Below are 57,671 nucleotides of genomic sequence, written 5' to 3'. Positions count from 1 at the left end.
GACCGTCGGCGTCCGGCGACCGATGACGCACCTGCCTACGACCCGCTGCAGAAACTGATGGAGCTCTTCGAGGGGGTGTCGGCGGCGTCGGCGCGCGAATCGCGGGCCGCCGAACTCGCCCGGCTGCCGCTGTTCGAACGGCTCGAACGGCGCATCGTCGACGGTGAACGCAACGGCCTCGAAGACGACCTCGACACGGCGATGACAGAAAAGCCGCCGCTGGCGATCATCAACGAGACGCTGCTTTCGGGCATGAAGACCGTCGGCGAGCTGTTCGGTTCCGGGCAGATGCAGTTGCCGTTCGTGCTGCAGTCGGCTGAGGTCATGAAAACCGCTGTGGCACATCTGGAACCGCACATGGAGTCGACGGGCGAGGACGGCAAGGGCCGCATCGTGCTGGCGACGGTCAAGGGCGACGTCCACGACATCGGGAAGAATCTCGTCGACATCATCCTGTCCAACAACGGCTACGAGGTCGTGAACATCGGCATCAAGCAGCCCATCACCACCATCCTCGACGTCGCCGCGGACAAGAAGGCCGACGTCATCGGCATGTCGGGTCTGCTGGTGAAGTCGACCGTGGTGATGAAGGAGAACCTCGAGGAGATCAACGCCCGCGGGCTTGCCGACTCCTATCCGGTGCTGCTCGGTGGCGCGGCTCTCACTCGCTCGTACGTGGAGAACGATCTGTCCGAAACCTATGAGGGCGACGTGCACTACGCACGCGACGCCTTCGAGGGACTGCGGTTGATGGACGAGATCATGGCGACCAAACGCGGGGAGGGACCCGACCCGGACAGCCCCGAGGCGATCGCCGCCGCCGAGAAGGCCGCCGAACGCAAGGCCCGCCACGACCGGTCCAAGCGCATCGCGGCCAAGCGTAAGGCCGCCGAAGAGCCGGTGGAGGTGCCTGCGCGCTCGGATGTGGTCGCCGACAACGACATTCCCGAGCCGCCGTTCTGGGGTACCCGCATCGTGAAGGGTGTTCCGGTCGCCGAGTACATGCAGTTGCTGGACGAGCGCGCATTGTTCCTCGGGCAGTGGGGTCTGCGCGGTGCACGCGGTGGCGAAGGTCCGTCGTACGAAGAGCTCGTGGAGACCGAAGGACGCCCGCGTCTGCGCCACTGGATCGACCGGCTGTCGACCGAGGGCATCCTGCAGCACGCGGCGGTGGTGTACGGGTACTTCCCGGCGATCAGCGACGGCGACACCGTGCACGTGCTGACCGAGCCGACCCCGGACGCGCCGGTGCGGTTCAGTTTCGACTTCCCACGCCAGCATCGGTCGCGCTTTCTGTGCATCGCGGACTTCATCCGCTCGCGAGAGGCTGCACAGCTGGATGGCCGGGTGGATGTGTTGCCATTCCAGTTGGTCACCATGGGGCAGCCGATCGCGGACTTCGCGAACGAACTGTTCGCCGCCGACTCCTACCGCGACTACCTCGAGGTGCACGGCATCGGCGTGCAGCTGACCGAGGCCCTGGCCGAGTATTGGCATCAGCGGGTGCGTAGTGAGCTTCGTTTCGGCGAGCGCGCCATGGACAGCGAGGATCCGGACAACGCGCAGGGCTTCTTCGACCTCGAGTATCGCGGTGCCCGTTTCTCCTTCGGCTACGGTGCATGCCCGAATCTCGAGGATCGGGCGAAGATGATGGAGTTGCTCGAACCCGAGCGGATCGGGGTTGAGCTCTCCGAGGAGCTGCAACTGCATCCCGAGCAGTCCACCGATGCCTTCGTGCTGCATCATCCCGAGGCCAAGTACTTCAACACGTGATCTCCGGGCCGAGGGGTTGACACGAAGTAGTTGTAGGAATACAACAGTTGTATGACTACAACCGACTCGGACAAGGCTGCCCCGGCCGTGACCGAACTGTGGTTCGCGATGAACAGTCTCGTGCGCGATTATCAGTCGGGCGCGCATGCCCGGATCAGTGAGCTGACCGACATGCCCTTCAGCCGGTTTCGGGCGCTGCGGCGAATCGCGGTGAAGGCCATGCCGCAACGCGAACTGGCGGCCCGGCTGGGGGTCGACGCGCCGGCGGCGAGTGGAATCGTCGACGACCTCGTCTCCCGCGGTCTGGTGACCCGGGAGCCGCACCCGACCGACCGGCGATCCCGGCTGGTCACCATCACCACTGATGGCGCGCGGATCGTTGCCGACGTCGCGGCCGACCCGAGCGTGGCCCCCACCATGTTCGAGGCGCTCGACGCCGACGGACGCCGGGAACTCGGTCGTCTCCTCGGTCTGCTGCAACAGGCGGCAGAGGGGATGTCAACAGAGGGGATGTCGACAGGCGCATGAACATTCGCACGTACTCGGCACCGGGCGGTGACATATCCACTCTCGGAAGGCGTCGGCGGCTCGCCATCCTGGCGACCTGTTGCTTGAGCCTGTTCATCGTCGGCATCGACGTCTCGGCCGTCAACGTCGCATTGCCGTCGATCAGTTCGGATCTGGGAGCGACGCCCTCGCAGCTGCAATGGGTGATCGACGCCTACACGCTGGTGCTCGCCAGTTTGCTGATGCTCGGCGGCTCGCTGGGTGATCGTCTCGGTCGCAAGCGCATCTTCCAGGTCGGACTCACGGTGTTCGGGATCGGGTCGATTCTCTGTTCGCTGTCGATCTCGCCCGAGATGCTCATCGGCGCTCGGATGATCCAGGCCGTCGGCGGGTCGATGCTGAATCCGGTGGCCATGTCGATCATCACCAACACCTTCACGGACCCGAAGGAACGTGCGCGTGCCATCGGTATGTGGGGCGCGGCAATCGGAGTGAGCATGGCGGTCGGGCCACTGGTGGGCGGTGCACTCGTCGACGGTGTGGGCTGGGAGGCCATCTTCTGGCTCAACGTCCCGGTGTGCCTGGCCGCGTTCGTTCTGACTGCCATCTTGATTCCCGAATCGAAGGCGCCGCGGGCCCGGAGATTCGATCCGCTCGGGCAGGTGCTCATCCTCGTGTTTCTCGCGACGCTGACCTTCGGCATCATCGAGGGCCGCACGCTGGGCTGGACCTCAGGCGTCGTGATCGGCGTCTTCGTCATGGCGGCGATCTCCGTCGTCGCCCTCGTCGTGGTGGAGAACCGGCGCGTCGAGCCGCTGCTCGACATGCGATTCTTCCGCAGCGTGCCGTTCAGCAGTTCGGTGATCAGCGCGATCGTCGCCTTCAGCGCGATGGGCGGGTTCCTCCTGCTCAACACCCTCTACCTCCAGCAAGGGCGTGGATTCACGCCCTTCGAGGCGGGGTTGATGACGTTGCCGATGGCGGTCGCCAACGGCGTGTTCGCGCCCGTGTCGGGCCGCTTGGTGGCCGAGCGTGGATCCCGCACTCCGATGGTGATCTCGGGCGTGGCCGTCGTGGTCAGCGGGCTCATGCTCACGCAGATCTCCAACGACACGAGCCTGTGGTACCTCGGATTCGCGTATCTGGCCCTCGGAGTGGGCATGGGCATGATCAACGCGCCCATCACCAACGCGGCCGTGTCCGGTATGCCGCGCGATCAGGCCGGCGTTGCGTCGGCGATAGCTTCGACGAGCCGTCAGGTGGGTATATCCCTGGGTGTCGCGGTGTTCGGTGCTCTTGCGTTCGCGCGGCTCGGCGACGGCGGGGAATCGCAACTGGCGTCGGCTTCCGCACCGGTGTGGCTGGTGATGGCGATCTGCGGCGTCGTGCTGCTGGTTCTGGCTTTCGTTGCGACCGGGCCGTGGGCTGCGCGCACTGTCACGGCAACGCGAGAGCGCATCACAACACCCGCGGCACCATCGTGAAGCTCGCAGTTCGCTGACACCGGATTCCCAGCTTCGGCAACCACAGTGGAAGCATGACCACAGCCGAGGCCGTCGCGGCGGCACCTCCTGCGCACCTGACCACCGACGCAAGGGCACCCTCGTCGGGGTCCGACGTACGGCGTCTCGTCTCCGATCCGCCCCGATGGATCCGATGGACCGTCATCGGTGCAGTGGTCGTGATCGCACTGGGTGTCCGCATCCGCTTCCTCGACGTCGAAACCCTGGACTATCGTGCGTTTCTCGGCCGCTGGTACGACACTCTTGACAGCCAGGGATTCTCTGCCTTCGCATCCCGGTTCGCCGATTACAACTATCCGTACCTCTATCTGATCTATGGGCTGACCGTCGCGGGCATCCCGCCGCTGGTCGGCATCAAGGCGGTCTCGATCGTCTTCGACTTCGTGCTCGCCCTCTTCGCCTACCGGATCGTCGGGCTGCGGACCGACCGATTCTGGTTGCGGGCGTTGGCCTTTGGTGTCGTGGCGCTCCTACCGTCGGTGATCGCGAACAGCGCCTACTGGGGTCAGGCCGACGCCATCTATTCGGCGTTGGCACTCGGCGGTGTGTACTTCCTGCTGCGCGCGCAGATGAAGGGGATCACCCACTCGGCGTACGTAGGGAACTCGGTGTGGGCGTGCGTGTTCTTCGGATTGTCGCTGTCGTTCAAGCTGCAAGCGGTGTTCGTGCTGCCGGTCCTGGCCTGGCTGCTGATCCGACGCCGCATCCCGTGGTACACGCTGCTCGCGATCCCGGCGGTGTTCGTCGCGCTCGTAATGCCTGCGGTTCTCGCGGGTGCGCCGTGGAGTGAGGCGTTGTCGGTGTATCTCGACCAGACCGACTCCTACAAACAACTGACGCTGGGTGCCGCCAACCTGTATCAACTGATCCCGATCGCCGGCGACGCCACCTGGTTGGCCCACCTGGGAATCGCGCTGGCCGCGACGGTGATCCTCGCCTTCCTCGCCTGGTCGGTGTGGAAACGGCCCGCCGTGACCCCGACGTCGATTCTGGTGGTCACCACCGCCTCGGCCGTGATCGTGCCGTTCCTGCTGCCGGCGATGCACGATCGGTATTTCTACACCGCGGAGGTGCTCACCGTGGTGGCCGCATTCTACCTACCGCTCTGGTTCGTCCTCGTGCCGATCCTGGTGCAGGCCTCGGCGATCGGTGTCTATCACTCGTCGTTGACCGGTGACCAGGGGCAGATGATGGGTGGTCCGGGTCGTGGTTCGGGCACGGCGCCCGATGGCAACGGTCCAGGTCGGGGCCCCGGCGGCTTCGGAGGTGGTGGGGGTAATGCCGGTGGAGGTCGCGGCGGTGGACCCGGATCCGGCGGGGGACCCGGTCCGCGGGGCGGAAGCGACGGCTACACCTCGGGCCGTGGCGACGGCGCACTCGCCGTCTATGCGTCGATGATGGGTCTCGCGGTGCTCGGGGTGGTCTCGGCGGTCCTCAGCGTGTTCCGTCGTACTGCGCGGTCGATCCGCGACTGATCGACCACCACGCGACAATGCGCTCGACCACCGGTTCCGGGGTCCGCACCCAGCGGAGATGGTCGAGGGATCCATCGGGCGGGCAGGCGTCAGTGCCGTAGGTCCAGACGGTTCGGGCCCCGGCGTCGAAGTGACGTTCGAGGGCCGACGCCGCATCCGGTGTCACCAGCGAATCGCCGTCGAGACGCACCGCGAGTACCGGTCCGGCCAGCTGCGCAGCCGCGGTCCACGGAACGCGACCGGATCGGACCATCCGGGCCCACTCACGCATCAGCGTCCGCGGAGTGGGCCCGCCGAATCCTGCCTTGGGCCAGTACCCGAGTATCGCCGTGGTCGGCGGAACGGTTGCCGCAACGGCGTATTCGACCATCCCGCCGCGCGGGTAGTACCGGCGCCACGGCAACGATCCGGCGATGATCACGTATCCGTCAAGCAGGGAACCATCGGTACCCCGACCGGCCGCGACCAGTGCGCACAACTGCGCGCCCATGCTGTGGCCGAGCACAAGGATGGGTCGGTCCGGGTGCAGAGCACGGCAGTCGGCAACCTTGCGGCCGAGGTCGTGAGCCTCGTCGGCGTAGGACCAGTCACGGCGGCGGGCCGGTCCGACGTCACCGGATTCGATGCCGCGGCGCGGTGCGACGCTCGCAGTCCAGCCGTGCTCGACCAGGGCGTCGATCAGCGGCCGATAGAAGCGGGCGCGTACGCCCATGGCGGGGGAGACGACGACGTGTGGAGCGTTCTCGGGGTTCATGCGCCGAGCGTGCTGCCATGGTGTCCCCGAGTCCACTACCTGCGAGGTAGTCGAACCCGCTACCTCGGCCGCCTACGATGGCCACCATGCACACGGTGACCGGTGGGGCCAATCCCGTGGGATCGATGTTGCGGCGCTGGCGTGCGCATCGTTCGATCAGTCAGCTCGATCTCGCCTATGACGTCGGGGTGTCCCCTCGCCATCTGAGCTTTGTCGAGACCGGCAAATCGCGACCGAGTCCGTCGCTCATCGATGCGCTGTCCGACCGGCTCGACATTCCACTGCGGGAACGTAATTCGTTGTTGCTGGCCGCGGGTCATGCGCCGCGGTACTCGGAGGAACCGATCACCGCCGATGCGATGACCCGAGTACGTGACTCGGTGCAGCGGGTTCTCGACGCGCACAACCCCAATTTCGGTGTGGCACTGGACCGGACATGGAATGTGGTGCTGGCCAACGACTCTGCGAATGTCCTGACGGCGTCGCTGCCCGAACATCTCCAGGGCCCGCCGTTCAACCTGTTCCGTGCCTCGTTGCATCCGGACGGATTTGCCGGGATGACACGCAATTTCGACGTCTGGGGCCGTTACCTCGTCGATCTGCTCCATCGGCTGACCCGCGTCACCGGCGATCCGCGCCTGGCAGACCTCGAGGATGAGATCGGCACCTATTCGACGGTGCGGGCGTTGGACCGCGACGCATCGCCGGCGCCCGACCCGATGCTGATCGTTCCCCTGGAACTCGAACTCGGCGACGTCGTCCTCTCGTTCTTCTCCACGCTGACGACCTTCGGCTCTCCGCGGGACATCACACTCGAGGAGATGACGATCGAACTGTTCTACCCCGCCGACGCGACGACCGAATCGTGGGTTGCGATGATGCAGAGGTGACCACCTCTGACGCCGACCGGCCGACCGGCCCGCACGCGGTCCTCTGGGACATGGACGGGACGCTGCTCGATTCCGAACCGATCTGGGACATCGCGATGGAACGGTTCGCGCTGCGCAACGGCATAGTCATGAGTCCCGCGCTGCGCGAGTCGACACTCGGCAACTCACTGCCCGACGCCATGGGCAAGATCTATGCGGCGGCCGACGTCGCGGTCTCCGACCGGGACGTCCCGGGTGATTCCCGATGGCTGCTCGACACGGTCGCGGTCCTGTTTCAGGAGGATCTCCCGTGGCGTCCCGGCGCTACGGAAGCGCTCGATCTGGTTCGGGACGCCGGGATTCCGATGGCCCTGGTCACCAACACGGTGCGTGAACTCACCGAGGTCGCCCTCGACACCATCGGGCGTCACCGGTTTGCGGTGACCGTCTGCGGCGACGAGGTGCAACGGGGCAAACCCGCGCCCGATCCCTATCTGCGCGCGGCCGAACTCCTGGGGCGTCGGCCCGACCAATGTCTGGCGGTCGAGGATTCGCCTGCGGGCACCGACGCGGCCACCACGGCAGGCTGCCCGACACTTGTGGTGCCCTCGGCCGCGCCGGTCCCCGACGGGGCGTTGCGTCGCTTCCGGGAATCTCTCGTGGGGTTGTCCGGCCATGACCTGACCGACGCATTCCACGGAGTGACGACGCGGCCCAGCTGATTCGAACTGCTAACGATTCTTCTCGCGGATCCGACGACCATGGCAGGAGCCGGACAGATCGGAGCGAGACATGCGACGTGGTTCATGGGTGAAATCCGCGGGTGTGCTGGCCATGTCTGGGCTGATGGGTTGCGTCGTCCTCGCGGGGTGCACGCCGACATCGGAGACAACCAGCGCCACTTCGACCGCAACGGTCACTGTCACCGCGTCGCAGCCCCCGGGGGTGTCGTCTGCGTCGACGACCCGAACTGCGTCCCCGAACCCGCAGCGCCAACAGCGAACGCCGGAACCCGTCGACCCGTCTCAATTCCGAAGTGGACAACGCAACGGTGACGACGTCTACTTCACCTCGCCCACTGGCAACATCCGGTGCCGTTTTGGCTCGGTGGACTACAGCGCCGGCTGTCAGGCCAAGAACGCCCCGGTACCCGCCGGTGCCGATTGTCGCGGCAACTCGATGTATCCGGCCCACACGCTCAGCCGCGGCTTCTTCCTGCGCGGCGCCGCCGTGATGCCCGCATGCTTCAATCAGGGCGTTTTTGTCGGCTACGAGGCGAGAGCCTTGCCGTACGACCACTCGATATCGGCCCACGGCTACTTGTGCGTGTCGCGTGTCACCGGGATGACGTGCTTTGCACGTTCCGCGCACGGCTTCGTCCTGTCGATGCAGGAGGCGCGAGCCTTCTGAGGCGACCTGCGCAGAGGTGTCGTGACCGGGCATGAAACACTGAGAGACCGTGAAGACATTCGAGGAGTTGTTCGGCGAGCTCACCGAGAAGGCACAGTCCCGGCCGGCCGGCAGCGGCACCGTCGCGGCACTCGATGCCGGTGTGCACACGCTCGGCAAGAAGATCCTCGAAGAGGCGGGCGAGGTGTGGCTCGCCGCGGAGCACGAGTCCGATGAGTCGCTCGGCGAGGAGATCTCACAACTCCTGTACTGGGCGCAGGTGATGATGATCAAACGAGGACTGTCGCTCGAAGACGTCTACCGCCATCTGTAGGGAGTCGGTGCACGCACCCGACTCCCGGCGCACACGTCACTCATCCCGGCAATCATTAAGGACCACATCATGTTGCGCGTAGCCGTTCCCAACAAGGGTGCGCTCTCCGAATCGGCGTCGGCGGTGCTCGCCGAGGCCGGATATCGCAAGCGTTCCGACGCCAAGGACCTCACCGTTCTCGACAACGCGAACGACGTCGAGTTCTTCTTCCTGCGCCCCAAGGACATCGCCATCTACGTCGGCGCGGGCACCCTCGATCTCGGCATCACCGGCCGTGACCTTGCCGGTGACTCCGGTGCCGCGGTCGACGAGGAGTTGTCGATGGGCTTCGGCTCGTCGACCTTCCGCTATGCCGCTCCCGGCAATCAGACCTGGACTGTCGACGACCTCGCCGGCAAGCGGATCGCGACGTCGTACCCGAATCTGGTGCGCGCCGATCTCGCCGAGCGGGGAATCGAGGCCGACATCATCCGCCTCGACGGTGCGGTCGAGATCTCCATCCAGCTCGGCGTCGCCGACGCGATCGCCGACGTGGTGGGCTCGGGACGCACGCTGCGCCAGCACGGGCTGGTCGCCTTCGGCGAGACGCTGTGCGACTCCGAGGCGGTCCTCATCTCGCGGGCCGGCGCCGAGCGGGGCAAGGCCGCCCGGCAGTTCGTCGCGCGCGTGCAGGGCGTCGTCTTCGGTCAGCAGTACGTGATGATCGACTACGACTGCCCACGTTCGCTGCTCGCCGAGGCGTCGAAGCTGACCCCCGGCCTGGAGTCGCCGACGGTGGCTCCGATGGCCGATCCCGACTGGGTCGCAATCCGGGCCATGGTGCCGCGCAAGGACCACCAGAACCTGATGGATAAGCTCTCCGAACTCGGCGCGAAGGCGATCCTCGCCACCGACATCCGGTCCTGTCGCTTCTGAGTCGACGAGACTGTCTTCGGCCTCCTGAACTGCGGAAATCTGTACCTGGGAGCCCAGTCAAATGCACAGTGCACGTGGTCGGGCTGGGACGTACAGATAGCCGACGAGTTTGGCGAGCCGCTCGCTGACCTTTGGGCGTGTCGCGATTTCAGAAACCGCGTGTCTGGCCAGAAACCAGGGGCGCGCCAGCGGTTTCTGGCACCACCCGCGGTTTCTGGCACCACGTGCGGTTTGCGACGAGGCCGAGCTCTGCCTGCTTCCAGGTCCGGCTCGGAGTGTCTTGCTCACGCGTTGCGATTGAGCAGCACGGTCTGCGCCGACCGGCCGATGAACCCGTCGACGTCGTAGAGGTCGGCGAAGGTGGCGCCGAAGCCGTGGCGCCCGGTGGCCATGTCGGCGTCGATGCCGAGCCAGTGTCCGCGGGGCGCGGCGGTCAGGTGGACAGTGGTGTCGGTGTTCATCCAGGTCCACTCGTCGGGCCGCAGCCGGGTGCCGAGCCCGTTGGCCACGTCGAGGACGGTGAAGATCGATTCGAGGTCGGCAATCGGCTCATCGGCGACGAGGTCGATGGCCGGGCGCAGCCACACTGCCGGTGTGTCGCCGGTGCGTCCCTCCACGCGGGCCGATTCCACGGTTCCGATGAAACCGGTTGTGCCCCAGTCGACACCGAGCGATTCGTCGGCAGTCACTCCGATCACCGAATCCACGTCATCGGGACCTGTGGCCAAGGCGGGCAATGGAATTCGTTCGATCGGAGCGGAGTCCGCGAGCCGCATGCGCCAGCCCACGGACTGCGCCGCTGTCCGGAAACCACCGTCGGGCTGCTGCACTTCCAGATCGGCGCCGATCAGCGTGATCTGTCGTCCCGGACGCAGTACGCGCGCCCGAATCCTGTTGACGCCGAGCCCGATCGGGCCGAGGATCTCGGTGGTGACGCGCGTGAAGTGCTGGTCGGGGTCGGGCGCACAGCGGAGCATGGCGCGCATCAGGAGGCCTGCGGGTGGGCCGCCGTGCTGGATCTCCGGGGCCCAGACGCTCAGGGTCGCCGGCGTCGGCTGGTAATACTCGTGACCGTCGGCCTCGTAGTCCGGTGCGGCAATCGGTTCGTAGTAGGACGAATACTCCACGTCGTCACTTTATGGGGGTCGTCATAGTCGTGTGTCACCGGGTGCCGAAATCGGTCTTGTCAGTCGGCCGTGAATCCGACTGGTGGTCCCGGATAGGGCGGGATGGTTCCACCGAATTCGGGGCAGCGATCGCGGTGCTCGCACGACGAACACAGCCGCGACCGCTTCGGCCGAAAGTCGCCGGTGGCCACCGCCACCCGGATGGCCTTCCAGATCGCCACCAGGGTGCGTTCGAATCGTTCGAGTTCGTCGCGGTCGGGGGTGTAGGTGAGTTGCTGACCGTCGGACAGGTACATCAACTGCAGTCGGTGCGGCACCACACCTCGGGTGCGCAAGATCGCGAGGGCATAGAACTTCATCTGGAACAGCGCTGCGGATTCGAACGCCTCACCCGGGCAGCGTCCGGTCTTGTAGTCCACCACCCTGATCTCACCGGTGGGCGCGACATCGATCCGGTCGATGAATCCCCGCATCCGGACCTGCCCCGACTCGATCTCGATGTGATGCTCCACGGCGTCCGGGTCGAAGGCGGTCGGATTCTCCATCGTGTAGTAGGTCGCGATCAGCTTGTGCGCATCGGCCAGGAACTTGGTGTCGTCACCATGGGCGACCACCTGCGCGAGTTCGGGGTCGGCCTCGCACAGCGCGGCCCAGGCGCCTTCGACCAGCAAATCCGCGGATTCACGGGTGCGCAGCGCGGCCGGCATGTCGAAGAGGTTCTCGAGCGCAGCATGGACCACCGTGCCGCGTGTCTGCGCCGGGGTGGGCGTCTCGGCGAAGCGATCGATCGCGCGGTACCGGTACAGCAGGGGACACTGCTTGAAATCGGACGCACGCGACGGCGACAGTGCCAACGGGCGGCCGACCAGTCCACGTTGCTCAGACCCGGCTTCAACACTTGTACTCACATTTGGCAGGGTAAGACGCCGTACAGACAGTTTCGCGCCGCGACACCACCGCGAGCGCACTTCACGAGTCGGGAAGGACCTGACGTGCCCACCTCCGGCCCGTTCGCCATCGGCGACCGCGTACAGCTCACGGATGCGAAAGGTCGCAAGTTCACGGTCCACCTCGAGGCCGGCAAGCTCTTCCACACCCATCGCGGCGCCATCGCCCACGACGACCTGGTCGACGCGCCCGAGGGCAGCATCGTCTCGGCCACCAGCGGGACGCAGTACCTCGCGCTGCGCCCACTCCTCGTCGACTACGTGCTGTCGATGCCGCGTGGCGCCCAGGTCATTTACCCGAAGGACGCGGCGCAGATCGTCGTCGAGGGGGACGTGTTCCCCGGTGCGCGGGTTCTGGAGGCCGGTGCCGGCTCTGGTGCGCTCACGTGCTCGCTGCTGCGTGCTGTCGGTACGCAGGGTGAGGTCGTGTCCTACGAGGTTCGCGCCGACCACGCCGAGCATGCGGTGCGCAACGTCGACACCTTCTTCGGTGAGCGGCCCGCGAACTGGACACTGATCGTCGACGACCTCGCAAATCTCCCCGCCGACGAGCGATTCGATCGCATCGTTCTGGACATGTTGGCGCCCTGGGAGCCGCTGGACGTGGTTCGAACGGCCTTGAAACCAGGTGGAGTACTAACGATTTATGTGGCAACGGTCACCCAGTTGTCGCGAATCGTCGAGGCCCTGCGCGATCAGGAGTGCTGGACCGAGCCCCGGGCGTGGGAATCGCTGGTCCGCGAGTGGAGCGCGGTGGGTCTCGCGGTGCGTCCGGAGCACAAAATGCAAGGCCATACGGCATTTCTCATCACCGCTCGGCGACTTGCCGACGGCACCACCACCTTGCGGCCGCAGCGGCGTCCCAGCAAGGGGTGACCGGGAAGTCGGTTTACGCGTCGAAACATCGCGAATACGTTGAGAAGACGCATATTTAACACACCGTCAACATCACCATTCGCGCGGTGGAGGGCGATTTACGAGCGCTCCCGGTAGCGTGGAGACACGGCGCAAGCATTCGATCGAGGGATCGGATGATTGCCGGGGAGAGGAGTCAGCAATGACCGAATCTGACCGCCACGATGCCCCCACGGGTGACCGCAGGGTTCCCGAGAGCGCAAGTGCATCCGACGAGGATTTCACTCCTGCCTACACCCCGCCGCTGCCACGCAGCGGGAGCGAGCGCGCGCCGTTCGGCAGGCCTGCAGCCGACACACCCGCCGGGGATGTCCACGCGCTGCAGGAACGTGTCGACAACCTCACCGTGCGCAACGCCAAACTTCTCGACACCCTCAAGGACGCCCGCCAGCAGTTGGTGGCGCTCCGAGAGGAAGTCGACCGCCTCGGACAGCCGCCCAGCGGCTACGGGATCCTGTTGGAGGTGCAAGCCGACTCGACGGTCGACGTGTTCACCTCCGGGCGCAAGATGCGGCTCACGTGTTCGCCCAACATCGACACCGAGACCCTGCACAGGGGTCAGACGCTGCGCCTCAACGAGGCCCTGACCATCGTCGAGGCCTGTGAGTTCGACACTGTCGGCGAGATCAGCACACTGCGCGAGGTACTCGGCGACGGCCAGCGGGCCCTGGTGGTCGGGCACGCCGACGAGGAGCGCGTGGTCTGGCTCGCCGAACCGCTGCTCGGTGACGTCGACGGCGAGGACGGCAAGCGGCGCAAGTTGCGTCCCGGTGACTCGCTGCTGATCGACACCAAAGCCGGATTCGCGTTCGAGCGCGTCCCGAAGGCCGAGGTCGAGGACCTGGTCCTCGAGGAGGTTCCCGACGTCGGCTACGAGGACATCGGTGGTCTCGGCCGCCAGATCGAGCAGATCCGTGATGCCGTCGAACTCCCGTTCCTGCACAAGGACCTGTTCCGCGACTACGCGCTGCGTCCGCCCAAGGGCGTCCTGCTGTACGGCCCGCCCGGCTGCGGCAAGACCCTCATCGCGAAGGCAGTGGCCAACTCGCTCGCCAAGAAGATCGCGCAGGCGCGCGGCGACGACGCGAAGGAAGCGAAGTCCTACTTCCTCAACATCAAGGGTCCCGAGCTCCTCAACAAGTTCGTCGGCGAGACCGAGCGGCACATCCGCCTGATCTTCCAGCGGGCACGCGAGAAGGCCTCGGAAGGCACTCCGGTGATCGTGTTCTTCGACGAGATGGACTCGATCTTCCGGACTCGCGGTTCCGGCGTCTCGTCGGACGTGGAGACCACCGTTGTGCCGCAGCTGCTCAGCGAGATCGACGGTGTCGAGGGCCTGGAGAACGTCATCGTCATCGGCGCCTCCAACCGCGAGGACATGATCGATCCGGCGATCCTGCGGCCCGGCCGCCTCGACGTCAAGATCAAGATCGAGCGCCCCGACGCGGAGTCGGCGATGGACATCTTCTCCAAGTACCTGGTGGAAGAACTGCCCGTGCACGCCGACGATCTGGGCGAGTTCGGCGGCGACCGGACGGCCTGCATCAACGCCATGATCGAGCGGGTCGTCGAGCGCATGTACGCCGAGAGCGACGACAACCGGTTCCTGGAGGTCACCTACGCCAACGGCGACAAGGAGATCATGTATTTCAAGGACTTCAACTCGGGCGCCATGATCCAGAACGTGGTCGACCGGTCCAAGAAGTACGCGATCAAGTCGCAGCTCGAGACCGGTCAGCCGGGACTGCGGGTCCAGCACCTGTTCGACTCGATCCTCGACGAGTTCGCGGAGAACGAGGACCTGCCGAACACCACCAATCCCGATGACTGGGCCCGTATCTCGGGCAAGAAGGGTGAGCGGATCGTGTACATCCGCACCCTGGTCACCGGCAAGAGTTCGGGTGCCAGCCGCGCGATCGACACCGAGACCAACACCGGCCAGTACTTGTAGTCGAGCGGCGCGACACGCGGGTCGGCCGACCGGCCGACAGGTGCGGTGTGGACCTCGCGATCAGGCACTAGAGTCATTCGGTGATGAACAGTATGTCCATGACGCGCGGGCGCGTGACCGTCGACGGCGGTCAGGTGCACCCGATCGGTGACCGCCAACGGATCACGATCGGCCGCACCCCCGACAACGACATTGTGATCAACCACCCGATGGTGTCGCGGCATCATCTGGCGCTCGAGTGGCGCGTCACTGCGTGGTGTCTGGTCGACACCGGTTCGACCAACGGCTTCTATCTGAACGGTCGACGCATCCCGGAATTGACCGTGTCTGGCCCGGTTCAGGTGCGTATCGGCGACGCGGTGACCGGCCCGGTCCTCGATCTCGCCTTGGACCCGGTCGGGCCTGGCGGCCCGCCCCCGCCGTCCGGTGGGTTTCGTCCCGGTCCGCCGGCCGGCCCGGGGTCGGGCAGCATGCCGATGCGCGTTCCCGCGCCCGGAGCGTACTCCCGCGACAACGGCGTCGAACCGATGCCGCAGGAACTGCGCAACGCACCACACCTGCAGTCACTCCAACAGAACGTGTCGGCGGTGTACCGACTGCCGGGCGCCGACACCCCGCCCGCTCGTGAGTCGATCTCGCTGCGCGGTGTCCAGACCATCGGTCGTACCCCGGACAACGACATCGTCGTCAGCGACGTGCTGGCCTCCCGCCACCACGCCCGGGTGAGTACCGGGCAGTCCGGGCTGGTCATCGCCGACCTGAACAGCGTCAACGGCACCTTCGTGAACGGGCGACGGGTGGGCCAGGCACAGCTCACCGACGGCGACGTGGTGACCATCGGTAACAGTGACTTCGTGGTGTCCGGCGGCACCCTCATCCGCGGTCAGGCTCGCGAAGCGGTGGCCGGCGGTGTCCATGTGCACGGCGTCAGTCTGGTGGTCGACGGCGGGAAGCAATTGCTGGCCGACGTCGAGTTCAGCGCCAGCCCGGGCACGCTGACCGCCATCATCGGACCGTCGGGCGCGGGTAAGTCCACCGTGTCCAAGATCGTCGCCGGTCTCAACGCGCCCACCAGTGGTCAGGTGACCTTCGAGAACCGCAGCGTCCACGCCGAGTACGACGCCCTGCGCACCCGTATCGGAATGGTGCCGCAGAAGGATGTGCTGCACCACAAACTGACCCTGCGTCAGGCTCTGCGTTACGCCGCAGAACTGCGACTGCCACCCGACCTCAGCAAGGCCGACCGCGACAACGTCATCAACGGTGTCCTGTCCGAGCTCCAACTCACCGAGCACGTCGACACCCGGGTGGAGAAACTCTCCGGTGGCCAGCAGAAGCGTGCCTCGGTGGCAATGGAGTTGCTCACCGGTCCGTCGCTGCTGATTCTCGACGAACCGACGTCGGGGCTCGATCCGGCGCTCGACCGTCAGGTGATGGCGACGCTGCGCCGCCTCGCCGATGCCGGCCGCGTGGTGTTGGTGGTGACCCACTCGCTGACCTACCTGTCGATGTGCGACCAGGTGCTGCTGTTGGCCCCGGGCGGCAAGACCGCGTTCTGCGGACCGCCGGCACAGGTCCGCGGCGCGATGGGCACCGACGACTGGGCCGAGATCTTCTCCTTTGTCGCCGATCAACCCGACACCGCCCACATGCGGTTCCTCGACCGCAATCGCCGCCGCCGCCGACCTCCGCCACCGATGCGTCCACCCGGACCGCCGATCCCGATACCGCACACCAGTTTCCTGCGTCAGTCGAGCACCGTGTCGCGCCGACAGGTCCGACTGATCTTCGCCGACGTCGGGTATCTCGCATTCCTGGTTCTGCTGCCGGTGGTGCTGGGTGCGCTGACTTTGGTGATTCCCGGCTCGAACGGCTTTGGGCTCGTCGGCGATCCCAACCATCCACCGGGCGTGCCGCCACCCAAGGATGCCGGTGAGGCGGTGCAGATCCTGGTCGTGCTCGTCGTCGGGGCTGCCTTCATGGGCGCCGCGTTGACCGTGCGCGATCTGGTGGGTGAGCGCGACATCTTCGAACGCGAACGCGCGGTCGGCCTCCGACCGGGCGCCTACCTGTGGGCAAAGATCCTCGTGTTCTTCACTGCTGCCGTTCTGCAGAGCATCGTGATGGTCGCCATCTGCTTTGCGGGCCGCGGCATACCCGAGTTCGGCGGACCGTTCATCAGCCCGCCGATAGACCTGGTGATTTCGATCGCGGCGCTGGCCTGCGTGTCGACCCTTGTCGGACTGGCCATCTCGTCGATGGTGAAGTCCAATGAGCAGGTGATGCCACCGCTGGTCATCGTGATCATGGTGCAGCTGGTGTTCTGCGGTGGCCTGTTCGCTCTCGACAAGCCGGGCCTGGAACAGATCTCGTGGATCTTCCCGTCCTTCTGGGGGTACGTGGCGTCGGCAGCCTCGGTGGACCTGACCTACATCAACTCCTACGCACCCCAGGCCGCCGGCAACGGCTTGTGGGAGTCGACCTTCGCCAACTTCGCGCTGGCGATGCTCGTGCTGGTGATCATCGGCGCGATCCTGGCCGGCATCACCTACTCCAAGCTGCGCCTGAAGAAGGCCCGCTGATCAGTCGGTCCAGTCACCCGGCGGTCATTCCGCCGGGTGACTGTTCCCGTCAGGACGGCATGGTGAACGAGGTCGTCACGCCTGCGGAGACCTCGGGATAGCGCACCAATCCGAGTTCGGCGTCGTCGCTCAATGCCGGATGAGCGGGCAGGACACGCACGGTGTAGCCGATCAGCCCCGACGAGCGTGGTTCCAAGGTGGCCGAGAACACCGACCGCCCCGACGAATCGGGTTGGGCTGCAGGCGACATGATCGCGAAGTGCGGGTCGACGATGTCGCCTTCGTCGGTGACCCGGCCGAGGATCGCCTCGACCTTGACCTCCGTGGGAGACAGTGCCCCCGACGCCACGTGCGCGGTGACGAGCAGACCGTCGTCGGCCTTGTCGTCCTCGACGCCGGCGATCATGACCGACGACCAACTGCGATTGAGACGTGACCGGTACGCGGCGAGGTCGGCGGCGACCTTGTAGTCGTCGGCGCACACTGCCGTGAACGACGCGGCGGCCGGGCAGTAGAGCTGGGTGGTGTAGTCGCGCACCATGCGGGAGGCGAGCACCTTGGGGCCGAGTTTGCTCAGCGTGTGCCGGACCATCTCCACCCAGCGCTCGGGGACACCGTCGGTGGTGCGGTTGTAGAAGAGGGGGATCACCGACTCCTCGAGCAGCGAATACAGTGCCTCTGCCTCGAGGTCGTCGCGACGGTACTCGTCGGTGACGCCTTCCGCCGATGGGATGGCCCAACCGTTTTCGCCGTCGGCCATCTCGTCCCACCAGCCGTCGAGGATCGACAGGTTGAGTCCGCCGTTGAGTGCCGACTTCATGCCCGACGTTCCGCACGCCTCCATGGGGCGTACCGGGTTGTTGAGCCACACGTCGCAGCCGGCGTAGATGTGCCGGGCCATCGAGATGTCGTAGTCGGGCAAGAAGACGATCTTGTCGCGCAGCTCGGGGTCCTCGGTGAAACGCACGACCTGCTGGATCAACGCCTTTCCGCCATCGTCGGCCGGATGCGCCTTGCCGGCGATGACCAACTGAACGGGGCGCTCCGGGTCGGTCAGGATACGTCGCAGACGGTCGGGATCGCGCAGCATCAGCGTGAGCCGCTTGTAGGTGGCGGCGCGGCGCGCGAAGCCGATCGTCAGCGCGGACGGGTCGAAGATGTCTGCGGTCCAACCCAATTCGGCGTCGATGAACCCACGGTCGCGGCCACTGGCATGCGCACGGCGGCGTACCTCGTCGACGAGTTGGCCGCGCAGTTCTTCCCGCGTCTGCCACAGGTCGGCGACACTGAGCGCCGCGTACTGGTCGCCGGCCGAGTCCTCGTCCGCGCCGACCAGCTCCCGCCATGCCCGCGATACCCAGGTGAAGCCGTGGACGCCGTTGGTGACCGACCCGATCGGCACCTCGGCGGCGTCGAATCCGGGCCAGAGGTCGGCGAACATCTCGCGGCTGACCTCGCCGTGCAACTGCGACACCCCGTTGCTGCGCTGGCCGAGCCGGAATCCCATGTGCGCCATGTTGAAGACACCGGGATCGGACTCATCGCCCAGTTCGAGGACGGTGCCGACGTCGAGACCCGGCAGCAGTCGCGACTGCCCGTCGGGGCCGACGGCGAGGTAGTACCGAACCAGGTCGGTGGGGAAGCGGTCGATTCCCGCGGGGACGGGCGTGTGGGTGGTGAAGATGTTCGACGCCCGGACCACCGCCTCCGCCGTGTCGAAATCGAGGCCCGCACCGCCGTCGACGAGTTCTCGCACCCGTTCGACGCCGAGGAAACCGGCATGGCCCTCGTTCATGTGGAACACCGTCGGCTCTGCGCGACCGGTGATGCGGACGTACTCGCGCAGCGCCCGGACGCCGCCGATGCCGAGCAGAATCTCCTGCTTGATGCGGTGATCCTGGTCGCCGCCGTACAGGCGGTCGGTGACGGCGCGGAGCTCTTCGTCGTTGAGCGAGATGTCGGAGTCGAGCAGCAACAGCGGGATCCGACCGACGGTCGCGATCCACACCTGTGCGTGGAGGGCGCGATCGCCGGGCATGGCGACGCGGACGATGACCGGACCGGAATCGTCGGCCAGCAGCGTCAGCGGCAGGGCCCCGGGGTCGTTGACCGGGTAGCGCTCGATCTGCCAGCCGTCGTGCGACAGGCTCTGCCGGAAGTAGCCGGAGCGGTAGAACAGGCCGACGCCGATCAGTGGCAATCCGAGGTCGGATGCTGCCTTGAGGTGGTCACCCGCCAGGATGCCGAGGCCACCCGAGTAGATGGGCAGCACCTCGGTGATGCCGAACTCCATCGAGAAGTAGGCAATGCCTTCCGGCACAGTGTTTCCCGCCGACCGATAGTCACCGAACCATTGAGGTGCGGCGATGTAGTCGTCGAGGTCGGCGTGCAGTTGTGTGACCCGTTCGCAGAACTCGGTGTCGGCGGCCAGTTCGTGCAGGCGCTCGGTGTCGACGTCGGCGAGCACCCGGAGCGGATCACCGGTCGCAGCCCAGCGTTCCGGGTAGATGGTGGCGAACAACTCCTGCGTCGGTGTGTGCCACACCCATCGAAGGTTGTTGGCGAGGCCGGCCAGGTCGGCGAGTTGAGGGGGGAGGGGCACGCGAACGTTGAACCGGCGGAATGCTTTCACGGCGTAGACGGTACCCAGGTCAGACGGTCCCTGCGACCGGGACGAGCGTAGCGACGGGTTAAGATTCGACGCACCGAGATGAACAATTAGGCTCTTGGCATGCAGCGAATCATCGGGACCGAGGTCGAGTACGGAATTTCGGCGCCGGGCGACCCGACCGCGAATCCGATCATGACGTCAACACAGGCCGTTCTTGCCTATGCGGCGGCCGCCGGTGTGCCCCGCGCGAAGCGGACGCGCTGGGACTACGAGGTGGAGTCGCCGCTTCGTGATGCGCGCGGTTTCGACCTCGGGCGAGGGTCGGGACCGGCCCCGATCATCGACGCCGACGAGATCGGCGCGGCCAACATGATCCTCACCAACGGGGCGCGCCTGTACGTCGACCACGCGCATCCCGAGTACTCGGCTCCCGAGGTGACCGACCCGCTCGACGCGGTGATCTGGGACAAGGCGGGCGAGCGCGTGATGGAGGCTGCGGCACGCCACGTCGCGAGCGTGCCGGGGGCACCCCGCCTCCAGCTCTACAAGAACAACATCGACGGCAAGGGCGCGTCGTACGGCACTCATGAGAACTACCTCATGGCGCGAGAGACGCCGTTCACCGCCGTCATCGCCGGATTGACCACCTTTTTCGCGTCTCGGCAGGTGATCACCGGATCGGGGCGGGTGGGCATCGGGCAGTCCGGCGACGAGGCCGGATATCAGCTGTCGCAACGTGCGGACTACATCGAGGTCGAGGTCGGTCTGGAGACCACCCTCAAGCGGGGCATCATCAACACGCGCGACGAACCGCACGCCGACCCGGAGCGATACCGCCGCCTGCACGTGATCATCGGCGACGCGAATCTCGCCGAGACCGCCACCTATCTGAAGGTGGGCACGACCGCGCTCGTCCTCGATCTGATCGAGGCGGGTGTCGACTTCTCCGACATCGAACTCGCCCGCCCGGTGCAAGCCGTGCACACCATCAGTCACGACCCGACGCTCACGACGACGGTAGCGCTCACCGACGGCCGCGAGGTCACCGCGCTCGCACTGCAACGCGAGTATCTGCAGCGTTGCCAGGCCTTCCACGACCGTGAGCATTCCGACGACGAACGGGCCGCGCACGTCCTGGCGACGTGGGCCGACGTCCTCGACCGTCTCGAACGCGATCCGATGGAATGCGCCGACATCCTCGACTGGCCGGCGAAGCTGCGGATCCTGGAGGGGTTCCGTCAGCGCGAGGGATTGTCGTGGTCGGCACCGCGTCTCCAGCTGATCGACCTGCAGTACTCCGACGTCCGGCTCGACAAGGGTCTGTACAACCGGCTGGTGGCGCGGGGTTCGATGAAGCGTCTGGTGGACGAGAACGCGGTGCTCGCCGCGATCACCGAACCCCCGCGCAACACCCGCGCCTACTTCCGCGGTGAATGTCTGCGCCGGTTCGGTGCCGATGTCGCCGCGGCGAGCTGGGATTCGGTGATCTTCGACCTCGGCGGCGACTCGCTGGTCCGGATACCCACTCTCGAACCGTTGCGGGGCAGCGAGGCCCACGTCGGAGCGCTCCTGGATTCGGTCCATTCCGCATCCGAACTCGTCGATCAGCTGACCACGTAACCGAGACGAACCCAACGCTCGTGTTAAGGGCGCCGTTACGCCGCGGCCACCGGTAGGGTGGATTTACGCCGCGGCGAAGCCGGGGCCGGAGTGAGGAGTGGCAGATGGCGCAGGAACAGACCAAGCGCGGTGGTGGCGACGACGACGGTGATCTGGGTCCCGAGGGTGGTGCGGGTCAAGAGCGTCGCGAGAAGCTGGCCGAGGACACCGACGACCTGCTCGACGAGATCGACGACGTGCTCGAGGAGAACGCCGAGGACTTCGTGCGCGCATATGTGCAGAAGGGCGGCCAGTGAGCGAGAACCCCGGTTGGTTTTCACGCGGTTCGGTTTCACGGTCGTCTTCACTTCGTTCAGGTCTGTCGCTGGGGGCCGACATCTCGTCGTTCACCGAGTTCCTGCGTGCCCACGCGCCGGATCAGCTGCCGCAGTCCAGGGCTGAAGCGATGGGTGGATTCACCGGCGCAACCGACGACATCCCACACGGCACCACGATCGTCGCCGTCTCCTATCCGGGCGGCGTTGTTCTTGCCGGTGACCGCCGCGCCACGATGGGCAATCTCATCGCCACGCGCGACGTGAAGAAGGTCTACATCACCGACGAGTACTCGGCGGCCGGTATCGCCGGTACAGCCGGCATCGCGATCGAGATGGTGCGGCTGTTCGCCGTCGAACTCGAGCACTACGAGAAGATCGAAGGCGTTCCACTCACCCTGGACGGCAAGGTTTCTCGGCTCGCCACGATGGTGCGGGGCAACCTGGGTGCGGCGATGCAGGGACTCGCGGCGGTGCCGCTGCTGGTCGGCTACGACATCGACCACGACGACCCGTCCGAGCGTGGCCGGATCTTCTCCTTCGATGTCGCGGGCGATCGGCACGAGGAGTTCGGTGGCTATCAGGCCATCGGTTCGGGCTCGGTCTTCGCGAAGTCGTCATTGAAGAAGCTCTACCGACACGACCTCGACGAGGAGTCGGCGCTGGCGATCGCGGTCGAGGCGCTCTACGACGCTGCCGACGACGATTCGGCGACCGGTGGGCCCGACATCGTGCGCAAGATCTTCCCGCTGGCGACGGTCGTCGATGCCCAGGGTGCACGCGAAGTGGACGCGGCGGCCATCGAGTCGGCGGCCCGGGCGATCGTCGAACGGCGTGCAGCCGAGCATGAAGGGGGTGCCCGATGACGTTCCCGTATTACGCCAGTGCCGAGCAGATCATGCGCGACCGCTCGGAGTTGGCGCGCAAGGGAATCGCTCGCGGACGAAGCGTGGTGATCCTCACCTACGCCGACGGCGTGCTGTTCGTCGCCGAGAATCCGTCCAACACGCTGCGCAAGACCAGCGAGATCTACGACCGCATCGGGTTTGCGGCGGTGGGCAAGTACAACGAGTTCGAGAGCCTGCGCAAAGCCGGTATCCAGCTCGCCGACATGCGCGGCTACAGCTACGACCGCGCCGACGTGTCGGGGCTGTCGCTGGCCAACACCTACGCGAATGCCCTCGGCAGTGTGTTCACCGAGCAGCCAAAGCCTTTCGAGGTCGAGTTGTGCGTCGCGGAGGTCGCCAAGCCGGGCAAACCCCGACCGTCGCAGCTGTATCGCATCAGCTACGACGGTTCGATCACCGACGAGACACGATTTCTGGTCATGGGCGGTGCGACCGAACCGATCGCGGCCGCGCTCAAGGAGAGCTATCAGCCCGACCTCGACCTGGCCGGTGCGGTGGCGGTGGCCGTCGGCGCGCTGGCCACGCCGGCCGACTCGGGCAACGGCGCTCCCGCGGAACCGCGTGTCCTCGCTGCGGGTGACCTGGAGGTGGCGATCCTTGATCGCAATCGTCCGCGTCGTGCGTTCAAACGACTGACATCGTCAGCGGTCGACGCGCTGTTGCCCGGCGACAAGTCCGAGGAAGCACCGACCGAGGACCAGACGTCTACCGACGCCGCGGATTCGCCGACACCGGACGAGTCGGCGTGACGTCGCACCGCCCCGGCGACCGCACGCACGGGTAGGGTTGAGCAGGTGCAGCGTCGAATCATGGGCATCGAAACCGAATTCGGTGTCACGTGTACTTTCCACGGTCATCGCAGACTGAGCCCGGACGAGGTTGCCCGATATCTCTTCCGTCGGGTGGTGTCGTGGGGTCGGTCGTCGAATGTGTTCTTGCAGAACGGCGCTCGGCTCTACCTCGACGTCGGATCGCACCCGGAGTACGCGACCGCCGAGTGCGACAGCCTCATCCAGCTGATCAACCACGATCGGGCAGGTGAACTGGTCCTCGAGGATCTGCTGGTCGACGCCGAACAGCGTCTCGCCGACGAGGGGATCGGCGGGGACATCTACCTGTTCAAGAACAACACCGACTCGGCCGGCAACTCTTATGGCTGCCACGAGAACTATCTGGTGGTCCGCGCCGGCGAGTTCTCCAGGATCTCGGATGTGCTGCTCCCGTTCCTGGTCACCCGCCAGCTGATCTGCGGGGCCGGCAAGGTGCTGCAGACGCCCAAGGCCGCCACGTTCTGCCTGTCGCAGCGGGCCGAACACATCTGGGAGGGCGTGTCGTCGGCGACCACCCGGTCGCGGCCCATCATCAACACCCGTGACGAGCCGCACGCCGACGCCGAGAAGTACCGCCGCCTGCACGTCATCGTCGGTGACTCCAACATGTCGGAGATGACCACCCTGCTGAAGGTGGGGTCGGCCGCGCTCGTGCTCGAGATGATCGAGGCGGGCGTCGTCTTCCGTGATTTCGCGCTGGACAACCCGATTCGGGCCATCCGAGAGGTGAGCCACGATCCCACGGGACGCCGGCCGGTGCGGTTGGCGGGCGGTCGGCAGGCCAGCGCTCTCGACATCCAGCGTGAATACCACGCCCGTGCCGTCGAGCACATGACCAACCGGCGCCCCGATCCCGAGATGGACATGGTGGTCGACCTGTGGGGCCGCATGCTCGACGCGGTGGAGCGCGACGACTTCTCCAAGGTCGACACCGAGGTCGACTGGGTCATCAAACGCAAACTCTTCCAGCGGTATCAGGACAAGTACTCGATGGAGCTGTCCGATCCCAAGATCGCGCAACTCGACCTCGCGTTCCACGACATCAAACGCGGCCGCGGCGTGTTCGACGTCTTGTCGCGCAAGGGCCTGGTCACCCGGGCGACGACCGACGAGGCCATCGCCACCGCGGTGAACGAGCCGCCGCAGACGACGCGGGCCAAGCTGCGCGGCGATTTCATCTCGGCCGCACAGAAGGCCGGACGAGACTTCACCGTCGACTGGGTACACCTCAAGCTCAACGACCAGGCGCAGCGCACCGTGCTGTGCAAGGACCCGTTCCGCAGCGTCGACGAGCGCGTCGATCGACTGATCGCCTCCATGTGAGTTCTATCCTGACCCGGTGGCAACTGCGAAAGTCGAGCGTCTCCTCAACCTGGTGATCTGTCTGCTGGCCACCCGCCAGTTCGTCACCGCCGAGTACATCCGGCACAACGTCGCCGGTTACTCCGACGAAGGTCAGTCGCCCGAGGCCTTCAACCGGATGTTCGAGCGTGACAAGACCGAGCTCCGCGACCTGGGTATCCCACTGATCACCGGGCGATCGCCGATGTCGGGCAGCGCCGAGGGTTACCGCATCAACCGGGACAGCTACGAGCTGCCGGAGGTGAGCTTGGACGCCCAGGAGGCGGCCACCATCGCGATGGCTGCCGCGCTGTGGGACACCCCCGAGGTCTCGACGCTGTCGCAGACCGCGGTACTCAAACTGCGGGCGGCCGGCATTCCGGTACGCACCGAGGACGAGCTGGGCATCAGCAGTGGCGGCGCCGCCCGATCGATGGGTTCGGAAGTCGTGATCGGTGCACTCCTGGCCGCGGTCGACGCCGGGCAGGCGGTCGAGTTCACACACCGCTCGGGCTCGGCGTCTGCGCCCGCCACGCGCACAGTGGAGCCCTGGGGTGTCGTCACGCACCGCGGCCGCTGGTATGTCGTCGGGCACGATCGGGACCGGGCCGCCACCCGAACCTTTCGACTGTCGCGGATTTCGGATCTGCGTTCCGTTGGGCCGTCCGGCGCGGTCAAGGTCCCCGCGGGAACCGATCTGCAGCAGATCGTCAGCGCGGCGGTCGACGCCGCCGCCGGAACCGACGGCCGCACCGCGCGGATCTGGGTGGCCACCGACCGTGCAGCGGGCCTGCGGAGGCTCGCGGTGGGCAGCGAACCGGGGGACTACGACGGCGAACCCGGGGATGTGCTGACCGTCGACATCCGGTCGTTGTCGACGCTGACGCGGATGGTCTTGGGGGTCGGCAGCGGTGCTGTGGTCCTCGAACCGCCGGAACTGCGGGACCAGGTGGTCGCCGGGCTCGATCGGCTGTCGGGGGTGAGTGCGTGATGTCGGCTCAACCCTCTCGGCTGTCCCGCCTGCTCGCGATGGTGCCGTACTTCCAGGCGCATCGGGGCATCGCGATCGAGCAGGCCGCCGCCGATCTCGGCGTCACCCCCAAACAGCTCACCAAGGATCTCGAGCTGCTGTTCGTGTGCGGCTTGCCTGGTTACTACCCGGACGACCTGATCGAACTCGAATTCAGCGAGGGCCATGTCCACGTCGGATTCACCGCGGGCATGGATCGTCCGCTGCGTCTGACCACGACGGAGTCGAGCACCCTGCTGGTGGCGTTGCGGGCACTCGTCGACACCCCCGGCGTCGTCGACCGGGATGCCGCGCGCCGGGCGATCGCCAAGATCGAACAGGCCGTGGGTGCCGCAGGGCCGGCCGTTGCGGCGGGTGCCGAGGTCGACACCGATTCCGAGGAGAACCCCACCTACGCAGCCATTCGGGACGCGGTCAAACATGGCCGCGCGCTGCGGCTGCGCTACTACTCGGCCACCCGGGACAGTGTTGCCGACCGAGTGGTCGACCCCATTCGCCTGCAGGTCATGGACCAGCACACCTACCTCGAGGCCTGGTGCCGGTTGTCCGAGGGGGTGCGATTGTTCCGATTCGACCGGGTCGACGCCGCGACGGAACTGGAAGAGAAGAGCGCGCCGCCACCGCAGGCGGCGGGCCAGAGTTCCTCGCCCGTCCTGCAGGACGACCCCGACCTCCCGCAGGCGCACATCGAGATCGACGCCGACCACCTCTGGGTCTTCGACTACTACCTCATCGAACCCGACGAGGACATCGCCAATCGCCCGGACCCGGCCCTGCCGGTGCGCGGTCGGCTGGTCTACGGGTCACCGGAGTGGCTCAGCCGATTCCTCCTGGGGTTCGGCGGTGCGGTGCGGCTTCTCGACGACGAGCCGACGGCGGCCAGGATCCGGACCGCGGCGGGCGCTGCTCGGGCGCGTTACCGGTGATGTGAGGACTGCCGCATCTGTCGGTCCTCACCCGACCGGGTCGGCGGACACGCCACCTCGGGTAGCATGGCGAACAGACCTGGATCGGGAGGTTCACAACCATGTTCAACGCAGTTCAGCCCTGGCATCTCATCGTGTTGCTGGTGGTCATCCTTGTCCTCTTCGGATCCAAGCGACTCCCGGACGCGGCACGTGGCCTCGGCCGCTCCCTGCGCATCTTCAAGAGCGAGATGAAGGAGATGCAGAAGGACGAGCCGTCGGAGACCGCATCCACCAAGGAGGCGCAGCGCGAACTGCCCGCGGCGACCGACGACGCGGCGGGCAAGACCACCACCGACGACGTGAAGAAGTCGGCATAGGGCTGGGCGCACGCCACGCCGCCGTGTCCATCCCAGGGTCCTGAGTGCGCATTCCCTTCGACCCCAGATACCGCAAACGCAAGCTCAATCCCGACGGCACCATGTCGTTGGTCGAGCATCTGTATGAGCTGCGCACGCGAGTGGTCATCTCCTCGATCGCGATCGTGTTCACCACGATCATCGGCTTCATCTGGTATTCGCACGGCTTCCTCTTCGTGCCGTCGCTCGGTGATCTTCTTCGTGAGCCGTATTGCGATCTGCCGGCCTCCTCGCGCGCGTCCCTGACACCGGACGATTCGTGTCGGTTGCTGGCCACCGGTCCGTTCGACCAGTTCATGCTTCGCCTGAAGGTCGCATTGACGGCCGGAATCGTTCTGGCGTGCCCGGTGTGGCTGTATCAGTTGTGGCAGTTCATCACCCCCGGCCTGCACTCCAACGAGCGGCGCTACGCCGTCGGCTTCGTGTCCGTTGGTGCCGTCTTGTTCGTCACCGGTGCCGTCCTCGCCTACCTGGTGGTCTCCAAGGCGTTCGAGTTCCTCCTCACCGTCGGCAACGATGTGCAGGTCACCGCGCTGGCCGGTGACCAGTACTTCAGTTTCATGCTGCACCTGCTGCTGATCTTCGGAGTCAGCTTCGAACTCCCACTCCTCATCGTCGCGCTCAATCTCATCGGCGTCCTGAGCTACCAACGTCTGAAGGCCTGGCGACGCGGCCTGATCTTCACCCTGTTCGTCTTCGCAGCCTTCGCCACACCCGGTTCCGACCCGTTCAGCATGTGCGCACTGGCCCTCGCTCTCACCGTGCTCCTGGAGTTCTCCATCCAATTCGCCCGCATCACCGACAAGCGGCGCGCGAAGAAGCGACCCGAGTGGCTCTCGGCGTCGGACGACGAGGCCAGCGCACTGCCCGATTCCCAGGACACGCCGGCGGGGTCGGCGATCGATCGGCCGACGCGTGTGGAGGCCGGGCCCGTCGCCGGCAGGTCGTCGACCCGTGCGACCGAGACCTTCGACGACGTCCTGTGACCGAACTCGACGACTTCACGTCGCGACTCGACTTTCGCCTCGACGAATTCCAAACCCGTGCCTGCGAGGCGCTCGAGGCCGGACACGGGGTCTTGGTCTGCGCGCCGACCGGGGCGGGCAAGACGATCGTGGGAGAGTTCGCCGTCCACCTCGCGTTGGCGGGCGGGACCAAGTGTTTCTACACCACCCCGATCAAGGCCCTCAGCAATCAGAAGTACGCGGATCTGGCGGCGGTGCACGGACACGACCGGGTGGGCCTGCTTACCGGCGACAGCTCGATCAACCCCGACGCCCCCGTCGTGGTGATGACCACCGAGGTGGTCCGCAACATGATCTATGCGAATTCTCGTGCGCTGCAAGGGCTGTCGCATGTGGTGATGGACGAGGTGCACTTCCTTGCCGATCGGTTCCGCGGTGCGGTGTGGGAGGAGGTCATCCTGCACCTCGAGCCGTCCGTGCGGGTGGTCAGCCTGTCGGCGACCGTCAGCAACGCCGAGGAGTTCGGCGACTGGATCCAGACCGTACGCGGCGACACCTCGGTGATCGTCGACGAGCACCGGCCCGTACCGCTGTCCCAACACATGCTCGTCGGTTCGCGACTGTTCGATCTGTTCGCGCCGGACGGTTCACACAGCGGATCTCCCGGCGGATCGACCCGGGCCGGTCGGCATCAGGTGAATCCGGAGCTCAAACGGTACATCCGCCACCGCATCCTGCTTGCCGACGACGACAGCCGTGGCCACGACCGGCGTGGTCGTGGTGGTCGTTCCGGCCGGACCCGTCAGCGTCGCGGCGATCGAGCGCTGTCGCGGCCGAATCTCGTCGCCCGCCTCGACCGGGAAGGGCTGCTGCCCGCCATCGGGTTCATCTTCTCGCGCGTCGGCTGCGATGCAGCACTGGCGCAATGCCTCCGGTCTGGCCTGACACTGCTCACCCCGGAGGAGTCGATGCAGGTCGACGCGGTGGTCGACGCTCACCTGACCGAGCTGTCGCCGGCGGATGCCGATGTACTCGGCGTCGACGAATGGCGTGCGGGATTGCGACGCGGGATTGCCGCCCACCACGCCGGCTTGCTGCCGACATTCCGGCACGCCGTCGAGGAGTTGTTCGTGCGGGGTCTGGTGCGGATGGTGTTCGCCACCGAGACCCTGGCGCTCGGGATCAACATGCCGGCCCGGTCGGTGGTCCTGGAACGTCTGGTCAAGTACAACGGCGAGTCGCACGTCGATCTCACCCCGGGGGAGTTCACGCAGCTCACCGGACGGGCCGGCCGGCGCGGCATCGACGTCGAAGGGCATGCCGTGGTGGTCTGGACGCCCGAAGTCGCCCCCGAGGAGGTGGCCGGCCTCGCGGGCGCCCGAACCTTCCCACTGCGCAGTTCGTTTGCGCCCGAATACAACATGGCGGTCAACCTGATCGGGCGCCTGGGGATGGCGGGGTCGCGGGAACTGCTGAACCGCTCGTTCGCTCAGTTCCAGGCAGACCGTTCGGTGGTCGGGCAGGCACGCAAGGTCGACGACGCCTATCGGGCGCTGCGCAAGCTCGACGTCGAGTTGGCCGGGGCGGCGGCCAAGCGCGGTATCGACCCGGGAACAGTCGAAGCGGACGGGGTCGAAGCCGACGATGAGGGTGCCGCCGACCCGTATCAGGGATTCCTCGGGTATGTGACGTTGCGCGAAGACATCCGGCAACGGGAACGCGACCTCAAGTTCCGGCGGCGCAACACCACCCACGACGCGATCGCCGCCGACCTCGCGGCGCTCAAACGCGGGCATGTGATCGGCGTGCCCAACGGTCGCCATCGCGGTCTCGCCGTGGTGATCGAACCCGCGTCGCAAGCGCAGGACCCCAAACCACTGGTACTGAGCGAGGATGCCTGGTGCGGCCGGGTGGGGATCCGCGACTTCGTGAATCCGCCGGACGTGCTCGGCAACATGCGGCTGCCGAAGAACGCCGATCGGCGTACGGGACGCGGACGCCGCGACCTCGCGTCGGCTCTTCGGTCGACGGGGATCGAGGCGCCCCGCGGACGCCAGAAACGTCGCGCGGAAGCGGCCGACGACACCGAGCTGGCACAGATGCGCCGCGACCTGAGATCGCATCCTGCCCATCAACTGCCGCCCGGTGACGAGCTCTTCCGGCTCGCGGAACGCCGCAACCGACTCGTCCGCGACATCGTCAACGCCGAGCGCGCCATTGGTGAACGTACGTCGACGCTCGGTGTGACCTTCGATCGCATCGTCGCGGTGCTGCGCGAGCTCGGCTATCTCGACGATCATCGCGATGCCGGCGCGAAGGGGCCGGACACGGTGCGGGTCACCGACGCCGGACGTCTGCTCGGACGCATCTACAGCGAGAGCGATCTGGTGGTCGCCGAATGTATGCGGGCCGGTGTGTGGGAGGGGCTGGCACCGCACGAGCTGGCCGCAGTCGTCGCATCGCTGGTGTACGAGAGTCGGCGCGACAGTTACCGCGGCATCGACTCGATGCCCGGCACTGCGGGGGTGCGCGACGCGATGGCCGCGACCGCCGAGGTGTGGTCGCAGGTCACCGATGTCGAACGACGGCATCAGGTCGCACCCACCCGCGAACCCGACACGGGTTTCAGTGTGGCCGTGTCGATGTGGGCGATGGGCCGATCGCTCACCGAGGCGCTGGCGGCCGCGGGTGAACGCGGGCAGTTGCTGTCGCCCGGTGACTTCGTCCGATGGAATCGCCAGGTCGTCGATCTGTTGGAGCAGATACGGCTCGGCGCCGGACCCGACACCCCACTTGCATCGACCGCGCGCTCGGCAGTCACTTCTATCCGGCGCGGGGTCGTGGCGGTCGAACTCGGTTGAACGACGTTGCCCTCCGACATGACGTCCTTGGCTGATTGCGGTGTCGCGCTGGGGTAACGTTCTTGGCGATCCGTGGCACGGATGAAGTGCACTGTCAAAACACAGGCGTCGGACGACGCGCAACTACGGGCGTCGGAGGACGCGGCCAGCGGGGAGAGACTCATGAGCGAGCCGAACAACCCACCAGCCGGAGGGTCGAATGTTCCGGGCAGCGGGCAACCGGGTCCGGACAACGCTGATGGCGGGAACACTGATGGCAAGACGGAGGTCGTGAACGTCGGGGGAGCGAAACCCGCGGCGCCCCAGGGCCCGCCGGCTGACCCGACGACGGTGAGTCCCGCACCCGGTTCGGTGGCCCCGCCGACCACGACATCGCAGACACCGCCGCCTGGATACCCGCAGCAACCGGGTTATGGAGCACCGCAGGCGCCTCCGCCACCGCAAGCAGGTCCGGGCGGCCAGATTCCGGGACAGTACGCGCCCACACAGATGCCGGGTCAGTACCACCAGGGCCAGGCACCCGGAACCTTCGGTGCCCCGCCGCAAGGTGGGGGACCGAGTGGATCGACTCAGCAGATTCCGCCGGGACAGTACGGCTCGGGTCAGTACCCCGGTGCTCAACCGGGCACCGATCCGAACGCGACCCAGCACGTGGGCGGAGGCTACGGTCAGCCGTCCGGCCCACAAGGCACCGGACAGCCGCAGGGCGCCCCAGGCTATGGCGCGGCGTCATTCGGACAGCCGACTTACGGGCAGCAGCCATACGGCCAGCCGGGCCAGCAGCCCCCCGGACAGTTCGGCGGCGACCAGTTCGCATCGATGGCCAAGCAGGGTTCGTCGGGTAAGGGCCTGCGTCTCGCCATGATCATCGGCGGCGCCGTGCTGTTTCTCGCGGCGATCGTGATCGTGGTGACCGCATTCTGGCTGCCCGGGTGGGCACCGAAGACCCTCGACCAGGCCGCCGTGGAAAGTGGCGTCGAAAAGGTGCTGACCGAGGATTACCAGGCCACCGAGGTCAAGGACGTGTCGTGCCCGTCGGGTCAGAAGATCGAGCAGGGCGCCTCGTTCACCTGCACCTTGACCGTCGGCGATCAGGAGAACCAGCAGGTCACCGTCACCGTCCTTGACGACGAGGGCAAGTACGAGGTGTCGCGGCCCGGGCCCAAGACCTAGAAGGTCTCTGGATCAGGGCGCGGAGAAGTCCCAGTCGAGAGCCTTGGCGAGCCGACTCACCGACGCGCCGATCCCGAGTTCGACGATGAGCTCGGCCAGGCCTTCGGGATCGGCGGGTTCACTCGGCAGTGCATCGGAAGCGTTCGACGCGTCGTCGGTGTTCGAACCATCGTCGGGGGCCCAGCTGTCGATGGTGTCGGCGTCGGTCCGGACCAGCACCACCGTCCGCGCTGCCGACAGGTAGTCGGCCGACGCGAGGATCGCCTTGCGCGCCCGTGTGGGGATGCTCGACGCCGGATCGGCAGCGGCCGCTTCGAGCGCGTCAAGGCTGCCGTATTCGGAGATCAGTTTGGCCGCGGTCTTCTCGCCGACGCCACTGACACCAGGGAGACCGTCGGACGGGTCCCCGCGCAGCATAGACATCTCGGCGTAGGCCATACCCGCGCGGTCGGTGGGCAGGTCGTAACGTTCGCCGACCTCGACCGGCCCCATCATCTCGGCCTTCGCGAGTCCGCGGCCGACGTAGAGGACGCGGACCGCGACGGGATCGTCGGCGACCACCTGCAGGAGGTCGCGGTCGCCGCTGACCACCACGACCGGGTCGCGCGCCTCCTCGTAGGCGAGCGTGCCGATCACGTCGTCGGCCTCGCAGCCCAGGGCACCGGAACTTGCGATGCCCGCGCACGTCAGCACGCGCATGATCATGTCGACCTGCGGAGTGAGCGTGTCGGGCACTTCCTCCACATCCACCGGATCGCCGCCGGCGGTGTCGGTGGTCGCGACGCGATGCGCCTTGTACGACGGAATGAGGTCGGTCCGGAAGGCGGGTCGCCAGTCCAGGTCCAGACACACGACCAGCCGGGTGGGTCGCTCGCGGGTCACCAGGTTGGCGATGGTGTCCACAAACCCGCGTACCGCGTTGACCGGGCGGCCATCAGGTGCCGTCAGCTTTTCCGGCAGGGCGTAGAAGGAACGGAACCACAGGCTCGCACCGTCGAGCAGCATCAGCGAATCGGTCACCCCCACACTCTCGCATCGACGGGCACCATCCGTCACGCACGTACCGCGTAGGCTCTGCGACATGACCACGACCGGGGATTCGCGCTTCACCTCCGATGTCTATGCCAGCCGCGTGTCACGGGCCGCACAGCTCACCGCCGACGCGGGGTTCGACGCGCTCGTCGTCAGCCCCGGACCCGATCTGCGATACCTGACCGGCTCTCGGGCCAACACATTCGAGCGTTTGACGGCCCTGGTGATACCTGCAAGCGGCACACCGCGAATCGTGGTGGCGCGCCTCGAGGTGCCGTCGCTGAAGGCCTCCGCGGTGGGGGATCTCGGTATCGAGGTATGCGACTGGGTGGACGGTCAGGACGCCTACGCGCTCGCGCTCGACGGTCTCGGCGCGCGACCCCGCCTGGCTGTCTCCGACGCGATGCCCGCGTTGCACGTCGTGCCGATCGCGCAGCGTTCGTCCGCGACCCCCGCACTGGCCACCGCGGTGCTGCGTGAGCTGCGAATGATCAAGGACACCAGCGAGATCGATGCGTTGCGCGAGGCCGGCGCAGCGATCGACCGGGTGCACGCCCGGATGGGTGAATGGTTGCGGGTCGGCCGAACGGAACGGGAGGTGGCCGCCGACATCGCCGACGCCATCGTGTCCGAAGGCCACACGGGTGCCGAGTTCGTGATCGTCGGCTCGGGACCCAACGGCGCCGACCCCCACCACGAGTACTCCGACCGCACCATCACGGCCGACGATGTGGTCGTCATCGACATCGGCGGTCCCGTCGAGCCCGGGTACAACTCCGACTCCACGCGGACCTACAGCTTTGCCGAACCATCCGGCGAGATCGCCGACGCCTACGCAGCGCTGCAAAGTGCTCAGCAGCAGGCAGTCGCAGCGGTTCGTCCCGGGGTCACCGCCGAGTCCGTCGACGCCGCCGCGCGCGACGTGCTCCGTGGCGCGGGACTGGCAGAGAAGTTCATCCATCGCACCGGGCACGGCATCGGCCTTTCCGTCCACGAGGAGCCCTACATCGTCGCGGGAAACGACATCGAGCTCCGGTCCGGAATGGCCTTCAGCGTCGAGCCGGGCGTCTACTTCTCCGGGCAGTGGGGTGCGCGGATCGAAGACATCGTGGTGGTGACCGACGACGGCTGCGAGGCGCTCAACACCCGACCACACGGGCTGACGGTTCTCTGACCCGATTTGAAGTCTGGCCTGCGGGAATCTGTACCTGGGAACCCACCGAAATGCACTGTGCATCTCGTCGGTCTCCCAGGTCCAGCTTTCCGGACAGTGGGATGCTGACTCAGTCCAGCAAGGTCTTCGATCCCAGTACCCGCCGTACCTGCACCTCGACAACAACTCGCCGCGGATTCGGCTTCGGCTCGCGGTAGCGTGCCGCGTAGCGCCGTTCCGCCTCGGCGACGCGCGGCCGCTCCCTATGCACCGTGGCCGGGCCTTCCAGCGTGATCCAGCGCGGGCCGTCGACATGGGTCAACGCCGTGTAGCCGGCTCGTTCGACGTTGCGTACCTTCTGGCTGCCGTCGACGGTGATGACCCGCGCGATGCCCGTCTCGGGGTCATAGGTGAATCCGACCGCGACCACGTGCGGGGTGCCGTCGCTGCGAACGGTGCTCATCGTCGCCAGGTGCCGTTCGGAAAGGAACTCCAACGCGGTGGGTCCGAGTCGGGGCTTCGTGGTGGGTTCGGTCATGCGGCAACGGTATCGGTTCCCGCAGATCAACCGCACACCCGCCGAGTCAGCCACCGAACGGGCGGATGGGATACTGCTGCACATGCCTGATTCGGCCCGCACCATCGTCCTACTCGGCGGTCGCAGCGAGATCGGTGTCAAACTCGCACAACGTCTGGCACCCGGCCGTGTCGTCGTTCTGGCAGCTCGCAGGCCCGACGACCTCGCCGACCAGGTGCAGGCGCTGACCGACGCCGGGGCGAGAAGGGTGCACACGGTCGGATTCGACGCCGACGACACCGACTCGCATCCCGGACTGATCGAACGCATCGTCACCGACTTCGGCCCCGTCGAGGCGGCGATCGTCGCATTCGGCATTCTGGGCGACCAGACCCGTGCCGAAACCGAGGTCGAGCATGCGCTTGCGATCGCGCACACCGACTATCTCGCCCAGATCAGCGTGCTCACGCCGCTGGCCACAGCTTTGCGCACCCAGGGCAGCGGCACCATCATCGTGTTCTCGTCGATCGCCGGAGTGCGCGTCCGGCGGGCCAACTATGTGTACGGGTCCACCAAGGCGGGCCTCGACGGTTTCGCCAGTGGACTCTCGGATGCCCTGCACGGCAGCGGAGTTCGCCTCCTCCTGGTCCGGCCGGGGTTCGTCATCGGTCAGATGACCCGCGACCTGATGGAATCGGGTGTGAAGCCCGCGCCGCTGTCGATCGATGCCGATCGGGTCGCCGACGACGTGGCACGCGCCTACCGCAAGGGCCGACGCGAGGTCTGGATTCCGTGGGCGCTGCATCCGCTCTCCGTCGCTCTCCGGATGATTCCACGCCCGATCTGGCGACGACTGAGCCGGTGAGCGAGGTGAGTGTCCGGCCACAATTCGTCGTCGTGGGGATCGGTGCCGACGGCTGGGCGGGTCTCGGCCGTCGGGCCCAGGACGAACTGGTGACGGCTACGGTGATCTACGGCGCCCGACGCCAGCTCGATCTGCTTGACGACGTCGACGCCGAGCTGATCGCGTGGGATTCACCGATGTCGGCACATCTCGCCCGGGTGCTCGATGAACCCGCGTACCCGGTGGTGCACATTCTCGCCAGTGGCGACCCGATGTTCCACGGTGTGGGTGCGACGATCGTGAAGGGCGTCGGCGCCGAACGCACCCGGGTGTTACCCGCGGTGTCGAGCGCGAGTCTGGCGTGCGCTCACCTCGGGTGGGACCTCACCTCTGTCCGTGTCGTCAGCCTCGTCACGGCCGACCCCGCGTCGTTGCTCACCGAAAGCACCCACGGGCAGCGCCTGCTGGTCCTGAGCCGGGACGCACACACGCCCGCTGCCGTCGCGGCGCTGTTGGGGGACAACGGTTTCGGTTCGTCGACGTTGACAGTGCTCGAGCAGCTCGGCGGACCCCGGGAGCGGGTGATCAGCGGAACGGCCGGGGTCTGGGCGCATGCACCCGGCGATCCGCTCAACGTGATCGCGGTCGAGTGCGTCGGGCCACCTCGGACGACGGTTCCCGGCCGCGCCGACACCGACTTCGTCCACGACGGGCAGATCACCAAGTCCGCGCATCGGGCACTCACCGTCTGCGCATTGGAACCCGCAGGCGCACAGATGCTCTGGGATATCGGCGCGGGGTCGGGGAGTGTCGGAGTGGAATGGGTGCGCGCCGACCCTCGCGGACGCGTCGTCGCTTTCGAACGCGATCCCCAACGCGCAGAGCGTATTGCGCAGAATGCTCACCGGCACGGGGTCGGCGCGGCGATCTCGGTTCATGGTTGCGCACCCGAATCCCTCTCGGGCGCACCGACACCCGACGCGGTGTTCATCGGTGGTGGACTCACCGGGGACGTCCTGCGAGTTGCCTACGATGCACTCCGAATCGGTGGCCGTCTCGTCGTCAATGCGGTGACAGTGGAGAGTCAGACTCTTCTCGCCGAGTGGCACCGGACGCACGGGGGGCAGATGCGCAGGGTGATGATCGAGTCCGCCGAACCGCTCGGCTCGATGACCACGTGGCGACCCGCACTGCCGATCGTTCAGTGGATTCACGTCAAGGCCGCCAAGGGGAAGGCCACCGATCTGAACGAGCCACAACCGTGACCGTCTACTTCATCGGTGCCGGACCCGGCGCAGCCGACCTGATCACCATCCGCGGCGCCCGCATTCTCGGCCGCTGCCGCACTTGTCTGTACGCCGGGTCTCTCGTGCCCCGCGAACTTCTGGACCTGTGTCCGCCCGGCGCCACGCTCATCGACACCGCGCGAATGCCGCTGCCGGACATCATCTCCCACATGGTGGCCGCCCACGAGGCCGGGCACGACGTCGCCCGGCTGCATTCCGGTGACCTGTCGATCTACTCGGCCTTCACCGAGCAGTGCCGCGAGCTCACCGAGCGGGGGATCGATCACGAGATCGTGCCCGGTGTGCCCGCCTTCGCCGCCGCGGCCGCCGCTCTCGACATCGAATTGACCACCCCTGGCGTCGGGCAGAGTCTGCTGATCACTCGGGTGTCGACGCTGTCCACCGACATGCCCGACGGTGAGGACCTGGCCAGTCTCGCGTCGTGCGGGGTGACACTCGCACTGCATCTCGCCGCACACCGGACCGAGGAGATCGTGGCCGCGCTCGCCCCGCACTACGGTCTCGAATGCCCAACCGCGACAGTCGCCTTCGCGAGTCAGCCCGGTGAGAAGATCGTCCGATGTGCACTTCGGGAGCTGCCGGAAGCGCTCGCCGCGGAAGCCATCCGCAAGACAGCCGTGATCTTCGTCGGCAAAGTCCTCGACCCTCATTCCGATCCGTCTGTCACCGACAGCTACCTGTACTCGCGAGCCCGCATGAGCAAGCTGCGTTCCGAACCCGGACACGATCGGTGAGCCGGACAGACCGTCTGCTGATCCTCGGCGGAACGGGGGAGGCCCGGGAATTGGCGGCGGCGGCCACCGGAGCCGGAATCCCGATCATCAGCTCGCTGGCCGGGCGTGTCCGTAACCCCCGCCTGCCCGTCGGAGAGGTCCGCATCGGCGGGTTCGGTGGGACCGAAGGATTGCGTAGTTGGTGCGCAGACAATGGGATCGGTGTGGTTGTCGATGCGACCCACCCCTTCGCGGCCACCATCACCGCACATGCGGTTACGGCGACGAGGGCACTCGATCTCCCGCTGCTTGCGCTGCGTCGCGCCGCCTGGACGCCGGGTCCCGATGACCGCTGGACGCGGGTCACCGACATCGACGCCGCCGCAGGCGCGATCGGGACATCACCTCGGCGGGTTCTCCTGACGACCGGTCGTCAAGACGTCGGGGCGTTCGCCGGCGTCGACACCGCATGGTTCTTGATCCGCGTCGTCGATCCCCCGACGGTCGCGCTGCCACCGCACCACGAGATTCTGCGGTCGCGCGGGCCGTACGAGTTGGCCGGCGAGCGACAGTTGCTGCACGACAATCGAATCGATGTGCTGGTCACCAAGAACAGTGGGGGAGCGCTCACACACGCCAAGCTCGACGCGGCCCGGGAACTGGGCGTCGAGGTCATCATGGTCGATCGCCCCGCCGAACCCGACGGTCTCGACACCGTGTCCGACGTCGCCGACGCCATGACGTGGCTTCGTCGGAAGTTCCCGACTCCTGGCCCACGTTGACCGTGCGTCGAAAACCGTTGACCGCGCGTCCCGAATCGTTGATCGTGCACGGCCGCACAAGGATAGCGGCCTGGTCCCGGCCTACTCCGACGCGTGACGCGGTGTGTAGACGAGCGGCCCGGCCGCGCGATCGACGACCGTCGTCGACGACGATCCGACGATGAGCAACGTACGCATGTCGACGGTGGCCGCTTCCAGATCGCCGACCGTCGTCACCGTCACCGACTCGTCCGGCCCGCCGACGTCGCGTCCGACGATGACTACCCGGTCCGGTGAGACCTGTTCGGCCAGAATCTCTTTGAGCGCGCCCACCTGCCAGGCGCGGCTCGCCGATCCCGGGTTGTAGATCGCGATCACCAGATCGGCGTCCACCGCCGCGCGAATCCGTCGTTCGATGACTTCCCACGGCTTGAGCCGATCCGAAAGCGAGATGATCGCGAAGTCGTGGCCGAGCGGAGCCCCGACCGTGGCCGCCACGGCGGTTGCCGCAGTCATCCCGGGCACCACGCGAACCGGGACATCCTGCCAACGTGATTCGGCCGCCACCTCCGCCACCGCCGCGGCCATCGCGAATACCCCTGGATCACCGGACGAGACCACCGCGACCCGAGCACCGCGCCGCGCAAGATCGAGCGCGAACTCTGCACGTTCCGCCTCGACCCGATTGTCGCTGGCGTGCATCCGCTGGCCGGGCCGCGGCGTGACCCGCTTGAGATAGGTGGTGTAGCCGACGAGATCGGTCGCCGCGGCCAGTTCCGCACGGACCTGCGGGGTGGTCCACGACTCCCGGCCGGGTCCGAGGCCGACGACCACCACTTCGCCTGCAGTCGACGCAGACTCGGCATACCGCGGGTTGTTGCGGCGACCGGGTACGACGACGATCGAGAAGTACGGCACCTGCGCCGGATCCACCTCCGCAGCCGGTGCCACCCGCTCCACGGTGGTCGATGCACGCTCCACGTACCACGCCTCGTCGAGGCGGCCTGCGTAGGCGAGAGCCTGTCGGACGCGTTCGAAATTGCGGCCGAGTTTCATCACCACGATGGCGTCGGCCGAGGCGAAGCGCAGACGCAACTCGTCGGCGTCAGCCGTACCCGGCACCACCGTCAGGGTCTCGTCGCCTTCCACCAGCGGGACGCCCGTCGCGGCCGACGCAGCGCTCACCGACGTGACGCCCGGGACGATCTCGGCATCGAACTCGTCGGCGAGACGCTTGTGCATGTGCATGTACGAGCTGTAGAAGAGGGGATCGCCTTCGGCGAGCAGTGCGACACTGCGACCCTCCCGCAGATGCGCGGCGAGGATATCCGCACTGGCGGAATAGAAGTCGTCAAGAGCTCCCTGATAGCCGCCCGGATGGTCGGTGGTCTCGGTGGTCACCGGATACATCAGCCGTTCTTCGATCTGACCATCGCTGAAGTACGGTTCCGCCACCGTCCGAGCGATGCTGTTGCCATGTCGCGCACAGTGATACGCGATGACATCGGCCGCGCCGATCACCCGCGCAGCCTTCACCGTCACGAGTTCGCTGTCGCCGGGGCCGAGTCCGACGCCCCACAGTTTGCCGGTCACGCTCACTCCTGGGCCGACGCGAGGGCGTTGAGGGCGGCGGCCGTGATCGCCGACCCACCCCGGCGACCGGTGACCGTGATGAATTCCAGATCGGTCCGTTCCGCTAGGGCCGCACACGATTCGGCGGCGCCGACGAAGCCGACCGGGGCGCCGACGATGGCCGCGGGCCGAGGTGCGCCGTCGTCGATCAGATCGAGAAGCGCGAACAGAGCAGTCGGCGCGTTGCCGATCGCCACCACCGATCCTTCCAGGCGTGTAAGCCAGAACTGCAGCGCCGCAGCAGTTCTCGTTGTGCCCATTCGTTCGGCGAGTTCCGGCAGCCCGGGTTCGCCCAGGTAACACAGCACGTCGTTGTCGGCGGGCAGGCGCTTGCGGGTGACCCCGGCGGCTACCATCGAGGCGTCGCAGAGGATCGGTGCGCCGGAACCCAGCGCGGCCCGCGCCGCCTCGACCACCCCGTCGGTGGCCACGACGTCAGCCGGCAGGTCGGTCTGTCCGCAGGCGTGGATCATCCGAACCACCACCGTGGCGACGTCGGGGGCAAATGCGGTGAGGTCGGATTCGGCGCGGATGGTGGCGAATGACTGTCGATAGATCGCGGCGCCGTCACGCAGGTAGTCGGTCATGGTGGGCTCAGTGTATCGAGCCGCCCGCACCGGGCTCGACGGCTACTGCCCGCGTTCGGTCGTGCGATATCCGTCCGGACCGGCCTCGACGCGCAGGTGTGGCGTGACCGGGGAACCGCACCCGCGGCCACACCCGACCCAGTGTTCTCGCTCGGTGACCTCCTGCCCGGACGCCACACGGGCGAGCAGATCCTCGCGTACCGGGGCCAGCCCATTGCTGCAGCCGGGTGCTCCCGCACAGCAGCTGACCGCTGCCCACGGCGACGACGCGTCGAAGGTCAGCCCCATCGGTGCGAGCACCCGCACCACGGTCTCCGCGACGCCCTCGGTGAGGTCGCAGACCAGGATCTCGCGATCGGGCGTGAAGATGATCGGAGCGCCGATGGCGGCCAGGAATTCGGCCAATCGGGCCGGCAGCCTGCCGAGTTCGACAACCGACCCGAGCAGCACCATCCCGTTGTCCTGCTCGAACCACCCGACGATCGGTTCGGTCTCGGTTTCCGGCCGAGGGTAGCCATCACCGACCGGATCTAGGCCTTTACCAGCGCGTTCGACGACGCGGGCCTGATCTGCGGCGTCTAGGTCGGCGAACCGCCACGCGGTCGGCGCCACCTCGAGCATCGCGTCGGCGACCACGAGGAGCGCGTCGACGATCGATTCCGCCCCGGTGGCCGACCCGAGCGTCGCACCGCCGACGACTATGTCGGCGAGCGGGCCGGGCCGGGCTGATCGATGGTCGGTGCTCGCGCGAGCCACCGCGTGGACATCGGGTGAGCGTCGGGTGATGTCGCCGCGACCGTCGTCCAGACCGAAGAGGAATCGCCCGGACAGCGCCGCGAATCGATCGTCGGCTCGCAGCCGCTCGTCGAGAAGCCGGATCATCGGTCGTACGTCTACGACACCGCCGATGCGGCCCGACAGCGGGCTTGCCTCGATGTTCCGGATCTTCTCGTGCGACGCACTCGGGACCAGCCCTGCGCCGGTGACAGCGGCGGCGACGGCCTCGACATCGGTGATGCCGCGCAACTGCAGATTGGCTCGCGCCGTGAGCTCGAGATGGCCGTCGCCCCACTCGGTTGCGACGCGGGCCAGGGTCTCGAGTTGGGGGCCGGTGATCTCTCCGCCGGGGAGCCGGATGCGCGCGAGGTGACCGTCGGCGGCCGGGTGCGTGCTGAACACCCCGGGGCAGCGGTCGGCGGCGGATCGTCCGGCAGGCTGGCTCACCAGTCCAGCGTACGACCGCGCGCAGCATGCCCTGCTCTACACCGGTCGGCTCGCGATTGCGGGTTCGGTAGTCTCGATGCACCGAGAGCACAGAAGCCGGTGTGAGTCCGGCACGGTCGCGCCACTGTGACGGGTAGCCCTGCGTCGTGAGAGCGACTCCGCGGCACCGAAGTCAGACCTGCGCCCCCGGTCACCGCATCACGACACAACCGTTACGACACGCTCCGGGCGCGACATCCCGGCGAGGAGATCTGATGATCCTGCTGCTCTCGACCTCGGACACCGATCTGCTCACCGCCGCCGCGGCTGCCGAACGGGACGGGGTCGACATCGCCGGCGCGAATCCGTCGCGCATCCTCGCCGACGACATCCCGGACCTGGCCGCAGACGCCGATCTTCTGGTCGTGCGCATCCTGGGCGGGACACGAGCCTGGGAGGACGGCCTCGCCGCGGTGGCCGCGACCGGCAAACCCCTCGTGGTGTGTTCGGGAGAGCAACAACCGGACCCTGATCTGATGGCGCAGTCGACGGTCCCGTCGGGTGTGGTCGCCGAAGCCCACAACTATCTCGCCTTCGGCGGGGTGGAGAACATGGTGGGTCTGCACAACTTCCTGTCCGATACCGTGCTGCTGACCGGGCTGGGGTTCGAGCCGCCGCAGCAGACGCCCGCGTGGGGGGTGCTCGACCGCTCGGCCCGGTCCGATCTGCCCGAGAACGCCCCGCGGATCGCAGTGCTCTATTACCGCGCGCAACACCTCGCGGGCAACACCCGCTACATCGATGCGCTGTGTGGCGCCATCGAGGAACGCGGAGCACACGCCCTGCCCGTCTTCTGCGCGTCGCTGCGTACCGCGCCCGACGATCTCATCGATCTGCTCGGTACCGCCGACGCGCTCGTGGTGACGGTCCTCGCGGCAGGCGGTGCCACCCCGGCCACTGCGTCGGCCGGCGGTGATGACGAGGCCTGGAACATCGAACGTCTTGCCGCGCTGGACATCCCGATCCTGCAGGGGCTGTGTCTGACGGGTTCGCGCGCGGACTGGGCAGACAACGACGACGGCCTCTCGCCCCTAGACGTGGCCACCCAGGTCGCGGTTCCCGAGTTCGACGGCCGCATCATCACGGTGCCGTTCTCCTTCAAGGAGTTCGACGAGAACGGGCTGCCCTGGTATCAGCCCGACCTCGAACGCTGCGCCCGCGTGGCAGGTATCGCCGTTGCGCACGCCCGCCTGCGGTCCATCGTGCCCGCGCAGCGTCGCATCGCGATCATGTTGTCGGCCTACCCGACCAAGCACGCCCGCATCGGCAACGCCGTCGGCCTCGACACCCCCCGAAGCCTCCTGCGTTTGCTGACCGCCCTGCGCGACGCCGGGTACGACATCGGGCCGGAGCGCGGGGAGTCGTCGATTCCCGGTCTCGCCGAAGACGATTCGGACGCCCTGATCCACGCGATCATCGCGGCGGGCGGTCAGGACCCGGACTGGCTGACCGAAGAAGCGTTGTCCGCCAACCCGATTCGTATGTCGGCAGCCGACTACCACGACTGGTATCGCACCCTGCCAGAAGAACTGCGTGCCGGGATGGAGCAGCATTGGGGGCCAGCTCCCGGCGACCTCTTCGTCGACCGCTCCCACAACGCCGACGGCGACATCGTGATCGCGGCACTGACGTTCGGGAACATCGCGATCATGGTTCAGCCGCCGCGCGGCTTCGGCGAGAACCCGGTCGCCATCTACCACGACCCCGACCTGCCGCCGTCGCATCACTACCTGGCGAGCTACCGCTGGCTGGCATCGCAGTCCGAGGGTGCGGGTTTTGCGGCCGACGCGATCGTGCACGTCGGCAAGCACGGCAACCTTGAGTGGTTGCCCGGCAAGACGCTGGGCATGTCGGCCGGATGCGGCACCGATGCGGCGCTGGGCGATCTGCCGCTCGTCTACCCGTTCCTCGTGAACGACCCGGGCGAGGGCACCCAGGCCAAGCGGCGCGCCCACGCCGTCCTCGTCGATCATCTGATCCCACCGATGGCACGCGCCGAGTCCTATGGCGACATCGCCCGTCTCGAACAGCTTCTCGACGAGCACGCCAACATCTCCACCCTCGACCCGGCGAAGCTGCCCGCGATCCGCCAGCAGATCTGGACCCTGCTCACCGCCGCCAAGATGGATCACGATCTCGGGCTCAGTGAACGGCCCGACGAAGAGGTCTTCGACGACATGCTCCTGCACGTCGACGGATGGCTGTGCGAGATCAAGGACGTCCAGATCCGTGACGGCCTGCACGTGCTCGGCGAGCCCCCGCAGGGCGACGCCGAGGTCGATCTCGTGCTGGCCATGCTGCGTGCGCGCCAACTCTGGGGCGGCACCAGCGCACTGCCGGGACTGCGCGAGGCCCTCGGCCTCACCGAGGACGGCGCATCCGCGCGCGGTGACGTGGACGCCGTCGAGGCGCAGGCACGCGAGCTGGTTGCCGCTTGCGCGAAGGGCGACTGGAGCGACGACACGGTCGCTCTGGTGTCCGCGGATCATCCGCCGGCCGTGGCCGACGTACTGCGCTTTGCCGCCCACGAGGTGGTGCCCCGGCTGCGGCAGACCACCGACGAGGTGCCGCGGGTTCTGCACGCCCTGGGTGGCGGTTTCATCCCGGCCGGACCGAGCGGATCGCCGCTGCGCGGTCTGATCAACGTGCTGCCCACCGGGCGCAACTTCTACTCCGTCGACCCCAAGGCGGTCCCGTCGCGGCTCGCATGGGAGACCGGCCGGGCCATGGCCGACTCGCTGCTCGAACGCTACGTGAACGATCACGGTCACCATCCGGCGTCTGTGGGCCTGTCGGTGTGGGGGACGAGCGCGATGCGCACCTCGGGCGACGACGTCGCCGAGGTCCTTGCGCTGCTCGGGGTGATGCCGGTGTGGGACGAGGCGTCGCGGCGGGTCACCAGTCTCGAACTCATCGGCCTCGACGAACTGGGTCGTCCGCGCATCGACGTGACCGTGCGGATCTCCGGCTTCTTCCGCGACGCGTTCCCGCACGTGGTGACCATGCTCGACGACGCGGTCGCGCTCGCCGCGGCGGCCGACGAACCCGACGATCAGAACTTCGTCGCCGCCCACGTGCGCGCCTCGATGGCCGATCACGGCGACCACCGTCGCGCGGTAACCCGAGTGTTCGGGTCCAAACCCGGTACGTACGGAGCGGGACTTCTTCAGTTGATCGACTCGCGCGATTGGCGCAGCGACGAGGATCTGGCCCGCGTCTACACCGAGTGGGGCGGGTACGCCTACGGCCGCGATCTCGCGGGCGTGCCGGCCGTCGACGACATGCGAGCGGCCTACCGACGCATCGCGGTGGCCGCCAAGAACACCGACACCCGCGAGCACGACATCGCCGATTCCGACGACTACTTCCAGTACCACGGCGGCATGGTCGCCACGGTGCGGGCGCTCACCGGAACCGCACCCGAGGCCTACATCGGCGACAGCACCCGCCCGGACGCGGTCCGGACGCGCACGCTGTCCGAGGAGACGAGCCGGGTGTTCCGCGCCCGGGTGGTCAATCCGCGGTGGATATCGGCGATGCAGCGCCACGGTTACAAGGGGGCGTTCGAGATGGCCGCGACCGTCGACTACCTCTTCGGATACGACGCGACCACCGACGTGGTCGCCGATTGGATGTACGAGAAGCTGACCGAGGCCTACGTGCTCGACGAGACCAATCAGGAGTTCATGCAGCAGTCGAACCCGTGGGCGCTGCACGGCATCGCCGAGCGCCTTCTGGAAGCCGCCGAACGCGACATGTGGGCCGCACCGCCCGCCGAGATGCTCGACCAGCTACGGGCCGTGTATCTGCAGACCGAAGGCGATATCGAGGGTCGGGGAGCCGACTGACACCGTTCGGGAGCAAAACCGGGCGGTCGTTCGTTCACCGGGGGAGACTCGAATGCGATCGGATCTCGGCACACCGCGTGCCGACGCCCCAGAGTCGCAGAAAGGCAGGACCATCATGCGCCTGCGTCACATGTTCTTCCTCTACGTCCTCGTCGAGTTGGCGGCGTTCGTCGCCATGGCGTTGACACTCGGCTTCGGTTGGGCGGTGCTCATCAGCCTGGGCGCCGCTGTGCTCGGGTTGGTCATGCTCCAGTGGCAGGGCCGCAAGGTGTTCGGCGAGCTTCGCCGCGCCACCCGCAACGAGGTCGATCCCGCCGCACCGCTGGCCGACAGCGCACTGCTCGCCCTCGCGACCATCCTGCTGATCGTGCCCGGGGTGGTGACCACCGTCGCCGGCGTGCTGATGCTGGCGCCGCCGCTGCGCAAGCTGGCCCGGCCGGCGGTCGTCGCGCTGGGTGCGCGGCGTGCCGCCACCGCGATGGACCGAGCCGGTATCTACGCGACCGGTGTCTACGCGGGTGGTAGGTACGCCGGTCCCGACGTGATCGACGGGACGGTCGTCGACGCGAGCTATGCCGACGAGCGCTTTCCCAACGAGAGGTTTGACCGTCAGCTGCCGCAGGGCCGCTGACCGTCGCCGCCTCGGCGCAGGGCACACTTGACGATCGTGGCGACCGAACTGCTCCTCGGCGGAGCCGTGTACTCCGCTTCCGCGCCCGACGCGACCGCGCTGGCGGTCAGCGACGGCGTCGTGGTCTGGGTGGGCAGTGACGACGTCGGTCGGGCACTGCACCCGGACGCCCAGATCACCGAACTCGACGGGCGCTTTGTGGCTCCGGGATTCGTCGATTCCCACGTGCATCTCACCTCCACGGGCCTCGCGCTGCTGGGTCTGACCCTCAACGACGCCGTCAATCGACGCGATTGCCTCGCCCGCGTGGTCCAGGCCGTGTCCGGTCTCGACGAGGGCGAAGTGCTGTGGGGCCTCGGTTGGGACGACTCGGCGTGGGACGGTGCCGAACGCGCAGACGGCCGATTCCCCACCACGTCCGAGCTCGACGAGGCGGTCGGCAATCGGCCGGTATATCTCACCCGGATCGACGAGCATTCTGCGGTCGCCTCCACAGCTTTGCGACGGCTCGTTCCCGACCTCGCCGACGCTCCCGGATTCCACCCGGAAGAACCGTTGACCGCCGACGCCCACCACCTCGTGCGCGGGGCGGCCCGCCAGCTGATCACACCGGACACCCGTACCCGCGCGCAGCGTCGGGCGCTCGACCTCGCCGCAGCCCACGGGGTGGTGGCCGTGCACGAGAACGGGGGGCCGGATATCAGCGGGCTCGACGACTTCCTCGGGCTCGCCGATCTCGATCATGAGGTGCAAGTGCGCCGCTATTGGGGTCAGTCGGTGACCGATGCCGACCACGCTGCCGAATTGGCGGCGATCAGCCGCGCGGATGGACTGGGCGGAGACCTGTTCATCGACGGTGCGATCGGGTCGCGCACCGCGTGGCTTTCAGCGCCGTACACCGACGATCCGTCGGCCGTCGGCAACTGCTACCTCGATGACGCACAGATACGTGCGCACCTTGCCGCGTGCACCGTTGCCGGCATCCAGGCGGGTTTCCATGTGATCGGCGACGCCGGTACCCAGACGCTGGTGGACGCGCTCGATTCCCTCGCCGACGAACTGGGGACCCCAGCGATCGCGCGATGCGCCCACCGGATCGAGCACGCCGAGATGGTGTCGGTCGAACAAGCCGCGGTGCTGGCGCGGTGCGGTGTCATCGCCAGCATGCAGCCGCTTTTCGACGCGGCGTGGGGCGGGACGGGTGACCTGTACGACCAGCGGCTCGGCCCCGATCGCGCCGCCGGCCTCAACAATTTTGCGATGCTGGCGAAAACGGGTGTCGCGCTTTCATTTTCGTCGGACGCGCCGGTGACGGAGATCGATCCGTGGTCCACAATTCGGGCGGCCGTCCACCATCACCAGGACCACAACGCGATCTCGGCTCGAGGCGCGTTTGCTGCGTGCACCCGGGGTGGCTGGCGGGCCGGTGGCATCAACGACGGTCTCACCGGAACGCTGGAACCGGGTGCACCGGCAAGCTACGCCATCTGGGAGGCCGATCACCTGGTGGTCGCCGGTTCCCACGCCGGGGTGCAGCGCTGGTCCACCGATCCTCGCTCGCGCGTACCCGCACTCCCTGACGTGTCCCCGGGCGCCCGGCTGCCGGAGTGCGTCCGCACCGTCCACCGTGGACGGGTGTTGTACGCCGGGGATGACACATGACCGGCACCGAACCGAGCGCCCCCGCTGATCGAGCCGACCTTCCCGCTGATCGAGCCGCGACCCCCGCTGATCGAGCTGGCCCTCCCGCTGATCGAGCCGGTACCGAGCGCAGCGAGGCACCGTGTCGAGATCACTCAACCGACGACTACGACCACGCCACCTCGGCCCGCATGGATTGGGCCGCGCGCACGGTGCTCTCGGCGGTTGCCGGTGTACTGATGTATGGCGCGTTCCCGCCGCGATCGTGGTGGTTCTGTGCGGTGATCTCCATCGCCCTGCTGTACATGGTCCTGACGATCGGCCGTCCGCGAGTACGTACCGGCGCGTGGCTCGGATTCGTGTTCGGACTCGGCTTCTTCGTGCCCTTGTTGCCGTGGATCGGTGAGTACGTCGGGCCGCTGCCGTGGCTGGCCCTGGCCACCGTACTTGCGGTCTACCAGGCACTTTTCGGTGCGATCGCAGTCCTCACCACTCGGCTGCCGTGTCCGCCGATCTGGTTCACGGCATCGTGGCTGCTGGTGGAGGCGCTGCGATCCGGATTCCCGTTCGGCGGGTTCCCCTGGGGTCGGGTGGCCTTCAGCCAGGTCGACGGCCCGCTGCTGCCGCTCGCGTCGGTGTTCGGGGCCCCGGGTGTGTCGGGTGCCGTGGCGCTCTTCGGATCCGGTGTGGCGTGGCTGGTGGCCGTGCTGATCCGCGCGTATCGCGCCGACGGCCGTACCGACGGACCGGGCATCCGAGTGGCGGCGTTCGCTGTTGTCGTCGCACTGCTTGCTCCGATGGCCGCGATCGCGCTGACCCCGGCCACTCTCGACCGGAACGTGTCATCGTCGTCGACCAAGATCGCGGCGATTCAGGGCAATGTGCCCAGGCTCGGGCTGGAGTTCAACGCGCAGCGCCGCGCTGTCCTCGACAACCACGTGCGTACCACCTTCGCCCTGGCGCAGGCGGTGAACACGGGCCGTGCCGAACGTCCCGACATGGTGTTCTGGCCCGAGAACGCCTCCGACATCTCGCCGTTGGACAACTCCGACGCGGCTGCCGAGATCACCGCGGCGTCCGTCGCCGTCGGTGCGCCCATCCTGGTCGGCACCCTGTTGCGCAACGGAGATGGTCGGCCCACCAACACCGTGCTGGTCTGGGATCAGCAGCGAGGTCCGGTCGACCGGTACGACAAGCACATCGTGCAGCCGTTCGGCGAGTATCTCCCGTGGCGGCCGTTCTTCCGCATGTTCTCGTCCTACGCCGACCTGGCGGGCAACTTCCGCCCCGGCGAGGGCCGCTCTGCCGTCACGGTGCCCACCGCATCGGGGACGGTCGACGTGGGCATCGCGACCTGCTGGGAGGTGGCCTTCGACCGAGCCGCGCGCGACGCGGTGGACGACGGGGCGCAGATCCTGTTCGTGCCCACCAACAACGCGACATTCGGGCGGTCGACGATGACCTACCAGCAGCTGGCGATGTCGCAGTTGCGCGCTGTCGAGCATGGTCGGGCGGTCGTGGTCGCTGCGACAAGTGGGGTCAGCGCGCTCGTCGAACCCGACGGCACAGTCGCGTCACAGTCCGGCATCTTCCGTCCCGCCATCTTGGCGAGTCGTCTACCACTGCACGAGGGAAAGACGATGGCAACAAGGCTGGGTGCCTGGCCACAGGCGGTGGCCGTGATCGTGGCGCTGGTGGGGCTTTTGTTCGCGATCGGATGGCGTACTAGGTTCACTGTCGGGAACGGAGTTGTCCGCCGACCACACGAGGACGCACATACGGCGTCGGGAACAAAGGAGCTTGATGGCAGCGGGGACTGATGCAACGTCCGGGCGCAACGGTCCCGACGACGCATCCCGGCAAGTCGTCGGGAGCGACGGTGCGGGTGCGCTCGTGGTCATACCCACGTTCAACGAGCGCGACAACCTCCCGCTGATCGTCGGCCGGCTCCGCACTGCGTTGCCGGGCATCCACGTTCTGGTGGTGGACGACTCCAGCCCGGATGGCACGGGTGACGTCGCCGACGATCTGGCCGCGCGCGACGACAAGTCTCGAATCCAGGTGCTGCATCGTGTGGAGAAGGACGGTCTGGGGCGTGCGTACCTGGCCGGTTTCGCGTGGGGACTGGATCGCGACTACCAGGTGATCGTCGAGATGGATGCCGACGGCAGTCACGCCCCTGAGCAGTTGTCGCGGCTGCTCGACGCCATCAACGACGGCGCCGACCTGGTGATCGGGTCACGCTACGTGCCGGGCGGCAAGCTGGTGAACTGGCCGCGGCGCCGGGAGTTCTTGTCGCGCGGCGCCAACACCTACGCGCGGTTGGCGCTCGGGGCCCGGGTGCATGACATCACCGCGGGTTTCCGTGCCTATCGCCGCATCGTGCTGGAGAAGATCCAGTTGGACACGGTGGAGTCGGCCGGTTACTGCTTCCAGATCGACCTCGCGTGGCGATCCGTACGCGCCGGGTTCGACGTGCGTGAGGTTCCGATCACCTTCACCGAACGGGAAGTCGGCGAGTCCAAGATGAGCGGCGGTGTGATGACCGAGGCGTTCACGATGGTCGCGCGCTGGGGCATCCAGAGCCGTCTCGAGCGATGGGGTGTCGGCCGCCGGCCCTGAGCTCGCCGGCGGCCACCACTTAGTTCGTGACGCCCTTGCGACGCTGCTTGAGCAGTTCGAGGCGCTCGTTCAGCAGCACTTCGAGTTCTTCTTCGCTGCGGCGCTCGAGGAGCATGTCCCAGTGGGTGCGCGGCGGCTTGGTCTTCTTCTCCTCGGGCTCGGCGCCCTCGAGGATGGTGCCCTCCATGCCGTTCTTGCAGGGCCACTTCGACGGCACCTCGGCGTCGTCGGCAAAAGGCACGTCGAAGATCTCGCCGTTGTCGGTGCGGTACTGGACAATGCGACGGGGCGCGAGGTCGTGGTCGCGATCGGTCTCGTAGCTCACCGCACCGAGGCGGCTACCCCGAAGTACTCGATCTGCCATGGAATTGTCCTCCAGCTTTCGTCGTCGGCTGTTTCTGGTTCTCTTCTGCTCCGCCTGGAATCCGTCCCAGCGGGGGTCGCAGGCGGCATCGGCCGCTGCGACGGACGTCAACAGGCCCATTCTACCCGCCCGACACTCCGTCGAACGTCGGGCGCGCAGGCCCGGCCATCCGCGGTACGTTTGCCGGGTGGAATCCGTCCGACGCCGTGAACGTCCGTACGCGTGCGCGTGGTGCGGTCGAAGCATGGTCGATTCCGAGATGGGCCGACGCCGCAAGTACTGCAAGCGGTCGTGTCGGCAGCGCGCCTACGAACAGAGAACGCTCGTCGAGGGCACGGCTATTCCCGCCGACGCGATCATCTTGTCGGCGGCCGAAGGGGCTGAGCTGGGGGATCGGCTGTTCGCATTGCGGTGTGCCGCCGAGGACCTCGGCACCGCCCTCGCCGAGCGGGCCGATCACGCGACACTGGCCGAACTTGCCGCCGAGGTGCTGAACCTCGCGCGAGAAGCCGAGAAATTGCGTTGATCGTTCGCGTCTTCGGGTTGTCCGCACTGGTGACCCTGGCGTCGCTGGCGGCGGCCTTCGCCTACCGCGGCTGGACCGGCCTCGCATTGTGCGCGATCCTCGGCATCCTGGAGGTCTCGCTTTCGTTCGACAACGCGGTGATCAACGCAACGGTCCTCGAGCGCATGAGCGACTTCTGGCAGCGCATGTTCCTCACGGTCGGCGTGCTCATCGCGGTCTTCGGGATGCGGCTGTTCTTCCCGCTGGCGGTCGTCTGGGCCACGGCGGGACTCGCTCCCGCCGAGGCATTCCGGCTGGCCATGAATCCGCCGCCCGACGGCGCCGACCACTTCGCCGACGGCAGCCCGAGCTACGAGGTCATTCTGCAGGAGGCGAATCCGCAGATCGCCGCCTTCGGCGGGATGTTTCTGCTGCTCCTCTTCCTGAACTTCGTGTTCAGCGACCGCGAGCGCACCTGGTTGACGTGGCTCGAACGGCCACTGGCGGCGATCGGAAAGCTCGACCAACTCGCCGTGGTCATCGCGGCAGCGACGCTGCTCGCCGTCGCGGAATTCCTGGCACCCGACGACAAGGTCGCCACCGTGCTCGTGGCCGGACTGCTCGGCCTGATCACCTACATCCTCGTCGACGGCCTCAGCTCGTTGTTCGCGATCGACGGTCCCGACCACGACGGGACCGCCCCACCCACTGCGGTCACCAGGGCAGTCGGTAAGGCGGGCTTTTTTCTCTTTCTCTATCTCGAGATCCTCGACGCCTCGTTCTCGTTCGACGGCGTGATCGGCGCGTTCGCCATCACCTCCGACCCGATCCTCATCGCCCTCGGCCTCGGCTTCATCGGCGCGATGTTCGTCCGGTCGATCACGATCTACCTGGTGCGCCGGGGCACGCTCGCGCAGTACCGCTACCTCGAGCACGGCGCCCACTGGGCGATCGGGGCTCTCGCAGTCATCCTTCTGCTCAGCGTCAAGGTGCACATTCCCGAATTGGTCACGGGACTCATCGGCGTCGCCTTCATCGGCGCTTCGCTCTTCAGCAGCATTCGCGCCAATCGGCGTGAGGCCCAGACGGTTCATGCCACCACGGGCTCGATCGGCTGAAACGTTGCGCCCACAGCCGGACACGTCCTCGTCGGATATCCGTACACTTCGGTGCGTGGTCGCCAACGACGAGCCCCCGACGCGCGACAACCGTGATCTCGGTCGGCGATCCGATGCCCCGCCTGCTGGGGCTTCCGACGAACCGGGTCCGGCCCGTCGAGCCGCACAGTTCTTGGCGCGCACCAATTCCAGCGGGGGAGCGGTCAAGGCGGCGCAAGCGGTCCGACGGCTTCTTCCCGACGCCCCGCCACCGGTCTCCGGCGATCGTGCGTCGGCTCGCCTGGCGCGCCTCATCGCAGAGGCGGGGGCCGATCGTCCCAGCGCGGTACGGGAGCTGGGCCTGGCCTCCGTCCAGATCTGGCAGGCGCTGGTGCGTCGGGGAATGCGAAGCGACGACCGTCCGGTGTCGGCGACGATTCTGTTCACCGATCTGGTCGGATTCTCCACCTGGGCGCTGCGGGTCGGCGACGAGCAGGTCCTCCGCTTGCTGGCCGAGGTCAACGAGGCGACCCGGGAGGTGGTGGTCCGACGGGGCGGAAAGATCGTCAAGCACCTCGGGGACGGCGCGATGGCGGTGTTCGCCGACGGCACCCAGGCCATCGAGGCGGGATATGAGGCGATCTGCGCGGTGAGTGCCCTGACGATCGACGGGTACCGGCCGCAGTTGCGGGCCGGCCTGCACACGGGCGAACCTCGCGCGGTCGGCGACGACTATCTGGGTGTCGACGTCAACATCGCGGCACGAGTCGCCGCGGCTGCCGGTGCCGGGGAGTTGCTCGTGAGCGCCGACACGCTGGCCGTCGCCGACGACGACAACTACGTCAAGCGGCGTCGTCGTTTCAAGGCGAAAGGTGTGCCGTCGGACCTGGAGGTTTTCTCGGTCATTCCGCGCTATTCGGACTGAGATCGCGGGCTTTTCGCCGTCCGTTCATCACCGCTTCGACACGTTTGAGATCAGTGTGGGTTGTCGCCTGTATTCCTGTGCCCGACGGGTGTACAAAGGACGTCGATGGGGCCGTGACGCTCGACTGCGACGAGGCGACGCCGGTCCCAACAGCACCGGAAGATCGGGTGCTCGGAACAACTCTGGCGGTGGCGCACGGTGACAATGGACAACAAGCAGCAGCAGATGCTGCAGTTCGAGACGAGTTGGTACCCGCTCGGCGGTGGGTCGTCGCGTGAGATCGGCGAACAATTCGGTCTGTCTGACCGCGACTTCTTCTCCGAGGTCGGCCGGCTCGTGGAGACAGAACCGCCAGAAGCGTTGAGCGGGTCCGAACTTCGGCGGATGCGTGAGGTCATCCGGCGGCGCCTGTGGATGGCCCGCTGAGCGGTGACCCCGTTCTCCGACGACGAACTCGGGGAGTTCTACCGCGACATCGAACGACGCACCGCCGGTGAACGCCCGCCGCGGCGGCCTCGTGTTCCGCAGCCCACCCACATACCGTGTCCGACTCCTGACAAGAGCGACTTTTCCTCCTCGACGGAGGTTGCCGACGCCCTTGATCGGGCCCGGCGCGAACGGCCGCGCGGACCCGACCTGCGGTCGTATCACTGTGTCTGCGGCGCGTGGCACATCACCAGCTCGCCACCACGTCCGGCACTCGACGACCCGACGGCGCGGCGAACCGGCCGAAAGAGCTCCGGACGCAAGGGCGGGCGCAGGCGATGAACCCACTCGAGATCAGGGGGGCCCGAGTCGATCTCGCGCACGCGAACGCACCGTGCGCAGCTGCCCACGCGACACTGCTCGCGACCGAGACCGAGCGTCTCGTGCGTGGCAACACGAGAATCCAGGCGGTGCCGGCGACGTCGACACATGCGGTGATGCTGGAGGTCGATGACGTCGACCCGGCTGCGCGGCAGCTCGGTCGTCGTGGGCTTGCGCTCGAGGCGGCGGACAACTCGCAACGAGCCGTGGGATTTCCGTTGGGCATCACCACATTCGTTCCACGTCCGGTGACCGCTGCCGACGATGACATCTCGGGTCTCGACCACCTGGTGTTCATGTGTACGGGACGCGATCGGGCGCTGGCACTCTTCGGCGCGACATTCGGTCTCGATCTCCGGCTCGACCGAGCCATCGCCGAGGACGTGCATCAGCTCTTCTTCCGCGCGTCGGACCTCGTGTTCGAAGTGATCGCGAACGACGGCGCACCGCTCGATGCCGCCGATGCCGTAGAGGGTGCCGTCGACGAGGCACCGGTTTCGCTGTGGGGGCTCGCGTGGCGATCGGTCGACATCGAACGCAGCCACGCACGCCTCGCCGACGCCGGCATGGAGGTGACCGAGGTCCGCCCGGGACGCAAACCCGCTACCAGGATCTTTACCGTGTCCGAACCCGATCTCGGGACTCGGACCGTGGTCATCGGCCCGGCCTGATACGGGAAACACTCTCGAATACGAGAATTCGTTCTCATTAACTGACGGGTCATGTAATCTGACTACATTCGTTGTCCGATCGCCAAGGGAGCATCATGACCGCGGTTCACGAGCAGTCCAGCGCCGACGAGGCTGTCGCGTCACCGCCCAGCACCGACGATCGGCTCGCCGGTGGCGACCACCTCATCAACAACCGCGACGACGAGATCGAGCTGGTGCCTGCCGACTCGTTGACCGCGGACCTCGCCGGTCACCTGACCTTTCTGCCGGTGAACGGCGCTGCCTTCGTCATGCAGGTGATGCATCCGGTCATCGGTGATGTGGTCGACAAGTACTCGGTCTTTCGCACCGACCCACTCGGGCGGGCCATCCGCTCGACGGACTCGGTGATGCGCTGGATCTACGGTGGCCAGGAGGCGATCGAAGAGGGCAAACGGCTCCGAAAGCTGCATCAGCCCCTGCAGATGCGCAACAAGGCGGGCAAGCACATCAGCGCACTGAATCCCGAGGCCTACCAGTGGGTCATCGCGACCGCGTTCCCGACGCTGCTCAGCGCCGCACCGCTGCTGGTGGGCCGGGAGTTCAGCCGCGACGAGCAGCGTGAGCTACTCGTCGACAACCGGCGCATCGCCAAGATCGTGCAGGTCCCGATGCGCGGGTATCCCGAGACGGTCGAGGAGTTCGACGAATACTTCGACGACTTCATCGAGAACAAGCTGACCCGGCATCCGGTGGCGGTCGAGCTCATCGAGCAGATGCGCGCAGCGCCGCCCGTGCCGCGCGCGGTTCCGCGCGCGATGCGGCCCGCGGTGAAGCGGGTTGCGACGACCGCTGCCGCTCCGATGCAGAAGTTCAACTACCTCACGACGGTGGGGGTGATGGATCCGCGTGTGCGCGAGATCTTGGGCCTGTCCTGGAGCGATCGTGAGCAAAAGCAACTCGAGCGGATGCACACCGTCCTGCGTGGGTCGTATCGCGTGCTGCCCGAGCGTCTCACGTACTTCCCGCTCGCGTATCACGCCCGCCGGCAGCACGCCGCGATCCAGGCGATGAAGCGTCGCGAACAGAAGGGTGCGGCGTTCATCAAGCCCAGCGGGGATGCACCCGACCCGCATGCGTGATACGAATCCGGCGTGAGCCTTTTTCAGCAAGCTGCCCGGGTCAACAACGCGATCACGATCCCGATCCTGAAGCTGCCCTTCATCCGCGAACGAGCGGCACGCACGATCACCGTGCTGCGATACACCGGACGACGGTCGGGCAAATCCTTCGAGTTGCCCGTTGCCTATCGACGTCACGGCGACGAAGTCAACATCGGCGTTGCGATGCCCGACCGCAAGAACTGGTGGCGCAACTTCACCGGCGAGGGCGCACCACTGACCCTGACGCTCGAGGGTGAAGAGCACAGCGGCCACGCGGTGAGCACCCGCGACGAGAAGGGTCAGGTGACCGTTCGCGTCACCCTGGCCGCCGCGTGAAGGCAGCGGACGTCCCCGCCTGAGTGAGTCGGATCGACCAGCGGGGGGTCGCTCGCCGACGCCCTACCGCCGGATCACGTCAGGAGGCGGTCAACTCGTCTGCGACGTCGTCGGCGAGGGCGAGGCAGGACGTCAGGCCTGGTGACTCGATACCGAACAGATTCACCAGACCCTCGACGCCGTGCGTGCGCGGACCCTGGACGAGAAAATCCGCGGTGGGTTCACCGGGCCCGCTGATCTTGGGTCGAACGCCCGCGTAATCGGGTGTCAGCGAATCGCGGGGCAGCGCAGGCCAATACCGGATGATCGCATCCTCGAACGCGCGTGCGCGCGTGTCGTCGACGACATAGTCGACCGCGTCGGTCCATTCGACGTCGGGACCGAACCGCCCGGTACCCCCGAGGTCGAGCGTGTAGTGCACACCGAGTCCGCCGTCGACGGGCAGCGGGTACACGAGATGTGAGAACGGCGCGCGACCCGATTCGAGCCGGAAGTAGTTCCCCTTGGCCAGATATCTCGGTGGGATCGGTAGTTGCGCACCGGACAGTGAGCGTGCCACGTCCCAGGCGCCCAGTCCGGCGCTGTTGATCACCATGCCGCACGACACCTGTTGCGTCCCAGACAATTCGACGGTGATCCGGAACCCGGCCACCGAACCGCGCAGAAACCGGGTCCGCAAGGCGACCGCGCCGCCGGCGTCCTCGAGGTCGCGTCGCAATGCGTGCACCAGACCGGCGCTGTCGACGATGCCGGTCGATCCGGAGAGCAACGCGCCCGCCCCCGACACCGCTGGTTCGAGGTCGCGCAACTCGGCCACGTCGATCTGTCGCAAGTCGTGGACCCCGTTGTCGACGCCCCGACGACGAACACTGTCGAGCGCCGGAATCTGGTCCGGCGTCGCGGCCACGATCAGCTTGCCTACCCGCCGGTAGGGCACATCCCGGTCGGCGCAGTACCGGTAGAGCAACTCGCGTCCGCGGACGCAGAGTCGAGCCTTGCGGCTCTCGGCGGGGTAGTAGATCCCCGCGTGGATCACTTCCGAATTGCGTGCGCTCGTACCCGTTCCGACGTCGTCGGCGGCCTCGACCACCACCACCTCGAGCCCGGACTGAGCGAGCCTGCGCGCAATGGCGAGTCCGACGACGCCGGCTCCGACGACAAGGCAATCCACCCGTTCCACGGCGTCATCTTCTCAGGCGGTTCTCCCCACCGGCAATTGCGGCCGCGGTGCCAGT

At 67.1% G+C, this 57,671-nt stretch carries 52 protein-coding genes and 1 riboswitch (2 of these 53 cut by a window edge); of the genes, 40 read left to right on the top strand and 12 right to left on the bottom strand.

What is annotated here, in order from left to right; translation table 11 throughout:
• The 4 genes in view from metH to ACWDTF_RS12385 are tightly spaced (at most 53 nt apart) and all read left to right on the top strand, a layout consistent with a single transcriptional unit that may run on beyond the window.
• A protein-coding gene (metH, locus tag ACWDTF_RS12400) for a methionine synthase (RefSeq protein ID WP_449754450.1) crosses the window boundary here: on the top strand, nt 1-1,773 show its 3' portion. It extends 1,833 nt beyond the left edge of the window; the window shows 1,773 of its 3,606 coding nt (coding positions 1,834-3,606); its start codon lies off the left edge, out of view; the stop codon is at nt 1,771-1,773.
• Nucleotides 1,774-1,824: 51 nt separating this feature from the next.
• Nucleotides 1,825-2,301 (top strand): MarR family winged helix-turn-helix transcriptional regulator, encoded by a 477-nt coding sequence (locus tag ACWDTF_RS12395; protein ID WP_355277450.1) that lies wholly within the window; start codon nt 1,825-1,827, stop codon nt 2,299-2,301.
• Entirely contained in the window at nt 2,298-3,764 is a 1,467-nt protein-coding gene (locus ACWDTF_RS12390; protein ID WP_240857304.1) for an MFS transporter, read from the top strand. Before ACWDTF_RS12395 ends, ACWDTF_RS12390 begins: the two co-directional genes overlap by 4 nt.
• A gap of 53 nt (nt 3,765-3,817) precedes the next feature.
• A complete protein-coding gene (locus ACWDTF_RS12385) occupies nt 3,818-5,278 on the top strand; it encodes a hypothetical protein (protein ID WP_449754449.1) in 1,461 nt (486 codons plus the stop codon).
• Here the strand turns inward: ACWDTF_RS12385 and ACWDTF_RS12380 are convergent.
• A complete protein-coding gene (locus ACWDTF_RS12380; RefSeq protein WP_355273253.1) occupies nt 5,238-6,032 on the bottom strand; it encodes an alpha/beta fold hydrolase in 795 nt (264 codons plus the stop codon). The two genes, ACWDTF_RS12385 and ACWDTF_RS12380, sit on opposite strands and share 41 nt — an antisense overlap.
• Nucleotides 6,033-6,109: 77 nt before the next feature.
• Between ACWDTF_RS12380 and ACWDTF_RS12375 the strand changes: the two genes are divergently transcribed.
• The 5 genes from ACWDTF_RS12375 to hisG all read left to right on the top strand — a co-directional run bounded on the left by ACWDTF_RS12375 (nt 6,110) and on the right by hisG (nt 9,539).
• Complete coding sequence (locus ACWDTF_RS12375) at nt 6,110-6,922, top strand: helix-turn-helix domain-containing protein (RefSeq protein WP_355273256.1); 813 nt, start codon at nt 6,110-6,112, stop codon at nt 6,920-6,922.
• Nucleotides 6,919-7,623 carry an HAD family hydrolase gene (locus tag ACWDTF_RS12370; protein ID WP_308221027.1) on the top strand — a complete coding sequence of 235 codons (705 nt, stop codon included), beginning with the start codon at nt 6,919-6,921 and terminating at the stop codon, nt 7,621-7,623. Before ACWDTF_RS12375 ends, ACWDTF_RS12370 begins: the two co-directional genes overlap by 4 nt.
• Nucleotides 7,624-7,693: 70 nt before the next feature.
• Complete coding sequence (locus ACWDTF_RS12365) at nt 7,694-8,311, top strand: DUF6636 domain-containing protein (RefSeq protein WP_449754448.1); 618 nt, start codon at nt 7,694-7,696, stop codon at nt 8,309-8,311.
• 49 nt (nt 8,312-8,360) lie between these two features.
• Nucleotides 8,361-8,624 carry a phosphoribosyl-ATP diphosphatase gene (locus ACWDTF_RS12360; RefSeq protein ID WP_240857299.1) on the top strand — a complete coding sequence of 88 codons (264 nt, stop codon included), beginning with the start codon at nt 8,361-8,363 and terminating at the stop codon, nt 8,622-8,624.
• 69 nt (nt 8,625-8,693) lie between these two features.
• Nucleotides 8,694-9,539 carry an ATP phosphoribosyltransferase gene (gene hisG / locus ACWDTF_RS12355; protein WP_240857298.1) on the top strand — a complete coding sequence of 282 codons (846 nt, stop codon included), beginning with the start codon at nt 8,694-8,696 and terminating at the stop codon, nt 9,537-9,539.
• A gap of 284 nt (nt 9,540-9,823) precedes the next feature.
• Here the strand turns inward: hisG and ACWDTF_RS12350 are convergent, their stop codons facing one another.
• Together ACWDTF_RS12350 and ACWDTF_RS12345 are read right to left on the bottom strand one after the other, a co-directional pair.
• On the bottom strand, nt 9,824-10,666 hold the full coding sequence (locus ACWDTF_RS12350; protein WP_240857297.1) for a thioesterase family protein: 843 nt from the start codon (nt 10,664-10,666) through the stop codon (nt 9,824-9,826).
• Nucleotides 10,667-10,725: 59 nt separating this feature from the next.
• The gene (locus ACWDTF_RS12345) at nt 10,726-11,574 is read right to left on the bottom strand and encodes a RecB family exonuclease (protein WP_355273266.1); all 849 of its coding nucleotides are present in this window, start codon (nt 11,572-11,574) and stop codon (nt 10,726-10,728) included.
• An 84-nt stretch (nt 11,575-11,658) separates the two neighbouring features.
• Between ACWDTF_RS12345 and ACWDTF_RS12340 the strand changes: the two genes are divergently transcribed.
• The 3 genes from ACWDTF_RS12340 to ACWDTF_RS12330 all read left to right on the top strand — a co-directional run bounded on the left by ACWDTF_RS12340 (nt 11,659) and on the right by ACWDTF_RS12330 (nt 17,061).
• A complete protein-coding gene (locus tag ACWDTF_RS12340; RefSeq protein WP_240857295.1) occupies nt 11,659-12,489 on the top strand; it encodes a tRNA (adenine-N1)-methyltransferase in 831 nt (276 codons plus the stop codon).
• Between the two features lie 181 nt (nt 12,490-12,670).
• Nucleotides 12,671-14,479 carry a proteasome ATPase gene (arc, locus tag ACWDTF_RS12335; RefSeq protein WP_240857294.1) on the top strand — a complete coding sequence of 603 codons (1,809 nt, stop codon included), beginning with the start codon at nt 12,671-12,673 and terminating at the stop codon, nt 14,477-14,479.
• Nucleotides 14,480-14,577: 98 nt separating this feature from the next.
• Nucleotides 14,578-17,061 (top strand): FHA domain-containing protein, encoded by a 2,484-nt coding sequence (locus tag ACWDTF_RS12330; protein WP_449754452.1) that lies wholly within the window; start codon nt 14,578-14,580, stop codon nt 17,059-17,061.
• 49 nt (nt 17,062-17,110) lie between these two features.
• Here the strand turns inward: ACWDTF_RS12330 and glgP are convergent, their stop codons facing one another.
• Nucleotides 17,111-19,693 (bottom strand): alpha-glucan family phosphorylase, encoded by a 2,583-nt coding sequence (glgP, locus tag ACWDTF_RS12325; protein WP_240857292.1) that lies wholly within the window; start codon nt 19,691-19,693, stop codon nt 17,111-17,113.
• A gap of 99 nt (nt 19,694-19,792) precedes the next feature.
• On the opposite strand from glgP, the gene dop reads away from it, so the two are divergent.
• The 11 genes from dop to ACWDTF_RS12270 all read left to right on the top strand — a co-directional run bounded on the left by dop (nt 19,793) and on the right by ACWDTF_RS12270 (nt 32,038).
• On the top strand, nt 19,793-21,292 hold the full coding sequence (dop, locus tag ACWDTF_RS12320) for a depupylase/deamidase Dop (RefSeq protein WP_240857291.1): 1,500 nt from the start codon (nt 19,793-19,795) through the stop codon (nt 21,290-21,292).
• Between the two features lie 104 nt (nt 21,293-21,396).
• Entirely contained in the window at nt 21,397-21,588 is a 192-nt protein-coding gene (locus tag ACWDTF_RS12315) for a ubiquitin-like protein Pup (protein ID WP_240857290.1), read from the top strand.
• 62 nt (nt 21,589-21,650) lie between these two features.
• A complete protein-coding gene (gene prcB, locus ACWDTF_RS12310) occupies nt 21,651-22,472 on the top strand; it encodes a proteasome subunit beta (RefSeq protein WP_240857341.1) in 822 nt (273 codons plus the stop codon).
• Nucleotides 22,469-23,263: a proteasome subunit alpha gene (prcA, locus tag ACWDTF_RS12305; protein WP_355273273.1), complete on the top strand. Its 795-nt coding sequence runs from the start codon at nt 22,469-22,471 to the stop codon at nt 23,261-23,263. The genes prcB and prcA overlap by 4 nt, the downstream gene beginning before the upstream one ends.
• A 45-nt stretch (nt 23,264-23,308) precedes the next feature.
• Entirely contained in the window at nt 23,309-24,667 is a 1,359-nt protein-coding gene (pafA, locus tag ACWDTF_RS12300; RefSeq protein ID WP_240857288.1) for a Pup--protein ligase, read from the top strand.
• Nucleotides 24,668-24,683: 16 nt separating this feature from the next.
• On the top strand, nt 24,684-25,676 hold the full coding sequence (locus ACWDTF_RS12295) for a helix-turn-helix transcriptional regulator (RefSeq protein WP_240857287.1): 993 nt from the start codon (nt 24,684-24,686) through the stop codon (nt 25,674-25,676).
• The gene (locus ACWDTF_RS12290) at nt 25,673-26,641 is read left to right on the top strand and encodes a helix-turn-helix transcriptional regulator (RefSeq protein ID WP_240857286.1); all 969 of its coding nucleotides are present in this window, start codon (nt 25,673-25,675) and stop codon (nt 26,639-26,641) included. Before ACWDTF_RS12295 ends, ACWDTF_RS12290 begins: the two co-directional genes overlap by 4 nt.
• A 101-nt stretch (nt 26,642-26,742) precedes the next feature.
• Nucleotides 26,743-27,000, top strand: coding sequence for a Sec-independent protein translocase subunit TatA (gene tatA, locus ACWDTF_RS12285; RefSeq protein WP_240857285.1), 258 nt, complete (start codon nt 26,743-26,745; stop codon nt 26,998-27,000).
• 44 nt (nt 27,001-27,044) lie between these two features.
• A complete protein-coding gene (gene tatC / locus ACWDTF_RS12280) occupies nt 27,045-28,025 on the top strand; it encodes a twin-arginine translocase subunit TatC (protein WP_240857284.1) in 981 nt (326 codons plus the stop codon).
• Nucleotides 28,022-30,865, top strand: coding sequence for a DEAD/DEAH box helicase (locus ACWDTF_RS12275; protein ID WP_449754447.1), 2,844 nt, complete (start codon nt 28,022-28,024; stop codon nt 30,863-30,865). Before tatC ends, ACWDTF_RS12275 begins: the two co-directional genes overlap by 4 nt.
• 162 nt (nt 30,866-31,027) lie before the next feature.
• Nucleotides 31,028-32,038, top strand: coding sequence for a DUF4333 domain-containing protein (locus tag ACWDTF_RS12270; protein WP_240857282.1), 1,011 nt, complete (start codon nt 31,028-31,030; stop codon nt 32,036-32,038).
• Between the two features lie 12 nt (nt 32,039-32,050).
• Here the strand turns inward: ACWDTF_RS12270 and ACWDTF_RS12265 are convergent, their stop codons facing one another.
• Nucleotides 32,051-33,043: a 5'-3' exonuclease gene (locus ACWDTF_RS12265; RefSeq protein WP_240857340.1), complete on the bottom strand. Its 993-nt coding sequence runs from the start codon at nt 33,041-33,043 to the stop codon at nt 32,051-32,053.
• A 76-nt stretch (nt 33,044-33,119) separates the two neighbouring features.
• On the opposite strand from ACWDTF_RS12265, the gene ACWDTF_RS12260 reads away from it, so the two are divergent.
• Entirely contained in the window at nt 33,120-34,244 is a 1,125-nt protein-coding gene (locus tag ACWDTF_RS12260; RefSeq protein WP_355273280.1) for a M24 family metallopeptidase, read from the top strand.
• A 109-nt stretch (nt 34,245-34,353) separates the two neighbouring features.
• On the opposite strand, the gene ACWDTF_RS12255 is transcribed toward ACWDTF_RS12260, so the two are convergent.
• On the bottom strand, nt 34,354-34,761 hold the full coding sequence (locus ACWDTF_RS12255; protein ID WP_355273283.1) for a pyridoxamine 5'-phosphate oxidase family protein: 408 nt from the start codon (nt 34,759-34,761) through the stop codon (nt 34,354-34,356).
• 82 nt (nt 34,762-34,843) lie between these two features.
• Here ACWDTF_RS12255 and ACWDTF_RS12250 point away from each other — a divergent pair, with 82 nt between their 5' ends.
• Genes ACWDTF_RS12250 through ACWDTF_RS12235 form a run of 4 tightly spaced genes read left to right on the top strand, consistent with a single transcriptional unit; the run spans nt 34,844 to nt 38,386 of the window.
• Nucleotides 34,844-35,605 (top strand): SDR family NAD(P)-dependent oxidoreductase, encoded by a 762-nt coding sequence (locus ACWDTF_RS12250; protein ID WP_355273286.1) that lies wholly within the window; start codon nt 34,844-34,846, stop codon nt 35,603-35,605.
• 5 nt (nt 35,606-35,610) lie between these two features.
• On the top strand, nt 35,611-36,849 hold the full coding sequence (gene cbiE / locus ACWDTF_RS12245; RefSeq protein WP_355273382.1) for a precorrin-6y C5,15-methyltransferase (decarboxylating) subunit CbiE: 1,239 nt from the start codon (nt 35,611-35,613) through the stop codon (nt 36,847-36,849).
• Nucleotides 36,846-37,625, top strand: a complete 780-nt coding sequence (cobM, locus tag ACWDTF_RS12240) for a precorrin-4 C(11)-methyltransferase (RefSeq protein ID WP_355273289.1) — start codon at nt 36,846-36,848, stop codon at nt 37,623-37,625. Before cbiE ends, cobM begins: the two co-directional genes overlap by 4 nt.
• Nucleotides 37,622-38,386, top strand: a complete 765-nt coding sequence (locus ACWDTF_RS12235; protein WP_355273292.1) for a cobalt-precorrin-6A reductase — start codon at nt 37,622-37,624, stop codon at nt 38,384-38,386. The genes cobM and ACWDTF_RS12235 overlap by 4 nt, the downstream gene beginning before the upstream one ends.
• 81 nt (nt 38,387-38,467) lie before the next feature.
• On the opposite strand, the gene ACWDTF_RS12230 is transcribed toward ACWDTF_RS12235, so the two are convergent.
• Genes ACWDTF_RS12230 through ACWDTF_RS12220 form a run of 3 tightly spaced genes read right to left on the bottom strand, consistent with a single transcriptional unit; the run spans nt 38,468 to nt 41,808 of the window.
• Nucleotides 38,468-39,958, bottom strand: coding sequence for a precorrin-2 C(20)-methyltransferase (locus tag ACWDTF_RS12230; protein WP_240857276.1), 1,491 nt, complete (start codon nt 39,956-39,958; stop codon nt 38,468-38,470).
• Between the two features lie 2 nt (nt 39,959-39,960).
• On the bottom strand, nt 39,961-40,584 hold the full coding sequence (locus ACWDTF_RS12225) for a precorrin-8X methylmutase (RefSeq protein WP_240857275.1): 624 nt from the start codon (nt 40,582-40,584) through the stop codon (nt 39,961-39,963).
• 42 nt (nt 40,585-40,626) lie between these two features.
• Entirely contained in the window at nt 40,627-41,808 is a 1,182-nt protein-coding gene (locus ACWDTF_RS12220) for a precorrin-3B synthase (RefSeq protein WP_355273296.1), read from the bottom strand.
• A 43-nt stretch (nt 41,809-41,851) separates the two neighbouring features.
• Nucleotides 41,852-42,010: riboswitch (cobalamin riboswitch) on the top strand.
• 52 nt (nt 42,011-42,062) lie between these two features.
• On the opposite strand from ACWDTF_RS12220, the gene cobN reads away from it, so the two are divergent.
• The 5 genes from cobN to ACWDTF_RS12195 all read left to right on the top strand — a co-directional run bounded on the left by cobN (nt 42,063) and on the right by ACWDTF_RS12195 (nt 50,589).
• Complete coding sequence (gene cobN, locus ACWDTF_RS12215; protein WP_355273299.1) at nt 42,063-45,695, top strand: cobaltochelatase subunit CobN; 3,633 nt, start codon at nt 42,063-42,065, stop codon at nt 45,693-45,695.
• A gap of 115 nt (nt 45,696-45,810) precedes the next feature.
• A complete protein-coding gene (locus ACWDTF_RS12210; protein ID WP_240857338.1) occupies nt 45,811-46,326 on the top strand; it encodes an FxsA family protein in 516 nt (171 codons plus the stop codon).
• A 36-nt stretch (nt 46,327-46,362) separates the two neighbouring features.
• The gene (locus ACWDTF_RS12205) at nt 46,363-47,988 is read left to right on the top strand and encodes an amidohydrolase (RefSeq protein ID WP_240857272.1); all 1,626 of its coding nucleotides are present in this window, start codon (nt 46,363-46,365) and stop codon (nt 47,986-47,988) included.
• Nucleotides 47,989-48,158: 170 nt separating this feature from the next.
• Nucleotides 48,159-49,787: an apolipoprotein N-acyltransferase gene (gene lnt, locus ACWDTF_RS12200; RefSeq protein WP_355273386.1), complete on the top strand. Its 1,629-nt coding sequence runs from the start codon at nt 48,159-48,161 to the stop codon at nt 49,785-49,787.
• Nucleotides 49,771-50,589: a polyprenol monophosphomannose synthase gene (locus tag ACWDTF_RS12195; RefSeq protein WP_240857271.1), complete on the top strand. Its 819-nt coding sequence runs from the start codon at nt 49,771-49,773 to the stop codon at nt 50,587-50,589. The genes lnt and ACWDTF_RS12195 overlap by 17 nt, the downstream gene beginning before the upstream one ends.
• A 19-nt stretch (nt 50,590-50,608) precedes the next feature.
• Here ACWDTF_RS12195 and ACWDTF_RS12190 read toward each other — a convergent pair whose 3' ends face one another.
• Nucleotides 50,609-50,953, bottom strand: a complete 345-nt coding sequence (locus ACWDTF_RS12190) for an RNA polymerase-binding protein RbpA (RefSeq protein ID WP_160902307.1) — start codon at nt 50,951-50,953, stop codon at nt 50,609-50,611.
• Nucleotides 50,954-51,197: 244 nt separating this feature from the next.
• Between ACWDTF_RS12190 and ACWDTF_RS12185 the strand changes: the two genes are divergently transcribed.
• The 7 genes from ACWDTF_RS12185 (at nt 51,198) to ACWDTF_RS12155 (ending at nt 56,436) form a co-directional block, all read left to right on the top strand.
• Nucleotides 51,198-51,479 (top strand): hypothetical protein, encoded by a 282-nt coding sequence (locus ACWDTF_RS12185; protein ID WP_240857270.1) that lies wholly within the window; start codon nt 51,198-51,200, stop codon nt 51,477-51,479.
• Entirely contained in the window at nt 51,476-52,576 is a 1,101-nt protein-coding gene (locus ACWDTF_RS12180) for a DUF475 domain-containing protein (protein ID WP_240857269.1), read from the top strand. Before ACWDTF_RS12185 ends, ACWDTF_RS12180 begins: the two co-directional genes overlap by 4 nt.
• A gap of 55 nt (nt 52,577-52,631) precedes the next feature.
• Entirely contained in the window at nt 52,632-53,480 is an 849-nt protein-coding gene (locus ACWDTF_RS12175; protein WP_355273304.1) for an adenylate/guanylate cyclase domain-containing protein, read from the top strand.
• 204 nt (nt 53,481-53,684) lie between these two features.
• Nucleotides 53,685-53,906 (top strand): DUF3263 domain-containing protein, encoded by a 222-nt coding sequence (locus ACWDTF_RS12170; protein WP_240857267.1) that lies wholly within the window; start codon nt 53,685-53,687, stop codon nt 53,904-53,906.
• A 239-nt stretch (nt 53,907-54,145) separates the two neighbouring features.
• Nucleotides 54,146-54,958 (top strand): VOC family protein, encoded by an 813-nt coding sequence (locus ACWDTF_RS12165; protein ID WP_355273307.1) that lies wholly within the window; start codon nt 54,146-54,148, stop codon nt 54,956-54,958.
• A gap of 95 nt (nt 54,959-55,053) precedes the next feature.
• Nucleotides 55,054-56,079, top strand: a complete 1,026-nt coding sequence (locus ACWDTF_RS12160; protein ID WP_240857265.1) for an oxygenase MpaB family protein — start codon at nt 55,054-55,056, stop codon at nt 56,077-56,079.
• A 12-nt stretch (nt 56,080-56,091) separates the two neighbouring features.
• On the top strand, nt 56,092-56,436 hold the full coding sequence (locus tag ACWDTF_RS12155; RefSeq protein WP_355273310.1) for a nitroreductase/quinone reductase family protein: 345 nt from the start codon (nt 56,092-56,094) through the stop codon (nt 56,434-56,436).
• A 79-nt stretch (nt 56,437-56,515) separates the two neighbouring features.
• On the opposite strand, the gene ACWDTF_RS12150 is transcribed toward ACWDTF_RS12155, so the two are convergent.
• A complete protein-coding gene (locus ACWDTF_RS12150; RefSeq protein WP_355273313.1) occupies nt 56,516-57,616 on the bottom strand; it encodes an NAD(P)/FAD-dependent oxidoreductase in 1,101 nt (366 codons plus the stop codon).
• Nucleotides 57,617-57,628: 12 nt separating this feature from the next.
• A protein-coding gene (locus ACWDTF_RS12145) for an esterase/lipase family protein (protein WP_355273316.1) crosses the window boundary here: on the bottom strand, nt 57,629-57,671 show its end. It continues 1,217 nt past the right edge of the window; only the last 43 of its 1,260 coding nucleotides appear in the window; the start codon falls outside the window, past its right edge — the gene reads right to left on this strand; it ends in the stop codon at nt 57,629-57,631.

Source organism: Gordonia sp. NPDC003422 (assembly GCF_053588675.1).
The sequence above is the reverse complement of the archived record's forward strand: the minus strand, read 5'-3'. Positions and strand labels throughout refer to the sequence as shown.

What these genes read in the sequence shown, in the direction of transcription:
- cobN (WP_355273299.1), top strand. Translation starts at nt 42,063, where the DNA reads ATGATCCTGCTGCTCTCGACCTCGGACACCGATCTGCTCACCGCCGCC.
- ACWDTF_RS12385 (WP_449754449.1), top strand. Translation starts at nt 3,818, where the DNA reads ATGACCACAGCCGAGGCCGTCGCGGCGGCACCTCCTGCGCACCTGACC.
- ACWDTF_RS12185 (WP_240857270.1), top strand. Translation starts at nt 51,198, where the DNA reads ATGGTCGATTCCGAGATGGGCCGACGCCGCAAGTACTGCAAGCGGTCG.
- prcA (WP_355273273.1), top strand. Translation starts at nt 22,469, where the DNA reads ATGACGTTCCCGTATTACGCCAGTGCCGAGCAGATCATGCGCGACCGC.
- ACWDTF_RS12260 (WP_355273280.1), top strand. Translation starts at nt 33,120, where the DNA reads ATGACCACGACCGGGGATTCGCGCTTCACCTCCGATGTCTATGCCAGC.
- ACWDTF_RS12330 (WP_449754452.1), top strand. Translation starts at nt 14,578, where the DNA reads ATGACGCGCGGGCGCGTGACCGTCGACGGCGGTCAGGTGCACCCGATC.
- ACWDTF_RS12225 (WP_240857275.1), bottom strand. Translation starts at nt 40,584, where the DNA reads ATGACCGACTACCTGCGTGACGGCGCCGCGATCTATCGACAGTCATTC.
- ACWDTF_RS12265 (WP_240857340.1), bottom strand. Translation starts at nt 33,043, where the DNA reads ATGCTGCTCGACGGTGCGAGCCTGTGGTTCCGTTCCTTCTACGCCCTG.
- ACWDTF_RS12160 (WP_240857265.1), top strand. Translation starts at nt 55,054, where the DNA reads ATGACCGCGGTTCACGAGCAGTCCAGCGCCGACGAGGCTGTCGCGTCA.
- ACWDTF_RS12255 (WP_355273283.1), bottom strand. Translation starts at nt 34,761, where the DNA reads ATGACCGAACCCACCACGAAGCCCCGACTCGGACCCACCGCGTTGGAG.
- ACWDTF_RS12195 (WP_240857271.1), top strand. Translation starts at nt 49,771, where the DNA reads ATGGCAGCGGGGACTGATGCAACGTCCGGGCGCAACGGTCCCGACGAC.
- tatA (WP_240857285.1), top strand. Translation starts at nt 26,743, where the DNA reads ATGTTCAACGCAGTTCAGCCCTGGCATCTCATCGTGTTGCTGGTGGTC.
- ACWDTF_RS12270 (WP_240857282.1), top strand. Translation starts at nt 31,028, where the DNA reads ATGAGCGAGCCGAACAACCCACCAGCCGGAGGGTCGAATGTTCCGGGC.
- ACWDTF_RS12390 (WP_240857304.1), top strand. Translation starts at nt 2,298, where the DNA reads ATGAACATTCGCACGTACTCGGCACCGGGCGGTGACATATCCACTCTC.
- ACWDTF_RS12395 (WP_355277450.1), top strand. Translation starts at nt 1,825, where the DNA reads ATGACTACAACCGACTCGGACAAGGCTGCCCCGGCCGTGACCGAACTG.
- ACWDTF_RS12250 (WP_355273286.1), top strand. Translation starts at nt 34,844, where the DNA reads ATGCCTGATTCGGCCCGCACCATCGTCCTACTCGGCGGTCGCAGCGAG.
- ACWDTF_RS12375 (WP_355273256.1), top strand. Translation starts at nt 6,110, where the DNA reads ATGGCCACCATGCACACGGTGACCGGTGGGGCCAATCCCGTGGGATCG.
- dop (WP_240857291.1), top strand. Translation starts at nt 19,793, where the DNA reads ATGCAGCGAATCATCGGGACCGAGGTCGAGTACGGAATTTCGGCGCCG.
- lnt (WP_355273386.1), top strand. Translation starts at nt 48,159, where the DNA reads ATGGATTGGGCCGCGCGCACGGTGCTCTCGGCGGTTGCCGGTGTACTG.
- ACWDTF_RS12365 (WP_449754448.1), top strand. Translation starts at nt 7,694, where the DNA reads ATGCGACGTGGTTCATGGGTGAAATCCGCGGGTGTGCTGGCCATGTCT.
- ACWDTF_RS12380 (WP_355273253.1), bottom strand. Translation starts at nt 6,032, where the DNA reads ATGAACCCCGAGAACGCTCCACACGTCGTCGTCTCCCCCGCCATGGGC.
- ACWDTF_RS12315 (WP_240857290.1), top strand. Translation starts at nt 21,397, where the DNA reads ATGGCGCAGGAACAGACCAAGCGCGGTGGTGGCGACGACGACGGTGAT.
- ACWDTF_RS12190 (WP_160902307.1), bottom strand. Translation starts at nt 50,953, where the DNA reads ATGGCAGATCGAGTACTTCGGGGTAGCCGCCTCGGTGCGGTGAGCTAC.
- arc (WP_240857294.1), top strand. Translation starts at nt 12,671, where the DNA reads ATGACCGAATCTGACCGCCACGATGCCCCCACGGGTGACCGCAGGGTT.
- ACWDTF_RS12210 (WP_240857338.1), top strand. Translation starts at nt 45,811, where the DNA reads ATGCGCCTGCGTCACATGTTCTTCCTCTACGTCCTCGTCGAGTTGGCG.
- ACWDTF_RS12170 (WP_240857267.1), top strand. Translation starts at nt 53,685, where the DNA reads ATGGACAACAAGCAGCAGCAGATGCTGCAGTTCGAGACGAGTTGGTAC.
- hisG (WP_240857298.1), top strand. Translation starts at nt 8,694, where the DNA reads ATGTTGCGCGTAGCCGTTCCCAACAAGGGTGCGCTCTCCGAATCGGCG.